A 56,707-nucleotide genomic window follows, 5' to 3' on the forward strand; every position below is an offset into this window, starting at 1 on the left:
CGGATGAGATCTTGGCGGCGAACGCCCGGGACATGGAGGCGGCGAAAGCGGCGGGGACGAACGCCGGCCTGCTCGATCGCCTGCTGCTCACGCCCGAGCGCATCGAGGGCATGGCATCGGGGCTCGAGAAGCTCGCGGAGCTGCCCGACCCGGTGGGACGCGTGCTTGAGCATCGCACCATCGACCAGGGGCTCGACCTGAAAAAGGTCAGCGTGCCGCTGGGGCTTGTCGCCATGGTGTACGAGGCGCGCCCCAACGTCACGGCGGATGCGGCGGGCATCTGCATCCGCACCGGAAACGCCTGCATCCTGCGCGGCGGCTCGCTCGCGCAGCATTCGTGCGCAGCCATCGCGCACGCGCTCGCCGACGCCGTCGAGGCGTGCGGCTTCGCGCGCGAGGCCGTGACGATCATCGAGACGACCGACCGCGAGGCGACCGGTGCGCTTATGAGCCTGCGCGGCATCGTCGACGTGCTCATCCCCCGCGGAGGGGCAGGGCTCATCCAGCGCTGCGTGCGCGAGTCGCTCGTCCCGGTCATCGAGACGGGCACGGGCAACTGCCATATCTACGTGCACGAGAGCGCCGATTTCGCCAAGGCGCGCCCCATCGTCATGAATGCCAAGACGCAGCGCGTGGGCGTGTGCAACGCGTGCGAGTCCCTGCTGGTGGACGAGTCGATCGCGCGCGCGTTTTTGCCCGGCATGCTGGGCGAGCTGGCGAATGCCGGCGTGCTCATCCACGGCGACGAGACGGCGTGCGCGGTCTGCCGCGACCTCGGGCTCGTCGAGGGGGAGGGCTTCGTGCCGGCGACCGAGGACGACTGGGGCCGCGAGTACCTGGCGCTTGAGATCTCGGTCACGTGCGTCAGCGGGCTTTCGGAGGCGATCGCCCATATCAACCGCTACGGCACCATGCACTCCGAGGCCATCGTCGCCGAGGACGAGGCCGCCTGCGAGCGCTTCCTGCGCGAGGTCGACGCGAGCTCGGTCTACGCCAACGCGAGCACGCGCTTCACCGACGGCGGGGAGTTCGGCCTGGGCGCCGAGATCGGCATCTCCACGCAGAAGCTGCACGCGCGCGGACCGTTTGCCGCCGAGGCGCTCACCACCTACAAGTACCTGGTCCGCGGCTGCGGCCAAGTTCGTCCTTAGTTATGCGGCCGAATCTGCCGAAAGGGTCCTTCGGCCAGCATCTGTCCCAGAAGAGGCCGTCTGGTCTAGCATCGGTGCATATCGTTGAGATGCGCGCAGGGCTATGATGAGGCTGCCGATGTTTTGCACAACTATGAGGAGGCATCACCCATGTACGACGTGACCGCGTTGGGCGAGGTTCTGATCGATTTCACCGAGGCGGGGACATCCGAGAACGGCATGTCGCTGTTCGAGCGCAACCCGGGCGGGGCGCCCGCGAACGTCCTCGTGGCGCTCGAGCACCTGGGGCACGACACCGCGTTTATCGGCAAGGTGGGCACCGATATGCACGGCGTCTTCCTGCGCGAGGTGCTCGAAGGCGAGCGCATCGACTGCACGGGTCTCATCAGTGACCCGGACTGCTTCACGACGCTCGCGTTCGTCGGGCTGTCTCCGGCCGGCGAGCGCACGTTCTCCTTTGCGCGCAAGCCGGGTGCCGATACGCAGCTTGCCCCCGAGGAGCTTGCGCGCGAGGTCATCGCATCCAGCAAGGTGTTCCATGTGGGCTCGCTGTCGCTGACCGACGAGCCGGTGCGCTCGGCGACGCACGCCGCGATCAAGCTCGCGCGCGAGGCGGGGTGCACCCTGTCCTACGACCCCAACTACCGCGCGAACCTGTGGCCGTCCGCCGAGGTCGCAACGGAGCATATGCGCAGCATCGTCGCCGACATGGACCTCATGAAGATCTCTGACGAGGAGTGCGCCCTCATGACGGGCATCTCCGACCCGGTTCAGGCCTCCGCCCTGCTGTTGGAGAGCGGGCCCAAGGTCGTGGCGGTCACGCTCGGCGGCTCCGGCGCGCTCGTGCGCACCGCAGACGGCGTGCGGGAGGTGCCCGGGTTCCCGGCGAAGGTCGTGGACACCACCGGCGCCGGCGACTCCTTCTGGGGCGGATTCCTCGCGGCGTTCGTGGAGAACGGTCGCGCGGCGGGCGATGTGACGGTCGAGGAGGCGGCGCGGTTCGCCCGCATGGGCAACGCCGTGGCCTCGCTGTGCGTGCGCAGCCGTGGCGGCATCCCGGCCATGCCGTCGCGCTCCGATGTGGAGGCCCTGCTCACCGCGTAGCCTGCACGGGAGGACCGCTTCGCTTGCGCGGGAGGACCGCCGAAATCGACCCTCAAAGGCGATGCCCGGTTCCCAGAAGGGGCCGGGCATCGCCTTTCCGTTTCCTGCCTGCCGGAGGCGGGCTTTGAGCTTGCCGGCTAGCTGGCGAGGTTTTCGGCCTGCGCCCCAAACGTGTCGCGATCGGGCGCGAACGACTGCATGGCCTCGATAGTGCGCGCGAACAGGTCGTCGAGCTCCCAGCCGAGCATCTCGGCGCCCTTGCGGATGACATCGCGGTTGACGCCGGCGGCGAAGCGCTTGTCCTTGAATTTCTTCTTGAGCGACTTCACGTTGAAGTCCATGATGCTTTTGGACGGACGCATGACGACCGCCGCGCCGATCAGACCGGTCAGCTCCTCGCAGGCGAACAGGATCTTCTCCATCGTGGACTCGGGGCGGGGCAGGTCGGGATTGAAATCGCTGACGTGCGTCTGGATCGCGTGCACGAGCTCGGGCGTGCCGCCGGCCTGCTCGATGAGGGGCGCGGCGTAGAGGGTGTGCTTCTCGGGCTCGTCGTCGTGCTCCTCCCAGTCGAGGTCGTGCAGAAGCCCCACGATGCCCCAGAACTCCTCGTTGTCGGGGTCGAATTCGCGGGCGAAGTAGCGCATGACCCCCTCGACGGTCTCGCCGTGCTCGATATGGAACGGATCGTGATTGTGGGTGCACAACAGGTCATACGCCTGTTCACGGGTCATGCCGGCATGAAGCGCGTCTGCCATGGTTCCTCCCTTTTTTGGTGCTCCGCGCCTGCGTGACGCGCGGTGTTTAGGGTGTGCATAGGTGGTATGCGGCAGAGTATACTGCGCATGCGGCGCGGTGGCGCCGTGCATGCGGGCGCGCCTCGATGAATTAACGGAGCGCCTCGCGCATGCCGTCGTTGCCGAGGACCCGATGAAAGGGTGCTTGCGCGCAGGACGCCGTTCTGCGGGCGCGGACGGAAGATCGACAGTACGCCATAGTCACGTCGCCCTGTTGACGGTACGCCATAGGCACGTTTTCGGACGAAAAACGTGCTCATAGCGTACCGTCAACGGGACAGCGTGACTATGGCGTACCGTCGATGCAGGCGATGCTGCGGGGCGCGGCGGAGGAGGACACGTTCCGGGGTGCGCCGAGCCAATGCCCTCGCGCGCCGCCCGCCATGGGACCGACCGCCGCGAAGGCAACCGACCAGTATTCTCTAGTTCTCCGAGATCTCTCCTGCCGCGACCGCCGCCGCATGCAGACGCGACTCGGCATCCTCCTCGCTCACATCGAGCGCGACGGCGAATTCCTCGATGGAGCGGCGCCTCGCCTCCTTGAGCACGCGCATGTAGTAGCTGCTGGGCTTCTTTGCGTTCTTCTCGGCATCGCGGATGCGGCGGCGCATGGTCTTGGCCACGCGAAGCGTCTCGGGGGCGCCGAGTTTGAGCTGGTGCTTGAAATACGTCTCCTCGAGGGAGCTGTTGCGCTCGGTGAACGGGTCGCACTCGAGGGCGTCGTAGTCGGCGATGAGCGCCTCGGCCTCCTCCCTGGGGATGCACGGGTGCAGGCGGTCGAGTTGGGACATCGGGTACATCAAGCGGGTCTTGGCGTGGCCGGACTTGGCTTCAAGGACGATCATGGGCGACGGCGCGTCTTCATATCCCATCACGGTGCAGACGCCCTGCCCGGGGTGAATAATGTGCTCTCCTATACTGAACATGCTTCCTCCAACTATCAGGCTGTAACGTCATCTCAGAATACCACGTCTACCTGCTGTTTTGTTCCGCGAAGACATAAAAATTCTAAATATTAGCACATAGAGCGTCGAGATGTGTGCAAGTTACGGGAATATCGGCGAGCGATACCGACAAACCGGCCAGAAATGATGCACCCCGTTGACCGCCCCTTCTGAGACGGCTGCGGCCGCATCCGCCGCGCGTCGTGGATTGGCTGGATTTTCCCTGAACAAAAGGGGAGTGTGATAGAGTGGGACCGTTTTATGCTCTGCAGTAAAAGGAGGATTCATGCCCGAGAAGATCGAAGAGCTGGTGCGCGCCGCGCTTGCGCAAGCGGTGGCGGCAGGCGATGTCCCTGCATTCGAGTTGGATGACTGCGGCATCGAGCGACCGGCGGATACGTCTCATGGCGAGTGGACCTCCACTATGGCCCTGCGGTCGGCGAAACTCGCCCACTGCGCGCCGCGCAAGATCGCCGATGCGGTCGCCGCCCATATGCCGGCCGACCCGGTGATCGATAAGGTCGAGGTCGCGGGCCCCGGCTTCATCAATTTCTACCTCTCCTTCGCCGCGAAGAACGCCGTGTTGGGCCAGGCGCGCGCCCAGGGCATGGACTTCGCGCGCTCCAACGTGGGCGGCGGCATGAAGACCCAGGTCGAGTTCGTTTCCGCGAATCCCGTGGGCCCCATGCACGTGGGCCATGGCCGCTGGGCCGCGCTGGGCGACTCGCTGTGCCGCGTCATGGAGCATGCCGGGTACGACATCCAGCGCGAGTTCTACATCAACGACCACGGCAGCCAGATGGACGTGTTCGGCCGCTCGCTGTCCGTGCGCTATCTGCAGCTGGTCGAGATCATGCGCGAGCGCGGGATCTCGCTCGATGAGGCCCATGAGCTGCTCGAGGCCGACCGCGTGGCCTATGTCGACGACGAGGACGGCACCGCCGCGGACACCCATCCGTACATGGACGCCTTCAACGAGTCGCTCGGCGGCAACGCCTACGGCGGCGGCTACATCATCGACGAGGCCGCGCATATCGTCGAGACCGACGGCGACCGCTGGGCCGAGGTGCCCGAGGACGAGCGCGTGCTCACGTTCCGCGAGCAGGGCTACCAGCGCATGCTCGACGACATCCGCACCACCTGCGCCGACGCGCGCTGCACGTTCGACGTGTGGTTCTCCGAGCGCACCCTGTACGAGAAGGGCGAGGACGGCACCTCCGCGGTCGACCGCGCGTTCAAGAAGCTCGACGAGATGGGCTATCTGTACCGCAAGGACGACGCGCTGTGGTTCCGCTCCACCGACCTGGGCGACGACAAGGACCGCGTGCTCGTGAAGGCCAACGGCGAGTACACCTATTTCGCCTCCGACGTGGCGTACCACTGGAACAAGTTCGAGCGCGTCGACCACGTGATCGATATCTGGGGCGCCGACCACCACGGATACATCAACCGCGTGCGCTGCGTGTGCGACGCCCTGGGTTTCCCGGGCCGCTTCGAGGTCCTGCTCGGCCAGCTCGTGAACCTGCTGCGCTCCGGCAAGCCGGTGCGCATGTCCAAGCGCCGCGGCACCATGATCACGTTCCGCGAGCTGCTCGATGAGGTCGGCGCCGACGCCGCCCGCTACACGCTCATCTCCCGCTCCAGCAACCAGATGATCGATTTCGACATCGATGCGGTGAAGGAGAAGAGCCAGGACAACCCGGTCTACTACGTCCAGTACGCCCACGCCCGCGTCTGCTCGATCCTGCGCCGCGCGGCCGAGGTGTCGGTCGAGGAGGCCGAAGAGCTCGGCATGGAGGCCGTGGCCGCCCGCGCCATCGGCGACGACGTCCGCTACGAGCTGCTGACCGATCCGACCGAGCTCGCGCTCTCCCGCAAGATCTCCGAGCTCACGGACCTGATCGCCGGCTGCGCCCGCGATCGCGCCCCGTTCCGCCTGACGCATTTCGCCGAGGAGCTGGCGGGTGATTTCCACAGCTTCTACGGTGCGTGCCAGGTCCTCCCCAGCGAGGGGCACCCGGTCGATCCCGAGCTGTCCCGCGCCCGCCTGGCCGCGTGCGACGCCGTTCGCTCCGTGCTCGCGCTCGTGCTGTCGCTCGTGGGCGTTTCCGCCCCGCAGGCGATGTAACGCGTTTTTTCCTGGAGAGGGCCCCGCTGGTCGGGGCCCTCTTTTCTGTTGGCGGGTGTCCGCGCCCGCCCCGTCTCCGCTGCGACCTGCCGTCTTCGCCTGTATCCGACGCGCATTCGGGCCCGCGCGGCGAAAAAAGCTCGCAATCGGTGCATGCTCGGATGCCCATTTGTCCGGTTGTATCAGCGCACTCGGCGAATTGTGATATAGTGGCCTTGCTTTATATGGCATATCCTGTTTTTAATCCCATTACTGCTGCTTGGGAGCAGAGGTAGGCAGCGCGTTTTGCATGTTGTTCGCAAAATGTTCGTTTATGTTTTCTAGTTCCAACCTAGGGTTCGTGCCGCACATGCGCGGCAGCAAATAAAGGAGGTATTGGAATGAAGTTCTTCATTGACACCGCTGATCTTGACGAGATCGCCGAGGCGAAAAGCTGGGGTTGCCTTGCCGGCGTGACCACCAACCCGTCGCTGTACGCGCGCACCGGTGGCAAGCTGGCGGACTTCGAGCCCCACATGCTCAAGATCGCGGAGCTGTGCGAGGGGCTTCCCGTTTCCGCTGAGTCCACGGCGACCACGGCCGAGGGCATGATCGAGGAGGGCCGTCGCCTTGCGGGCCTCGCCCCCAATATCGTCGTCAAGCTGCCGGTGTGCGAGGCCGGTCTCGCCGCGTGCCGCGCGCTTGCCGACGAGGGCGTGCGCATCAACATGACGCTCGTCTTCTCCGCTCCCCAGGCCCTGCTCGCCGCCAACGCCGGCGCCCGCTACATCTCCCCGTTCGTCGGCCGTTTCGACGATATCGCCGAGGACGGAATCTCCCAGCTCGCCGACGTCGTGGCGTGCATCAAGAACTACGACTGGACCGGCAAGAACGTTGACGATCAGGTTGAGATCATCACCGCGTCGGTGCGCACCCCCAACCACGTGACGCAGGCCGCCCTGCTCGGTGCCGACATCGCGACGGTCCCGTTCGCGGCGCTCAAGAAGTGTGTCAAGCATCCTCTGACCGATCAGGGTCTCGCTTCCTTCGAGGCCGACTGGAAGAAAGTAGTTGAGCAGGCATAGTGGCAGACGAGCAGAACGATACACTGTCGATTGAGTTTTCCGCTTCGTCGGATGCCGGGGCGGCTTCCGCTCCGGCTCCGGCGGAGCCCGCGCGCGACCAGGCGAGTGCGCCGGTCGAGTCCGCGCCGGCTGCGGGGGCGAGCGCTCCCGAGCCGGGGGCTTCCGATCAGGAGGCGCCCAAGCCGAAGCGCCGCGGCCGCAAGCCCAAGGCGGCGGCGGACGATGCGTCGGCCGCCGAGGAGGCTCCCAAGCCCCGTCGCGGCCGCCCGCGCAAGAAGGTCGAGCAGCCGGAGGAGGCTGCGGCCGAGGTGAGCCCGGAGGTCGCCCAGGCGCGAGCGCTCGCCCAGGTGTCGCAGGCGCAGGTGGTCCGCCGTCAGCGCCAGGAGGAGGATGCCGCGGCCGAGATCCTCGCACCGGACGGCGATTCTGCATCCGAGCCCGCGCCCAAGCCGCGCCGGGGCCGTCCGCGCAAGAAGGCGGCAGCCGAGCCGGCATCCGAGGCGGCGGTGCCCGAGGGCCTGACGCCCGAGATGCTCGCGTCCATTCCCACCGTCGATCCCGCCCTGCGCCCGCACCGTCGCGGCCGCAAGCCCAAGGCCTACATCGAGGCCGAGCGCGCCGCGGCAGCCGCCGCCGCAGCGCTTCTGGCCCAGAGCCAGGCGGCTGCGGCAGGGGAGGCCGCATCCGATGCGCCCGTATCCGAGGCGCGTGCAGAAAAGCTCCAGACCGAGGCCTCGCCGTCCGATGCTCCCGAAACGACGGAGCAGCAGGATGCCCGTCCGGGTCGCGGCCGTCGTTCCAAGGCCGCCAAGCAGCAGGCGGACGAAAAGGCCGAGCCGAAGGACAAGGGTTCCGACAAGGCTTCTGAGCAGGCGGGGGACGCCCAGGAAGCCTCCCAGCAAGCGGAAGGTGCCCGCGATCGCCGCCATGCGTCCCGCCACGGCGAGCACGCCGACCGCCAAAACCGCAACGACCGTCGGAGCAATCGCGCGGAGCGCAACAACCGCAACAACAAGCGCAACGGGCGCTTCAACAACGCCCCGGTCGAGCCGAGTCTCTCGCGCGACGACCTGTCCGCCATGAAGGTGGGCGAGCTGCGCGATAAGGCGCGCGAGCTCGATATCGACACCGCGGGCAAGAAGAAGGCCGAGCTGGTCGAAGAGGTCTACCTCGCGGCAGCGCGCGCCGAGGGATTCCGCGACATCGAGGGCATTCTCGACATCACGAACGACGGCTTCGGCTATATCCGCGCGCACGGCTACATGCCCAGCCGCGACGACGCCTTCGTGCCCGCGAACCTCATCCGCGCCGCGCGCCTGCGCGCAGGCGACCTGGTCGCCGGAACGCTGCGCCCCTCTCGCGCGAACGACAAGTTCCCGGGGCTCGCGAAGATCCGCACGATCAACGGCGTCGATCCCGAGGAAATCCGCACGCGTCCCAAGTTCTCCGAGCTCACGCCCATCTATCCGAACGAGCGGCTCAAGATGGAGCACGGGCGCGATTCCATCACGGGGCGTGCAATCGACATCGTGAGTCCGATCGGCAAGGGCCAGCGCGGCCTGATCGTGTCGCCGCCCAAGGCCGGCAAGACCACCGTTCTCAAGCACATCTGCCAGTCCATCGCCATCAACAACCCCGAGGTGCACCTCATCTGCCTGCTGGTGGACGAGCGCCCCGAGGAAGTGACGGACATGCAGCGCTCCATCAAGGGCGACGTGGTCGCCTCGACGTTCGACATGCCCGCCGACAACCACACGCGCGTGTCCGAGCTCGTCATCGAGCGCGCCAAGCGCATCGTGGAGATGGGCGGCGACGTCGTGGTGGTGCTCGACTCCATCACGCGCCTGGCACGCGCCTACAACCTCGCCGCGCCCGCTTCGGGCCGCATCCTGTCGGGCGGCGTCGATTCCGCGGCGCTGTATCCGCCCAAGCGCTTTCTGGGCGCCGCGCGCAACATCGAGAACGGCGGCTCGCTGACCATTCTCGCGTCCGCCCTCATCGACACCGGCTCGAAGATGGACGAGGTCATCTTCGAGGAGTTCAAGGGCACCGGCAACATGGAGCTCAAGCTGGATCGCGATCTGGCCGACCGCCGCATCTTCCCGGCCATCGACCCCGTCGCCTCCGGCACGCGTAACGAGGACCTGCTGATCGACGAGAACATGCGCCCCTTCGTGTGGGGTATCCGTCGCGTGCTCGCCAACATGAACAACACCGAGCGCGCCGCCGCGTCGTTCATCAAGGGTCTCAAGGGCACGAATTCCAACGAGGAGTTCCTGATCCGCACGGCCAAGAAGGCCGCAGACCATCCCGAGGCGCTGTAGCATTCGATCTGACCGCCCCGTCCGGCATGCGAGACGCTAAACGCATGCCGGACGGGGCGCCTTGCGCCTATCGTTTTGGAATCGTGGTCAATTGAGCCATCGAACCGGGATGGCGCGGCGCGATGTGCCGTATTTAAAGCTGCCATAACAGTCAAAACGAACAGAGCGGAAGCGCTTGAAGTCCGCATGGGGCGCCAACGTGTCCGCAGAAGCGCCTGAGAAGACTAAAATCCTCTTCTGGACCGCCCGGATTTCCCGGTTCGATGGGTATTTTGGCCACTGTCGGCGTTGTATACCTTTGGAAGCGCCGATTATCATTCGAGGGACGGGCCGTGTCTACAGCACGCCGATCAGGCGCTCGATCGCCACGGCGGCGGGGTAGGGTGCGACGTGCGAGAGCGCGTAGAGCGCCTTCATGTCCGCAGAGGGGATGCACAGGCTCCGCCCGGCGCGCGCGGCCCGCAGCGCCTTGTGCGCCACGCGGGAGACGTTCTCGAACCCGATGCGGCACATCTTGCGCGCGGCGCGGGTATCTCCCGGGGCATCCAGGAATTCGGTGTTCATGAATTTGGGGCACACGGCGCTCACATGGATGTTGGTGCCGGAAAGCTCCACGTCCAGGGACCGGGACACGTCGAGGATGAACCGCTTGGCCGCCGAGTAGACCGAAAGCCGCGGCTGGGGGATGAAGGCGGCGACGCTCGCGACGTTGATGATGCGCGACCCCTCGCGCATGAACGGCAGGGTGCGGTAGATGAGCTCGATGGGCGCCCGTACGAGCAGCGAGAGCATGCGGTCGGTGTCCTCTCGCGGTATGGAGGCGAGGTCGCCGAACGAGCCGGCGCCGGCGTTGTTGACGAGGAGGGCGACACGCGCGGCAGGCGTTTCCGACAGCGCGGATTCCAGCAGCTCGTAGGAATCGGGATCGGTGAGGTCCAGGCAGAAGGGGCGGACGACCTTGGAGCAGGTGCGCACCAGGGCGTCGAGCCGCTCGGCACGACGCGCGACGGCCCAGATCTCATCGATATGCGGGAACTCGCCGGCATCGATCAGGCGGACGAATTCCCTGCCGAGTCCCGAGGAGGCCCCGGTCACGATGGCGATAGTCGGCATATGAGCTCCTTTGCGGCGAATCGTCGGTACGGGGGAACGCGGATCGGATTGCCGCGCGCTGTGCTGTCCCGAACGGGCGCGACCGCATAACGCGTGGATGAGGCGCCGCCCGGCACGAAAGCAATTGACCGGTGTTTCCCTAGAGACGTTGTTCCCCAAAGCCGGTCGCGCATGCCAGTCGTACCCATCTTTTCCCTAAACGGTGCGGACTGAGCGAGCGGTTGAAAAAAGGTGTGCGTTGAACAGGCATTATTTGCATTTGCAAAGGCGTTATCGCATAATAGCGCATAACGGTCGCGACGGTAAACGCAGATGAATTGAACTACTATCCGCCGCTTTGGGGCTCTCGCCTCCTAGCTGCACAAATCAACGTTTCCGGCGAACGCACGGCGATGCGATGGGCGTGCTCGTCGCATTTCCTGTCGGGTAGGGATGCATCGAAAGGATTTGGCTATGGAGAGACCCCTGCATGCGCATCGCGCGCTGACTGCCGGGCTGTCGGTAGGTGCTGGTTTGGCTGTCTCTGCCGCGATCTATGCGGCGACCATTCCCTTCGAAGAGGTTCATGCGATGGTCGAGGGGGCTGTCGTCCCCTTTGCGGTCGGCTCCGTTGCCGGTGTGGGCATCTATGCCATCGGGGCGAGCATCGCAGACGCCCGCGTCCGCGCCCGCCTTCAGCGCGAGCAGGACGCTGCGGACGCCAAGGCCGACGAGAAGGCCGGCGTCAAGGAGAAGGGGAGCCTGTTCTCCCACAGCCGCAATGCCACGCCGAAGGGCGTGCCCGTGATCGCGCGTGCGCAAAACGCCATGACCGAGGCGGAGGCGTGGGCGGATATCGATTCGCTGCTCGACGGAAGCTCGCCGGTCAGCTGCGACCCCGCTCGTTCCAAGGACATCTACGAGATCGCGCTGGAGGAGATGGCCCGCACGGCATCAGCCTCCACCGCATCGCCGTCGGCATCGGGCGCCCCGGTGCCCCCCGACATGACTGCGACCAGTGCGTTCGTGCTGTCTCAGATGCAGGCGGCCATGGCGACGCAGGCCCAAGCCGTGGTGCCTCCCGTGCCCGTCCGCGCGCCGTCGGATTTCTCTGCGGCCCCGGTCGCGCGCCAGGTTTCCGAGGTGCCTGCAGTTGAGCCTCGGCAGCAGGTCGCGAAGCTCCAGGCCGAACCTGCGGCAGCGCCCGCCCCTGCGGTCCAGCAGACCGAGATCACCAGCGTGCTGCCCGAGCTGTCTCAGGATGACTTCCTGGCTTCGGCGTCCGCTGCGGTAGAGGAGCCCGCGGTCATCGAGGTTCCCGTGGCCGACTACAGCGGCCATGAGGACATGTGGGCAGAAGCGCTCGCCATCCTGGAGGAGAAGCCGGAGCCCCTCGAGCAGAAGCCGCCGCGCGGTGCCCATTTCCGCAAGATCGAGAACACCGACCCGGTCAACCCGCTGCGCATGAGCGCGGTTGCGGAGGGTGCGAACGAGACGGTCCGCCATACGCGCATCAACGAGATCCTGGAAGAGGAGCTCGAGAAGGTTCCGTCGCAGAGCATGCGCAGCACGAGCAGGGAATACCTGCGGGTCATCCAGGGCGGCACCATGTCCATGCCGCGTCTTTCGGCAGAGGCGTAACCGGCTTGCGGCGCGCTCTGGCTTCCATCCGCTCATACGTTTCGGTGCCGTGGCTTGTCGCCATGGTGGCGATGATCGCCCTCATCTGGGGAAACTCGTTGGTACCCGGAGAGGGGAGCTCATCGATCAGCACCGCTGTCATGGAGGCGGTGCGCAGCTTTCTCGACGCCATCTCGCTGCCGAGCGCATGGGTCACGAACTTCCTCGTGCGCAAGACGGCGCATTTCACCGAGTATGCGGTCCTGGGTATCCTGACTTCGCAGGCGCTCGATCCGCGAGGGAGCCGGCTGCGTTGCCGCTGGCTGCTGATCGCGGCGCTGCTCGTGCTCGTGCCCTCGCTCGACGAGACGATCCAGCTGTCGGTGGCGGGGCGGTCCGGGATGGTGACCGACGTGATGCTCGACTGCTGTGGAGCTGCTTTTGGTGTGGCGGTTCGGTGTGCCGTGCTGCGCGCTGCGGGCTCACGACGTGCCGTATCATGACCTCATCCAGCGCGTTTGCCTTCGCGTAAACTTTTTTGGAAAAAGTGCTTGCGCAGATGCCGGTGTGCGTGCATAATAATCAAGCGCTTTGCAAGAGGAGCAGCACATGGTGGGTGTAGCTCAGTTGGCTAGAGCGACGGGTTGTGGTCCCGTAGGTCGAGGGTTCGAGTCCCTTTACCCACCCCATCCGCTCTCTTGTTAAGCAGGCATTCATGGACCGTTAGCTCAGCTGGCTAGAGCAGGGGACTCTTAATCCCAAGGTCCAGGGTTCGAATCCCTGACGGTCCACCATCAATGCCCTAGCATACATAATGGACCGTTAGCTCAGCTGGCTAGAGCAGGGGACTCTTAATCCCAAGGTCCAGGGTTCGAATCCCTGACGGTCCACCCCTTTGATTCACAGGCTCCTACAAGGAGCTTTTTTCATGTCCGGCCACCTCTCGGGGGATTCGAACCGGGAGGTCGCGAGACTGAGCAAACGCGCGAGCGTTTGCCAGCGAGCGTGCGAGGGGCCCGGCAGGGCCCCGAAGCTGCGGACGCCGAAGGCGGCCGCGAATCCCTGACGGTCCACCCCTTTGATTCACAGGCTCCTACAAGGAGCTTTTTTCATGTCCGGCCACCTCTCGGGGGATTCGAACCGGGAGGTCGCGAGACTGAGCAAACGCGCGAGCGTTTGCCAGCGAGCGTGCGAGGGGCCCGGCAGGTCCCCGAAGCTGCGGACGCCGAGTGGAGGCTGCGCGGCGGAAAGTTGCTGAAAAATCGACGTTGTGGATGGATTGATCTGGCGCACGCGGAAAAGCGCACCTGCCGCGAGGTCGTCACCTGCGGAAACACCGGTCCTGCAGGTGCCGTTTCGCGTGGGTCCGGATTTCAGACGTCCACAACGTCGATTTTTCAGCAAAATGTGCGCGTCGAACCTCCACGGGTGCCCTGCGGATGATCTGCAGAGACCGCTTGTCTTGCCGACAAGAGCACACGAGGAGGGGCCGATGGCACAAAGCGGACCCCGCCTCCTGTTTCGGGATGCGCCCCGTTCCGCACAGGCTGGATCACTCGGCGCGTTCCCGCCTGTTGTCGTCGGCGCGGTAGTGGGATCCGAGGCTTTCAGTGCGAGCGCGCATGGCTTCGAGCATCGCTCGTGCGAGGGAGAGCTGCGAACGCAGGCGGATGGTGCGGGCAACCGCCGGCTCATCGTGTTTCGCAGGTGCGGCAGTGAGTCCCATATCCGTGCGGATCGCGTCGATGTCGGCGAGCGCCCGGGCAAGGCCGGCGTCCGTCCGGTTGATCATGGCGTGTGTGCTCATGGTCCGCCGCATGCGGTCGGTGAGATCGCGCGCCGCCTTCTCGGTTATGCCCGCGGCCAGCATGGCGGGAGCCTGCCTGCATGACGGGGCGGGGACGCGTGCCGCCCATGCGGCCGCTGCGCGACCCGCTCGCCTCCCGAATACGAGGCCGTTGGCGCTCGAGAGGCCGCCGATGCGATCCGCCCCGTGCATGCCGCCGGTGACCTCGCCGGCGGCGAAAAGGCCGGGCACCCCGGTGAAGCCGTCCGCATCGATCCTGATGCCACCGTTCGCCGCGTGTGCGTACATGGCGATACGGAGCTCCGCATCGGGTGCGATGCCCTGCTCATGCTCAAGCCAATCGCAAAACACCTGCACGAATTCCGGCACGTCTTCTTCGGGGAAGCGGTAGCGCACGGCGAGGCCGTCCGCCCCGGCCCGGTCGATCGCAAGATCGATGGCGTAAGACGGCAGACGGCAGGTGAAGGGGCCGTAGGCGGCGCGCATCTCAAGCAGGCTCGCGTCGGGCTGCGGCTCCATGAGGGCGAAGCGGAAGCTCTTCTCGTTGAACACGATTCCCCGCTTGGGCGCCACGAGGCCCGGCATCATCTGCATGAACTCGATGTTCGTGAGCGAGCACCCGTGGGCGAGCGCGATTCCGTGCGTGGAGCTCAGCACGTCGCGCGAGGTGAGGCTGCGCTCGAACAGGCCGCCGGTGCCGCCTGCCGCGAGCACCACGGCGTGCGCGGCGATCGCGACGAAGCGCTTCGCGGTGCGGTCGAACAGCATGGCGCCGGCGACGCTCCGACGCCCGCACGCATCCGCCTCGATGAGGTCCATGAGCTCGCAGCGCTCGAGGATCCGGACGCCGAGCCCATCGAGGGCGCGGGCGAATGCGCGCTGCGTGCTCTCGCGGGTGAGGCCGCGCCACAGGCGGTTCTTATGGTCGAAGCAGGGGATGAAGGCGGCCTCGTGCGCGGACGTTTCGCTCGCTGGCCGCTTGAGCGCGACGCCGAGCTCCTCGAGCCAGGCCATCGATGGGCGGATGCCGGCGACAAGCGTCTCCACGAGAGCGCGGTCGGCGACGCCGCCTCCCACGCGGCAGATGGTCTCGACCAGGTCCTCGGCGTCCTCATCGTCTTCCGGTCCGATAAGGCCGAGCCCCCAGGTACCGGGGAAGAAGCTCGAACCCGAGAAGAGCCTGCCGGCGCATGCGATCGCCACGCGCGCTCCGGCGCGCGCGGCCTCGATGGCGGCACAGCATCCCGCGATGCCCGATCCGATGACGAGCACGTCGGTGCCGTCGGCGTGGTTGAGGTCGATGTCGTTGCGCATCGCGGCGGTCCTTCCGATCGGTTGCGATACCGGCGGACTCTATTGTGCCCGAATTGCCGCGGTCGATGCGGGTCAACCCTGCGGCCACGTCGGGAGGTCTGCGACCACGGCGTCCAGAGGGGCGGGAGCAGCGCTCACCGCAGAGGCAATCGGCCGGTGACTTCCCCGGTGCTTGGCGAAATCCAACCGGTCGCGTCAAATTCACTGCCCTTCGACGAATTCGCCGCGTCAGTTTCGCGCTAAAATGGATACGCATGTCAGTGCTCAAAAGGTGTTCCGTTTCGCCGCGGATCTTTTGGGATTGATCACGAAAGAGAGGAGAGGCATGCAGTACACAGCAGAAGTGGAGAACATGTGCCCGGTTGCCAAGGGCGCATACCACGGCCCCGCACCCATTCCCGAGGAGGGTCAGTGGATTCAGGCCAAGGAGATTTCCGACATCTCCGGCCTTACGCACGGTGTTGGTTGGTGCGCTCCCCAGCAGGGCGCTTCCAAGCTGACGCTTAACGTCAAGAACGGCATCATCGAGGAGTGCCTCGTCGAGACCCTCGGTTGCTCCGGCATGACCCACTCCGCGGCTATGGCTTCCGAGATCCTTCCCGGCAAGACCATCCTCGAGGCCCTGAACACCGACCTCGTGTGCGACGCCATCAACGTCGCCATGCGTGAGATCTTCCTGCAGATCGTGTACGGTCGCAGCCAGACCGCGTTCTCCGAGGGCGGCCTGCCCGTCGGCGCTTCCCTTGACGACCTCGGCAAGGGCCTGCGCTCCCAGGTCGGCACCATGTTCGGCACCAAGGCCAAGGGCGCTCGTTATCTCGAGCTCTCCCAGGGCTACGTCACCCGCATGGCTCTGAACGACAAGAACGAGATCATCGCGTTCGAGTTCCTGAACCTCGGCAAGTTCACCGATGCCCTCAAGAAGGGCGCCACCCCCGAGGACGCCATCGCTGGCGCCATGGGTCACTATGGTCAGTGGGAGGCCGCTGCCAAGTACATCGATCCTCGTACCGACGAGGAGACCCACACCGTCGAGTCCGTGTTCCCGGTCCACGAGTAGAAAGGGAGGGAAAGAATAATGGCTGTTAGCTTCGAAGGTTACGAGCGCCGCATCGACAAGATCAATGCCTGCCTCGCCGAGAACGGCATCTCCTCCCTCGAGGAGGCTCTGCAGATCTGCCAGGACAAGGGTATCGATCCTCGCGAGATCGTCGCAGACGTCCAGTCCATCGCGTTCGAGAACGCCAAGTGGGCCTACACCCTCGGCTGCGCTCTCGCCATCAAGAAGGGCGCCAAGAGCGCTTCTGAGGCCGCCGCTATCATCGGCGAGGGCCTGCAGGCCTTCTGCGTGCCCGGCTCCGTCGCCGAGGACCGCAAGGTCGGTCTGGGGCACGGCAACCTGGGCGCCATGCTGCTCGGCGACGACACCGAGTGCTTCGCGTTCCTGGCCGGCCACGAGTCCTTTGCTGCCGCTGAGGGCGCCATCGGCATCGCTATGAACGCCAACAAGGCCCGCAAGAAGCCGCTGCGCGTTATCCTGAACGGCCTCGGCAAGGATGCCGCCCAGATCATCGCCCGCATCAACGGCTTCACCTATGTGAAGACCCAGTTCGACTACTTCACCGGCGAGCTCAAGGTCGTCGAGACCATCCCGTATTCCGATGGTCCTCGCTCCGAGGTCAACTGCTACGGTGCCGACGATGTCCGCGAGGGCGTTGCCATCATGTGGCACGAGAACGTCGACATCTCGATCACCGGTAACTCCACCAACCCCACGCGCTTCCAGCATCCCGTTGCGGGCACCTACAAGAAGGAGCGCCTGGCCGACGGTAAGAAGTATTTCTCCGTGGCCTCCGGTGGCGGCACCGGTCGTACCCTGCATCCGGACAACATGGCTGCCGGCCCTGCCTCTTACGGCATGACCGACACCATGGGTCGTATGCACTCCGACGCCCAGTTCGCCGGCTCCTCCTCGGTGCCTGCGCACGTCGACATGATGGGTCTCATCGGCATGGGCAACAACCCCATGGTCGGTGCCACCGTCGCCTGCGCCGTCGCTGTGAACGCCGCTCTCAACGAGTAGGCTTCTCCGACATATCGAATTGTCGCGCTAGCACCGCCCGGGCATTCGCCCGGGCGGTGTTTTTTATCGTTGCATGGCAGGTCGGAAGATCGCGCTATGGTCAAAAACTGCATTCCCATTGCGATCCGATGCACGTGAAGCCATCTGTGGTCAATCGGTGTGCTCCCATTGCAATCGCATGGAGCTGCTTTTGAAGGGCGCAAAATTAAATATTGTAATATGCGGTTGATTTCTGCCTGCCTTGCCGTGGCGGCGTATTTCGAGAGGTCAACATGCAAGGAAAACAATATTGCATATTAATATGAGCCGGATCTGTTCCAGGAATTGCAATGGGAACGCACCGATTGACCACGAACAGCTTCATGTCTGTAAGCTTGCAATGGGAGTGATGGTTTTGACCATGGCAAAGCTCTCTGGAGGGGTCCCGACAGTCGTGTATTGAGCTGTCGTCGTGCTGGAAGCGCTGTCATCACGTTCCGCCAGCGCAAGGGCTCAGCCCTGCTGTGGCGAGGGCGGCGGGCCTGATGCCGTTTGTCCAACTATGTTCCTCGTACCATTGGCGCGTTCTGCCCGGAGACTAGCATTACAGTATCGTGAACGATACGAATCAGGGAGGTTTACCATGAAGGTGACCAAGGGCGGTACCGTATCCAAGCTTCTCGCCGGGGTCGAGATTCCCGAGATGTTCCATGCGCGTCAGACGTTCCCGCGTCAGTCCATCGCGCCGGAGGACATTCCCGGTATCGTCGAGGAGCAGATTGCCCAGCCGCAGTTCTCCGAGAAGATCAAGCCGGGCATGAACATCGCCATTACCGCTGGTAGCCGTGGTATTCGCAACGTTGACATCATCACCAAGGCCGTCGTGGACGCGGTTAAGCGTCGCGGCGCCAACCCGTTTATTGTGCCCGCTATGGGTAGCCACGGCGGTGCCACTGCCGAGGGCCAGAAGGAGATGCTCGCCGGCTTCGGCATCACCGAGGAGGCCATGGGCTGCCCCATCAAGAGCTCCATGGAGGTCGTCGAGCTCGGGTATTCCAGCCTCGGCAAGCGCGTGGTGCTCGACAAGAACGCCTACGAGTCTGACGGCATCATCGTCTCCTGCCGCCTGAAGCCCCACAACGCGTTCCGCGGCACCCATGAGTCCGGTCCCTGCAAGATGATGACCGTCGGTCTCGGCAAGCAGGTGGGCGCCCAGACTGTCCATTCCGACGGCATGGGCAAGATCGGCCAGAACATCCCAACCATGGCGGCCGTGGTGCTCGAGAAGGCGCCTATCCTGTTCGCCATTCCGTGCATCGAGAACGCCTACGACGAGACGGCCATGATCGAGGCGATTCTGCCCGAGAACATCCTCGAGCGCGAGGCGGAGCTGCTCGAGGTCGCCAAGGCCAACATGCCGTCGCTTATCGTGGGCGAGGGCGACGTGCTCGTGGTCGACGAGATCGGCAAGAACTATTCCGGCACGGGCGTCGACCCCAACATCACTGGCACGTTCTCGACCGACTTCGCGCACGGCGGCATCCAGGTCCAGCGTACGGCGTTTCTGAACCTTTCCGAGATCAGCCACGGCAACGCGCTGGGTGTCGGCCTGGCGAGCGCCATCACCTCCAAGATCTTCGACGTGATGGACATCGAGGCCATGTATCCCAACTGCCTGACTTCGACGGTGCTCAAGAGCGCGTGCATTCCGTGCGTGGTCGCCACCGACAAGGAGGCCATCCAGCTGTGCATCCGCACCTGCAACGGCATCGAGGGCAAGCCGGTCCGCATGGTGCGTATCGCCAACAGCCTGCACATCGGACAGATCATGCTGTCCGCCGCCTACTACGAGGACGTCAAGGCGGGCAAGTATCCCGGCGTGGAGGCGCTCGACGAGCCCGCGCCGCTCGAGTTCGACGCCGACGACAACGTCGTGACGCCGGTGGTCATGTAGCAAAACGTGCTGCAGCTTGCATGCGGGGCCGTCTTCGGACGGCCCTTTTTCATGGGCGGGGACATCCCGGAGGGGACCGCTTATCGCGGAGTGCGCCCGTGGGTAGAATGAAGTTATCCGAGCCAGGGAGGAGCCATGAAGCGCATCCGCATCATCGCCGCCGTCGTGACCGTCGCATCGCTTGGCTACATCGTGCTGTACTGGATGGTGCTCGCTGACTGGGCCGCCATGCATTACCGGACATTTCCGGCGGCGCTGCATTCACTGGTTGCATGGCCTGCGTTTTGCTATTCGTCGGCGCTGCTCGTGGGATCGCTGTTCAACAACGTGGGGGAGAGCAAGCGCGTCGTTCGTCTCGTGAAGGTGGTCAACATCGCGGCACTTGCATTGCATGTTCTCATGTGGGCAACGGTGCTGCTGCTTCCCTCGTCGACGATAAGCGGGCTGTTTCTAGCGCCCATGCTCTATATGGGCGACTTCACGATCCCCTGGGTCGCCACGTTGCTCGGTGCCGTCATGGGGTTCGTGCTCTAGTGCGCGTTCATCGGTTGCCGCCAGGTTGCCACAGATGGAGAGGGGATGCAGAGAGCCCATCTGCCGCGGTTGATACTGACGCGGGGTCTCTGTGCATTCACCTTGCAGAAAAGTGGCTAGAAATTTCTGATTTGCTGTCAGCCGGAAACCGCGAGGCCGTTCGAGTCGGCCGGCCTAGCCTTCCTGGCTGTCTGAAATGCTGGCATTCCCGCCTAAACCACCCCGAATGAGGTCTTTTTTGAGGAATAGTCGCCTTGGCGGCGCATGCAACGCCCATCCGCACGGGGTCCACGACAGCAAAATAGAAATTTCTAGCCACCTTAGTCGGAGCAGATGGAATCCAGAGGGGTTTTGCGCGGCAGAAGGTGTTTCCCGGCTCTGCCCAACCCCGTGTTATTTCCCCGACTGCCCCGGCTTGTCGGTCGGCTGTTTGCGCTTGGGTCGGTAGGTGATGCCGGCGGGCCGCTCGAGCGAACCCCGCTGGCCGCGCGCAACGCGCTCCATGTTCCGGAACCTTCTCGTCCAACGCCGGTAGATGCTCTCGTTCGAAGTGGAGCGCATGCCCATGCAGGGGGCGGCGATGAGCACCGGCAGCAGATACTCGACGCTGCGCCAGATCACAAGGCCAGCGGACAGATGCCAGCCAAACATGTCGCCGAACAGGTAAGAGAACCCGACCTCCGCGCCTCCTGCACCGCCGGGAAGCGGGATGGCGTTCACGAGGAGCTCGACCATCGATCCGGAAGCGAGGCACACGATCGGGTCGGCTTCGAGGCCGAAGGCGCGCAGCACGAAATAGGGAAGAGCGTACATGCAACCGAGCTGTAGCAGGGTGATGACCTCGGCAGCCAAAAGCGCGCGCCTGTGTGCCGCCGCGGCGCGAAAGGCGCTCGAGAAGGTGCTCACCTGCGTGTCGAGCAGATTCTTGAAGCGATCGTGCCGCTCGGTGTTCAGGATGTGCAGCGCACGGCCGATTTTAAGCAGGATGCCGCCCACCTTCTGGATGGGGCCGGGGAGCAGGCAGAGCAAAAGCACGCCGCCCACCTGCACGAACTTATAGGCGAACATGAAGATGCCGATAAAGGTCACATCAAGACCGAGGATCTTGACGTCGGAGAAGGTCTCGAGGAAGTATCCGCTGCACAGCAGGAGCATAAGCGCGGCGAAGATGCCCTCGCCCGCCTCGTAGAGTGTGAAGCGGACAAACTGCAGCGCGGAGGCGTCGGTCAGGGAAAGGCCGGCGCGCGTGAGGCGGTAGATCTGCGAAGGGATGACGCCGGCACCTCCGGGCGTGAGGCGCATGAAGAACACGCCGGACGCCTCGACGCTCATGAGGTCGCGAAAGCCGACAGGGGAGTTGTGGTCGGTCGACGCGAGCACAGCGTAGGCGAGGACGCCGAAAACGTAATAGCACAGGAAGCAGACGATGCCCGTGGCGATCCAGCCGAGGTCGACGCCCGCGAGCGCGCGGAAGAAGTCGTCGATCTGGCCGCTGAAAAACAGGTAGGCAACGTAGATGACGGCGACGATGCCGAGAAAGACGAAGGTTATCCTGACCTGTTTCATGGAGGAGCGGTCGGCATCGCGGTCACGGGCCGACGTAGCGCTGCCGACGTGCAGCTTAGGCGCGCTTCCTCGACGCGCCTCGGCGGGCTCGCCTTTCACGACGGCAGAGCGCTTGGAGTCGGTGTCGCCCGTATGCTTTTGCGCCATGCGCCCTCCCGTTGAATCGATGTCTCCAAAGCAGTGTAGCCGCAAGCCGGCCTTCGCGCCATGCGGTACAGCGAGCCTACAGAATGAATAGCGAGGCGGCTGCGGTCCACGGTGCCGTCAGCGAGGGGTCAATTGGGGACGGGTTCGTTCCAACCCATCGGCGGCAGTGTAAGCCGCCGATGGGTTGGAACGAACCCGTCCCCAATTGACCCATTGGCCCTACGTGGCAATTACTCCGCCTTGTTGTCACCGAGCATGCCGTCCAGGGTGCGCCAGGCGAGCTCGGCGCACTTCACGCGGGCGGGCATGTGGGAGATGTCGCGCAGCTGCGCGGCCTCGTCGAGGTCCTCGTAGTCCTCTTCGGTGAGCTCCTCGCCGCGGATCATGGCCAAAAACAGCCCGGAGAGGCGCTTGGCCTCCTCGACCGTCTCGCCGGTGATGAGGTCGGCCATGATGTCGGCCGATGCCTGGGAGATCGCGCAGCCGTGGCCGGCGAAGCTCGCCTCCTCGATGACGCCGTCCTCGACGCGCAGCTGCAGCGTGAGCTCATCGCCGCAGCTCGGGTTGATGCCGTCGTGCTCGTGGGTAGGGGCGTCCATCTCGTATTTGTAGTCGGGATGCGAGTTGTGCTCCATGAAGGTGGTCGAAGTGTAGAGGTTGCCCATATGGAAGACTCCTTGGCGAACGAATGCGGCGGCGCTGTTCCTGCGCCGCCGCGGTCTGGGATACTGGTGGAAGCGGCCTACTCGCCCGGATGGAAGGTGGACCAGACGGCTTTGAGGCCGGCGATGAGGCGGTCGATGTCCGACTTGTCGTTGTAGAAGGCGAAGCTGGCGCGACAGCACGCAAGGTTCTCGCAGTGCAGCCAGGCGAGCAGCGGCTGCGCGCAGTGGTGCCCGGCGCGGATGCAGACGCCGCTCATGTCGAGAATGCTCGAGACGTCGTGCGGATGGATGCCCTCGACGTTGAAGCTGATGACGCCGTGATGGTCGGCCGGATTGAGCGAGCCGATGATATGGATATACGGCAGGCTCTTGAGCTGGTCCATGGCGTAGGCGATGAGCGCCTCCTCGCGCTCGCGGACCGCGTCGTAGCCCACGGTGTTCACGAGGTAGTCGAATGCGGCGCCCGTGGCGTAGATGCCCGCAGCGTCCTGCGTGCCCGCCTCGAACTTCTCGGGCACCGGCGCCCAGACGGCGCCCTGCTCGGTGACCGATTCGATCATCTCGCCGCCGGTGAGCATGGGCGGCATCTGCTCGAGCAGCTCGTGGCGACCCCACAGCACGCCGATGCCCATGGGGCCGAACGCCTTGTGGGCGGAAAACGCGATGAAGTCCGCGCCCAGCTCGCGCACGTCGATTGGCATGTGCGGGATGGACTGCGCGGCGTCGACGACCAGGTACGCGCCGTTGTCGTGGGCCGCCTTGGCAAGGTTCTCGATCGGGTTCACCACGCCGAGGACGTTCGACACGTGCACGGCCGCGACGATCTTGGTCGCGGGGCCGATCTTCTCGGCGATCTCCTCGTCGGTGAGCACGCCTTCGGGGGTGGGGTAGAGGTAGACGAGCTTGGCGCCGGCGGCGGCGCACGCCTGCTGCCAGGGGATGAGGTTGGAGTGGTGCTCCATGATGGTGATGGCGACCTCGTCGCCGGGCTTGAGCACAAGCGGGGCGAAGGACTTGGCCACCAGGTTCAAAGACTCGCTCGCATTGCGGCTGAACACGATGTCGTTCGCCTGCGCCCGCCCGCGGTCGTCCACCGCTCCGATGAGCGCGGCGATCTGCGAACGGACCTTGGCGATGGCCTCGGTCGCCTCGACGGAGAGCGAGTACAGGCCGCGCAGCGGGTTGGCGTTCATGGTCTCGTAGAACGCGCGCTGCGCATCGAGCACGCAGGCAGGGCGCTGGGCGGTGGCGCCGCTGTCCAGAAACGCGATGTCGGGCTTGCCCGCAAGCAGCGGGAAATCCGCCTTATAGGGATTCACGTCGATATCGATCATGCGATCTCCTCCTCGAAACCATCGATGAGGGCGGAACCGAGGCGCACCACGTTCTCGCGGATGTCGTCGGTCGGCGCGGAAAGGGCGGCGTCCTCGAGCTTCGCCGCCACGAACAGGGACTCTGCCTGCTCTTGGGAAAGGCCGCGGCATCCGAGGTAGAACAGCTGCTCGGGACGCACGTGTCCGATCGTGGCGCCGTGGTTGCCCGCCACGTCGTCCTCGTCGCACAGGATGGTCGGGACGGTCTTGTTGTCCACGCCCTGGTTGGCCAGAAGCACCGTCTCGCGCTCGGAGCCCTCGGAGCCCTTGCATCCGTGGACGAGGTCGATCGTACCGCGCAGCACCTTGCGGGAGGCGCCCGTCAGCACGCCGTTGGCGTCCATGTTCGAGAAGGTCTTGCGGCCGCGATGGCGGATGATGTAGTTGAAGTCGCGCGCATCCTCGCCGGAGGCGAGATAGCGGGTGTCGATCTCCATGCGGGCCGTGTCGCCGCGCAGATCGGAGGCGAGGCCGGTGTAGGTGCGGCCGCCGCCGAGCACGATGTGGCGGACGTTCACGCGCGCGCCCTCGTCGAGCACGTAGCCGGAATCGTCGATCACGGTGAACGACGCGTCCGCGGTCACGTAGACGACGACGTTCACACGGGAGCGCGCTCCGGCGAACACGCGCAGCTCGGAGCCGATGAGGCCGGCCTTGCTGCTGCCGGACGCGTCGCCGTCGAGCGAGATGGTGACGTCGAGCGTGGAGTCGGGGGCGGCCACCACGTCGACGGAGGCGCCCGCCGCGTGGCCGGGCTCGCCGTCGACGCGGACCACGGCGCTTTCGGTCTCTCCCTTCTCGGTGGCGAGCACGACGGTGCTGCCGGCGAGGAAGTTCAGATACGAGCGCACATCGATATGGATGCCCGTCTCGAAGGAGGCGGCGACATCGCCCGCGATCTCCTCGCGCGTGGCGCGCTTCTGGTAGGCGGACAGCGCCGGCGTGTCGAGGTCGTCGAGGCTCTCCGCCTCGCGCTCGACGGCGCGCACGCAGGCGCGCGTGTCGGGGGCGTCGCCGCGCGCGGCGTCGATGCGCTCCTGCAGCTCGGCTACCGCGCCCTCGAAGCTCGCGTGGTTCTCGGTGAGGTCCTCGTCGGCCTCCACGGTGACGGCGCGGGCGCGCGCGAGGTCGGCGGGGATCTCGATCATGGCGTCGTTCATGCGCAGCCAGCCCCAGGTGGGGGCGGGCATGGCGCTGGCATGTTTGATCTTCAGGGCCTCCACTATCCGATCGCCCCTTCCATCTCGAGCTTGATCAGGTTGTTCATCTCGACGGCGTACTCAAGCGGCAGCTCCTTGGAGACCGGGTTCGCAAAGCCGTTCACGATCATGGTCCGGGCCTCCTCCTCGGAGATGCCGCGGCTCATGAGGTAGAAGATCTTGTCGTCGCCGATGCGGCCGATGGTGGCCTCATGCCCGATGTCGACGTTCTTGGCGCGGATGTCCATGGCGGGGATGGTGTCGGAGCGGCTCTCGTCGTCGAGCATGAGCGACTGGCAGGAGACCGTGGCGGCAGAGCCCTCGGCCGCGGGCGTGGCGACGATCGAGCTGCGGAAGGTCTGGATGCCGCCGCCCTTGGAGATGCCCTTGGTCTCGACGGTCGCCGTGGTCTCGGGGGCGCCGAGCACGACCTTGCAGCCGGTGTCGAGGTTCTGGCCGGCGCCGGCGAACGTGATGCCGGTGAAGCTCGACTTGGACTTGCGGCCCGCCAGCACGCTCATGGGGTAGAGGTAGCCCACGTGGCTGCCGAAGGAGCCCGAGATCCACTCGATCTCGCCCTCCTCGTCGCAGCGGGCGCGTTTGGTGTTCAGGTTGTACATGTTCTTGGACCAGTTCTCGATCGTGGAGTAGCGCAGGTGCGCGCGCTTGCCCACGAACAGCTCGACGGCGCCGGCGTGGAGGTTGGCCACGTTGTACTTGGGCGCCGAGCAGCCCTCGATGAAGTGCAGGTCCGCATCGTCCTCGACGATGATGAGCGTGTGCTCGAACTGGCCCGCGCCGGCGGCGTTCAGGCGGAAGTAGCTCTGCAGCGGGAAGTCGAGCTTGACGCCCTTCGGCACGTAGACGAACGAGCCTCCCGACCACACCGCGCCGTGCAGCGCCGCGAACTTGTGGTCGGTGGGCGGGATGAGCGTCATGAACTTGTCCCGGATGATCTCCTCCCAGCGGGGCTCGTGCAGCGCCTCCTCGATGCCGGAGTAGACGATGCCCATCTTGGAGGCCGTGTCCTGCATGTTGTGGTACACGAGCTCCGAGTCGTACTGGGCGCCGACACCGGCGAGATAGCTGCGCTCCGCCTCGGGGATGCCCAGGCGCTCGAACGTGTTCTTGATGTCGTCGGGCACGGACTCCCAGTCGGCCTTCTGGTCGGTGTTGGGCTTCACGTAGGTGACGATATGGTCCATGTCGAGGCCCGCGATGGAGGGCCCCCACGTCGGGTTCGGCATGGAGTTGTAGATCTCAAGGGACTTCAGGCGGAAGTCGAGCATCCAGTCCGGCTCGTCCTTGCGCTGGGAGATCTCGGTCACGATCTCGGGCGTCAGGCCCGCGTCGAGGCGCTCGAAGCCCTCCTCGGAGTCCTTGAAATCGTAGAGGCTGCGGTCGATGTCCGCGACCTCGGTACGCTTCTTTGCCATGAGCCGGCCTCCTTAGCGCGCGTCGGCTGCCGCGTCGGCGGCCTCGCGCTCAAACGACTCGAAGCCGTGCTCGTCGATCCACGGGATGAGGCTCGCATCGTCCTCGCGCACGATGCGTCCGCCAACCATCACGTGCACGCGGTCGACCTCGAGGTGCTCGAGGATGCGCGTGTTGTGGGTGATGATGACGAGCGAGCCGTCGCAGCTCGTGCGATAGGCGTCCATGCCGCGGGAGACGACGGACAGCGCGTCGACGTCGAGGCCCGAGTCGGTCTCGTCGAGAATGGCGAGCTTGGGCTGGAGCAGCAGGAGCTGCAGCATCTCGACCTTCTTCTTCTCGCCGCCGGAGAAGCCCACGCCGAGCTCGCGGTTGAGGTAGGCGGTGTCCATGTCGAGTTGGGCGGCGAGCTCCTTCACGCGGCGGCGGAACTCCTTGCCCTTCATCTCCAGGCCGGGACGGCCGGCGATGGTGGCGCGCAAAAAGCTCGACAGCGGCACGCCGGGGATCTCGACGGGCGCCTGGAACGACAGGAACAACCCGGCGCGGCTGCGCTTGTCGCAGGAGAGCTCGGTGATGTCGGCGCCGTCGAAGGTGATGCTTCCGTCGTTGACGGTGTAGACGGGGTCGCCCATGATGACATGGCCCATGGTGGACTTGCCGGCGCCGTTGGGGCCCATGAGGACATGGGTCTCGCCCGCGTTGACAGACAGGTTGACCGCGTGCAGGATCGTCTTCTCGTCGACCGAGGCGGTCAGGTTGTTCACGCTGAGGAGTGCGCTTTGTGGCATCGGGTGTCCTTCCTCGAATGCAAGGGGACGGTGTGTCCCCGGGATAAACCCTAGGAATTCTCTCGGGATAAGGATAAGATGTACCGGAAAAGAGTCAAGATTAATTCCGAGCAATTCACTAAGATTATGACCGGACGCTGGTCGTCTTCTTGCATATCGAGGGGTACGGAGGCACTCCATGCTCATATCGTCCAAGGGCCGCTACGCGCTGCGCCTCATGATCTACATCGCCGCCTTCGGTGACGAGGAGGGCAAGATCGCCCTGCGCGAGGTCGCCGAGCGCGAGAGCATCTCGCTCAAGTATCTGGAGCAGCTCGTGCGCCCGCTCATGGCCGCCGGCCTGCTCAAGAGCGTGCGCGGCAAGGGAGGCGGCTACATGCTCGCCCGGCCGGCCGAGGAGATCCGCGCCGGCGACATCCTGCGCGCGGCGGAGGGCGCGACGGCACCCGTCGCCTGCGACGGGCTCGAGGGTTCCTGCGTGCGCTCCGACCTGTGCTCCACGGTGAGGTTCTGGCAGGGGCTCGAGGCGGCCATCGACGACTACGTCGACGGCGTGACGCTGTCCGAGCTCGCGCATGTGCCCGAGATGAAGCTCGACGTCGACTTGTCGGACATCGAGGCGTGAGTTCCGGTCGCCCCGCCTGCCGCGTGCGCGTCTCCCTGCAGGTGGTATCGGTCGCTTTCGCACCAAGCCGCAGAAAGGCCTATGCGGTCTTTCTGCGGCTTTTTCTTCTGCGCCCTCCTGCAGCATGTTTTCGATACCACGCCAACTTGTGTGCAATACCAGCTAGGAGATAAGGGCGTCAGGTGCGATAATGCTATGGGGCGGGTATCCGATTCGTGTCTGCGAAGGAGAATGCATGAGCGATTACATGATCACCTGTGAGTCGACGGCCGACATGCCGCTTTCGTTCTACCGTGAGCGCAACGTGGGCTACGTCTGCTTCCACTACGAGATGAACGGTGCGACCTACACGGACGACATCTATCAGTCCACCACGCCGCAGGAGTTCTTCGGCACGCTCAAAGGTGGTGCGCAGGCCAAGACCTCCCAGGTCGGTACGGGCGAGTACGTCGCGTTTTGGGAGCCCTATCTCAAGCAGGGGCTCGATATCCTGCACGTCTCGCTGTCCACGGGCATCTCCGGGACGTACAACTCCGCCTGCCTTGCCGCCGCGACGCTCGCGCCGCAGTACCCCGAGCGCAAGATCCGGGTCATCGATTCGCTGTGCGCCTCTGCGGGGTTCGGCCTGCTCGTCGAGGTCATGGCCGACAAGCGCGACGAGGGCATGGGTTTCGATGAGCTCGCCGAGTGGACCGAGGTCCACAAGATGAACGTCAACCAGTGGTTCTTCGTGTCCGATCTCGACTGCCTGAAGCGCGGCGGCCGCGTGAGCTCCACGAGCGCGCTGATCGCCACGGCGCTCAAGATCTGCCCGGTCATGAACGTGAACTTCGAGGGCAAGCTCATCCCGCGCGAGAAGATCCGCACCAAGAAGAAGGCGATCGTCCGCCTGGTGGACGACATGATGGATCACGTTGAGAACGGTTCCGCCTACACCGGCCGCTGCACGATCTCCCACTCCGATTGCCTGGAGGATGCCGAGGAGGTCGCCCGTCTGGTCGGCGAGAAGATCCCGGCGCTCAAGGGCAAGGTCGAGATCTGCGATATCGGCACGGTCATCGGCGCCCATACCGGCCCCGGCACCGTTGCCCTGTTCTTCATGGGCGACACGCGCGTCGACTAGCATGCGACCCGGTCGAGTTTTCAGCTCGGCCGAGTCTTTTTTGCTGTGCAAATGGGTTGGTTGGGGACGGGTTCGTTCCAACCCATGGGTTGGAACGAACCCGTCCCCAACCAACCCATCCCTGAGAGCATCCCTCCCGGCGAAAGTGGCTAGAAATTTCTGTTTTGCTGTAAGCCGGGCGCTGTGGAAATGTCCAGATAAGCCGTCTTGACCTTGTTGGCCGGTTACGAAGCCGGTTTCAGACCCCTCAAGCCCTCGAATCGGGCGCTGTCCGGGGGAAACCGGTGCCGGCGGCGGGCTTCCGACCCCTCCATCCCGGCCCGGCTTACAGCAAAACAGAAATTTCTAGCCACTTTCGCCGGGAAGAGGGCGCGGCCGGGGCGGCGCGGTGCGAAAAACCGCGGGCACCCGCCATAGGGCCGACCGCCGCGGAAGCAATTGATCAGTGCTTCCCTGGTAAGCGTTTCAGCTTCAAGGGGCTCCGCCCGCGGCGCGGCGTCAGTCCTCCTGGAGGAGCTTCAAGACAAGATCGCGCGTCGCCGTGCGGATGTCCAGGTCGTAGGGGGTGACCCCCGCCTCACGCATGGCGTCGAGCTGCTTTTCGGAATGGAACGCATACGAGTAGATGCCCTGCAGGAAGGGCAGGAAGCTGAACAGGAAGCGCATACGGCGCTCCTCGTCCCACGACGGCTTGGCGCGCGCGACGACGCGCTGCAGCGCCTCGACGGCGTGCGCGTACGAGCGCTTGAACTCCACGAGCTTCTCGAGGCGGCTGTTCTGCTCCATGTCGTAAAGATTCATGGCGAGCAGCTTCAGCATCTGCTTGCGCTCGGCGAGGCTTTGCGCGAGGCCGTCGGCGACGCGCTCGTCGTCCAGGTTCTCGGCGTCGTTCGCAAGCTCATCGAGCCTCGCCGTCCACTTGTCGTGCTCCCGCTGCAGGAGGGCGAGCAGGATCTCGTCTTTGCACTGGAAGTAGTTGTAGATGTTGGCGCGCCCGAATGTGACGCCGCTTGCCACCTGCGACATCGTGATGTCATGGTAGCTTTCTGACTGATAGAGCGCCTCGCAGGCGTCGACGATCTCGGCGCGGCGCGCATCAGATTTCTCTTGAGATAGCCTCGGCATCGTTCATCTCCGGAAACGCGGTCGGTTGCAGCGTGGACGGTCATCATTCAAGCACCAATGATAGCCCAACGGCATGCCTTCGCCGCGATGCCGTTCGAATCCGGCCGCGGCCTCGCGCGGCATCGCGTGCGGACGGGGCGCTACCGGCGCGTGCGGTTGCGTGAGAAGAATCGCGGGAAGGGCGTGCGACGGGTCGGCTCCGCGCTCATGCGGTCCACGACCTCGTCGGGGAAGGGGATGTCCGGACGCGCCTCGAGCGGGTTGACCTCGCCGGCGGACACCGGGTCGATCGAAGGCACGGGGTTTTCGCCCTCTCCCTCGAGCTTGCGGTAGCGCTGCATCATGTCCGCCTGGAGCATCTGTGCCGACGGCGGCGTCCAGATGATGGCGTTCGCGCCGGCCTGGATGGTCTCGAGGATGGTCTCGGGTGTCTTGCCCCCTGGGGCTATGAGCGGCAGGTTGGGGTAGGTCGCGCGCAGCTCGCGCAGCACCTGCGGCGTGTCGCGCCCCGCGGCGATGTTCAGGATCTTCGCCCCCGCCCGCACCTTGGCGTGGGCATCGTCATCCGCGCGCACGACCGTGGCGATGACGGGGATGTCCACGATGGAGGCGATCTGGGCGACGAGCTCGGCGGAGGCGGGCGAGTTCACGATGACGCCGGCGGCCCCCTGCATCTCCGAGACGGCGGCGAGCTGGACGGAGCGCTTGCCCTGGGTGGTCCCGCCGCCCACGCCCACGAACACCGGGCATTCGGCGGCGGTGAGCAGCGCCTGCGTGATCGCGGGCTGCGCCGTGAACGGGTAGACGGCAAAGACCGCGTCGGCGTTGGCGTTGCGTATCACGGCGACGTCGGTGGAGTAGAGCATCGATTTGATGCGGCGGCCGAACAGCGTGAAGCCGCCGGTCTCCTCGATGGCCTCGGGGACGCGCAGGGCCGCCTTGCGCAGATGCCCCTCGATGGGCGCCGGCTCCATGGGGAGCACGCCGGCCGGGGTGACGGCGTGTGCCGGCTCGGCGAGGTCCGGCGCGATGTCGATCTCGGAGAAGTCCACGGACGCCTCGACGTTTTCGGGCACGTCGGCCGAGACGGGCACGGGCGTATGCATATCGTTCGGGTTCATGATGGCAACCTCGTGATTCATGTCAGCGATTGATTTGACCGTATGGCGGCGCCTCTCTTGTACCCGGGCGCCACGCCTCCCAATCAGGTTTACAAGCTGCTTACGTTGGGCCCGTATGGGACGCCCTTGCGGTTCCTGTTGTTTTATCGAGCGCATGGGCGCGGCAGGGACGATTTGGTAAGCTTGTCGGGACCGAAGAAGGCGGGAAGGAAGGCGGTGATCACGTGGAGGCCGGAGCTCTTGTGCCGATAGCGCTTTGCATCGGGGCCATTATCGTCGCCGCGATCGCCTATTCCATCGTGACAAAGCTGCGCGAGCGGGCAGACCAGAGGCGGGAAGAGGAGGCCTGGCGCGCCTATAGGAGCCAGGGCTCGCCGCGCCCCCAGACGCCGGGCGCCCACCGTGCGCCGAGGCGTTCCGACACGGCCTATCGCGGCAAGCACAGCCGCTAACGCGTACTGGTACTCTGCAGGACGGGGTCGTTTCAACCCACGGCTGAGCATTTCGCTGCCATGGGTTGAAACGACCCCGTCCCCAATCAACCCAGTCCCCCTATAACCCATCCCGGTTACCGCTTGCGTTTCTTCGGGTCCTTCTTGGTGATGCGCGCGATGAAGAATCCCTCGTACAGGCGCGAGGGGCAGATGGTGCAGGTACCCTCGATGCGGCCGGGGAGCATGATCGGGGCATCGGCTTCGCCGTCGGCGCCGGCGAGCTCCACGGGTGCGACCTCGCAGTCCCGATGGCGCTTGAGCGCCGCTGCGACCTGCTCCTCGTTTTCAGCGGGGAAGATGGAACAGGTCGAGTAGACGAGGGTGCCGCCGGGCTTGAGCACGTCGAGCGCGCGGTCGAGCAGCGCGCGCTGCGAGCGGGTGACCTTGTTCAGCAGCGCCTCGGTGATGCGCCTGCCGGCGCGCTCGTCGCCTGAGCAGATGGTGCCCGATCCGGTGCAGGGGGCGTCGAGAAGGATCTGGTCGAAGGAGAAGAACTTGTCGAGGCGCCGGGCGTCCACGCGCATGACCTGCACGTTGCGGCAGCCGAGCTTGTCGAGGTTGTACTGGAGCTTCTCGGCGCGCGGGCCGTTCATCTCGCAGGCCGTCATGTGCGCGGCGCCGTCGGACAGCGCGACGACCTGGCTGGTCTTGCCGCCCGGTGCGGCGCACATGTCCAAGATGTCGGCTCCCGGGCGGGGCTCCAGAACGATCGGCGGCATCATGGACGAGAGGCTCTGCAGGTACACCCGGCCCTCCCGGTAGATGTCCAAATCCCAGACGGCCTTCTCGCGCACGTCCTCGAGCACGAACGCGTCGCGGTACCACGGGACGCGGCGGTATGCGATGTGCGCCGCATCGAGGGCGTCGGCGATATCGTCCGGCAGCGCCTTGAGCGTGTTCGCCCGCAGCGTCACCGGGCGGGTGCGCGCCTCGTCGAAGCCGCGCTCCACGAGCGACGCCTCGTCCGCTCCGTAGCTCTCGGCAATCTGCTGGCGCACAAAGGCGGGAATCTCAAGTTCGGGCATGTCGCATCTCCAGATGGTCGTGGCAGCGTGTGCTCTCAATACGAACAGCCCCATTGAAACACAACGGGGCTGTTCGTGCGTGCGGGGTTGTGCGTGCGGGCGCCGACGGGTCGTCTACAGCACGATGCCGAGGACGATGAGGGCGATGCACAGGGCGAAGGCCGCGAAGTCCGCCGCGGAGAACGGGTAGCGCCGGTAGCTGCTCTCGCGCGTGCGCAGATAGAAGCCGCGCTGCTCGGCGGCAAGGGCCGTCGCGTCGGTCTTGCTCACGCTCGAGATGAGCAGCGGGATGCACAGCGGAAGCATGAGCTGCATCTTCTTGAAGGGGTTGTTGGTGTCGTATTCCACGCCGCGCGCCGTCTGGGCCTCCATGATGGCGTTCATCTCCTGCGAGAACACCGGCACGAAGCGCAGCGCCGTCGTGAACGTGAACGCGTACTTGTAGGGGATGTGCAGCTTCTCGACGCACGCGTTGGCGAGGTCGGTGAGCTTGGTGACCATGAGCATCAGCACGAGCGGAAGCGCCACGCCGAGCAGGCGCAGGCAGGCCTTGCCGCCGGTGATGAGGCCCTCGTCGGTCACGAAGGCGAACAGCGCGGTGCCGGAGCGCACGAACACGAGCTGGAGCACGAGCATGATGAGCGCGACGGGCACGAGCAGCTTGAGCAGGCGCGCGAGCCTCCCGAACACGCCCGCATAGGCGGCAAGCGCCAGCGTGAGCACGAGCAGACCCACGAGTGCGGCATAGCCGTCGGACAAGAACGTCGCCGCGATGATGGCCGCGGCGAGCGCGAGCTTGGTCACGGGGTTCAGGCGATGCAGCAGGGTGTCGCCGGGGACGTAATCGATGACGTTAAGCACGGCCCATCAGCTCCTTTACGGTGCGCACGATGTCGCTGACTTCGGTGATGTGGGCGAACGCGGGCGAGACGTCGCGCGTCAGGCGTTCGGAGAGGGCGATGACCTGCGGCGGCGTGACGCTCGCCTGGTCCATGAGGGCGCGGTCGGCGAACAGGGGGGCCGCCGGGCCGCGGCCGAGGATGCGCCCGTTCGCCATGACGACGATGCGCTCGGCGAAGTCGCTGACGACCTCCATGTCGTGGCAGACCATGATGACGGCGCAGCCGTGGTCGGCCATGTCGCTCACGGTCTCCATGACGGTCATGCACTCGCGGTAGTCCAGGCCGCTCGTGGGCTCGTCGAGCAGCACGATCTCGGGCTCCATGACCACGACGCCCGCGAGCGCCACCATCTGGCGCTGACCGCGCGACAGCGAGAAGGGCGCCTCGGTGGCGGGCAGGCCGAAGCGCTTGATGACCGCGCGGGCCCGCTCGCGCGCCTCGGCGCCGTCGACGCCGGTGAGCTCGAGTCCGAAGGCGACCTCGTCGATGACCGTGTTCTTGCAGATCTGCCGGTCGGGGTTCTGGAACAGTGTGGCGACGTGGGCGGCGATGGTCGACACCGGGGTCTCGCGCGTATCGAGGCCGGCGACGCGCACGGTGCCGGCGCTTGGCTTGAGCAGGCCGTTCAGCAGCTTGGTGAGCGTGGTCTTGCCGGCGCCGTTCTGGCCGACGATACCCACGAGCTCCCCGGGATAGACCGTCATGGAGAGGTCTTCCACGCTGGCGCCGCCGCCGGGATAGGTGAACCCGACGTGCTCGAGGGTGAGGATGGGGGCGGTGCCGTCCGCATGCGGTCGCGCGGGCGTGTGGGGCGAGGGCTCGGGAGCGTCGGCCGCGGTGTCCGCGATGCCCTCGACGCCGGCCAGGATGTCGCGGATGAGCCCATAGGCCTCGTCCACGTTGAGGCACGGCTCGCTTCGGTCGGTCAGGCCGTCGCGGACGAGGCTGTTGGAGATGCGGACGGTGCGCGGGCTGTCGACGCCGATGGCGCGCAGGTTGCCGCTGTGTCCGAAGACCTCGTGCGGCGTGCCCGTGAGCGCGATGGAGCCGTGGTCCATGACGAGGATGCGGCTGCAGTAGGTGGAGAGCAGGGCGACCTTCTGCTCGATGACGATGACCGTGACGCCGAGGCGGCGGTTGATGTCGGCGAGCGTCTCGAAGACGATGCGCGAGCTGACCGGGTCGAGCGCCGCCGTGGGCTCGTCGAGCACGAGCACGCGGGGCTCGAGGGCCAGGATCGCGGCGATGGCGACCTTCTGCTTCTGGCCGCCCGACAGCGTGGCGATCTCGCGATGGCGAAGTTCGGAGATACCGACGGTGGCAAGCGTGCGCTCGATGCGGCCCTCGATCTCGTCATGGGGCACGCCGAAGTTCTCGAGGCCGAAGAGCAGCTCGTCCTCGACGACCGAGGCGACCATCTGCGCGTCGATGTCCTGGTTGACCGATCCCACGATGCGCGAGATGTCGGTCAGCGTGATGTCGCAGGTGTCGGCGCCGTCGACGACCGTGGTGCCGAACAGCTCGCCGGTGTAGTGGTGCGGGATGGCTCCCGACAGGCAGGCGGCAAGGGTCGACTTGCCGGCGCCCGAGGGGCCGATGATGCCGATGAAATCCCCCTCGTTGACCGTGAGCGAGACGTTGTCGAGGGCGTGGGCGGCATCCGAACCGTAACTGAACGAGACGCCTTCCATCTCGATGATTGCTGACATGAGTGCCTTTCCGTCGATACGTGCGCCTGCCGGCGCGGGCGCGTGGAAATGCGGGCGCACGGGGCGCCCGCTCCATCATACCCGAGTGTTACTGCCTGCGGGCCGCGCGCAGGGGCAGATACAGCGCCTGGACCACGATGGCGTTGAAGACCGCGGTGCCCGCGACGATCGGCACCTTGACGAGGGCGGCCTCGATGGCGAAGCCCGAAAGCGCGGTGCCCGCCACCGCGAACAGCGCGCCGCTGACGAGGGTGGCCGCGAAGGCGGCGACCAGCGGCGTGACGGAGCGCCCGGCCATGCGGATGTCGCTGCGCACGAGCGCCGCCATGGTGAGGGCGCCGGCGACCTCGGTCGCGAAGTTGAGGCCGGGGATGGACGTGTTGATCTGGATGACGGCGGCGGAGATGAGGCCGAAGACGGCGGCCTGCGCGAACCCGCCGCGCGTGAGCAGGATCGCCAGCGCGTAGGCGGCGATGATGAACTGGGGCTTGATGCCGGTCATGGCGAGCGCGTTGCCGAGGGTCATGTTGAGGATGAGGCCTGCCGCGAGCAGCACGGCGAGCAGGATGAGGGCGGAGATGTCGAGGGCGCCGGAGCGGGCGGTGACGGTGCGCTGGGTCATGATGGGATCCTTTCTCAAGGGAAATGGGTATGCGTCAGGGAGCGAGCCGGAAGACGTGCGAGTCGTTCACGTTCCGCGTTCGCGAGCGTGTGGTGCGATTGATTGATGTTCGAGCTGATGCTTCTTCCGATGCCCGGGTGCCGCAGCACCCGGGGCGATCGGCCGCCGGGTCGGACGCGCGATGCGCGCCGGCCGGTCCTAGTCGTTGAGCTTCAGGGCCTTCTTGATGGGCACGTACAGGGCGCCGACGAGGATGGCGTTGAACACGGCCGTGAGGGCGACGACGGGCAGCATGGCGGCCGCGATGCTCATGTCGAACTGCATGAGGGCCATGCGGATGAGCATGAAGATGAAGCCCGAGACGAAGGTGGTGACGAAGGTGCCCACGGTGGGGATGATCGCCTTGGCGCCGGTCTTCATGCCCGCGTTGACGATGAGCGCCATGAGCATGGCGGCCACGCCCTCGGCCACGAAGTCCGCGCCGGGGAGGCTCGTGGTGAGCTGGATGACGGCGGCGGAGACCAGACCGATGACGAGGGCCTGCAGCACGCCGGGGCGCACGACGAGGATGGTGATGCAGAACGCCGAGATGATGAACTCGGGGTTGATCATGCCGGCGGACATGGCGCCGATCGCCTTGCCGAGCGTCATGTTGAGGATGAAGCCGGCTGCGAGCAGGACGGCGAGAAGAACGAGGGCCTTGATGTCGAGCTTGCCGTGGTCGGTGGTGTTGACGGAGCGGGCCTGGGAGGACTTGGGGGACTGTGCCATGGTGATCATCCTGTTCTGTGCGAGGTGGGGTGGAACGTGGAGGCGCGTGATACAGTGCGGCGGCGCGGGCGCGAACGAAAAAAGGCCCCCGGTCAAACCGGAGGCCTTCTGCGCGCTACATACAAAGGAGGCGTGAGGGACTCACCGTCGACCAGCCGACATCGCATCACGCCACCACCAGTTGTTGAGAGCGAGGTTCATGGTCTTCATTCTGGTGGCTCCTTTCGGTAACTCGGGAAATCACGAGGTAGTTCGTGTTGCGCTGCACTATAGCACAGTGGAGCGCCTCAAGGAAGGCCGGTCAGGGGATTATTTCCGCGATGTTACGGTGCGCCTGCTCGGCGGAGTCTCCCCGGGCGTCACCCGGCGTTTCGCGCGTTGAGTTTCGAGAAGTCGTCGATGATGACGTCCAGGCAGCGGGGAAGCACGCGCGCCCCGAAGACGCCGGAGTTGTTGGGGATGAGCTCGCCGTCGAACTGCATGCCGAGCGACGGCTTGCAGGTGATGCGCGCCTCCTTTGCCTGGAACATCTTGAACTGGGGCCTGCCGAGACCCCTGCCCGCGGGGTCGAGCGCCGCGGCGAGCAGCGTCGGCAGCAGCTCGACGGTCTTCGCCGGCTCGATGACCGTGATGTCGATGAGGCCGTCGTCCATGCGGCAGTCGGGGAACAGGTTGATGTCGTTTTGGATGACGGCGGTGTTGCCCACCATGCAGCCGATGCCGTCGAGCTCGTCGATCTGGCCGTCGTGCTCGATGGTGAAGTGGGCGACCTGCGGTTCGGGCGTGGCGAGCGCAGCGAACGCGTAGGCTATCTCGCCGATGTCGTTTTTGCTCGGCGCGGCCTTCTCCATGATCGCGGCGTCGAAGCCCGAGCCGGCGATGATGATGAAGCCGTGGCGCTGGATGTCTCCCGCCTCGTCTTTCCAGAACAGCTCTCCCATGTCGACGCTCGCCGTGCGCCCGCGCCGGCATGCGGCGGCGAGTGCGGCCGCCTCGGGCGCGTTGCCGATGTTGTTGAAGAACAGGTTCGCCGTGCCTGAGGGGAACACCAGCAGCGGGATATGCGTTCCGCGCAGGCAGTCGAGCACGTTGGATACGGTGCCGTCGCCGCCCGAGACCACGATGCGGTCGAACGACGTGGCGTCGGCGGTCGCATCGCTCGCCTCCATGCCCGCGCCGATGAAGCGCATGCAGATCTCGTCGCCCGCCCTCGAGAGGGCGCGGGAAAACGCGAAGATCTCGTCGGAGCTGGGGCCGGATGCTGGGTTATGGATGATGAGGCAGCGCATGTGTTTCCCGATCTTGTGAAGCCGAGTATAGTAGTCGATGAATGTCGTTATACCCTCCATGCGGAGGTTGAGCCAAACTACGGGTGAGGTATGTATATCTCCACATACGAGGAGTTGGATTCGTTCTGCCGACGTGCGGGGGAGGTTCCCGCCGTCGCCATCGATACCGAGTTTTTGCGCGAGAAGACCTACCATGCGAAGCTGTGCCTCGTGCAGGTCGCGACGCACGACGAGTGCGCGGTCATCGATCCGATGGCGATCGAGGACCTCTCGCCGCTATCCGACCTGCTGGTGCGCCCCGAGACCGTCAAGGTCTTCCACGCGTGCTCGCAAGATATGGAGGTGCTCTACCATACGCTGGGCGTGCTGCCGACGCCGATCTTCGATACACAGATCGCGGCGGCGTTTCTGGGCGAGCGCGTGCAGATCTCCTACAACGGGCTCGTGCACGCGTTCTGCGGGGTCACGCTGCCCAAAAGCGAGTCTTTGACCGACTGGTCGTGCCGTCCTCTGACCGAGCGCCAGATCGAGTACGCCCTCGATGACGTCCGCTACCTCATCGAGGCGTACGCCGTCATCGAGCGGCGGCTTTCCAAGCTCGGCCGCATGGGTTGGGTCGAAGACGAGATGCGACCGCTGAAAAACGCCGCGCACTACGTCGTCGAGCCCCGCCAGGCCTACAAGCGCGTCAAGCGCATCAACGCGTGCACGCGGCGCCAGCTGGCGATCGCGCGCGAGCTCGCCGCCTGGCGCGAGCGGCGCGCGATCCAAAACGACGTGCCGCGCAAGTGGATCATCTCGGACGAGGTGCTCGTGGCACTCGTCAAGCGCGCCCCGCGCGACGCGGGCGATTTCCGTCGCGTGCGGGGGACCGAGCAGCTGAGCGACCGCGATGTCGAGGCGGCGCTCGCCGCGATCGCCAACGGGGCCCGATGCCCGGTCGCCAACATGCCGACGCCCGGCCATGCGCGGCACGCGCCGAGCCCCGAGGCCGAGAGCGTATGCGACCTGCTCTACGCGCTGCTGCGCCTCGTGTCCGACCGTTCGGGCGTCGCCACCGCGTTCATCGCGAGCCGCGACGAGCTGCTCGACTACATCGAACAGCCCTCGCGCAGCCGCCTGCGCGAGGGATGGCGCTTCGAGCTCGTGGGATCGCTGCTCGACGACCTGCTTGCCGGCAACATCGGCCTCACCGTGAAAGACGGCGCCGTCGAGATCCTCTAAGCCAGCTCGTTTTGGGACGGGGCCGTGTTCGCCCATCCCGGCATGAGGCGCCCGGCGCCCTGCCGAACCGTGCATTTTTGCATTGCCGGTCCCGACGGGCGCGTCGTTTGGGTACAACGGGTGCAAGGAAACGCTCTATGAAAGGTGCTCAATATGCCGTATATGGGCTATGGATTCGGGTACGGCTTTGGAATCGACCCGTCCTACCTGGTGCTCGTGGTGGTCTCACTCGTGCTCGGACTTGCCACGCAGAGCTACATCAACAGCACGTACCGGACATGGTCCAAGGTGAGAAGCGACGGCGAGTCCGGTGCCGACGTCGCGCGCCGCATGCTCGATGAGAGCGGCTGCTCGACGGTGGGGATCAGGCGCGTCGCCGGCCATCTCACCGACCATTACGATCCGCGCGACAACAACCTCTACCTCTCGAACGACAACCTGTCGGGCGGTTCGGTGGCGAGCGTCGCTGTCGCCTGCCATGAGGCGGGCCACGCCGTGCAGCGCGAGCGCGGTTTTCTCATGATGCGCGTGCGCACCGCCCTCGTGCCGGTGGTCAACTTCTCGCAGAGCATGTGGATGATCGTGTTCATCGCGGGCGTCGCCATGAACATCGCGGGTCTGACCACGCTCGCCATCATCCTGTTCGCCTTCTCGGTTCTGTTCCAGGTGGTGACGCTGCCCGTCGAGATCGACGCGAGCCGCAGGGCCGTGGCCTATATCCGCGAATCGGGCATGAGCGAAATCAACGTTCGCGGGGCGCGCAAGGTCCTGACCGCGGCGGCCCTCACGTACGTCGCGGCGGCGCTCACCTCCATCCTGCAGCTGCTCTACCTGCTCGGACGCACGAATAACGATTCCGAGTAGCGTGCGCGCGTCGAGCGGGGAGCATGTCCGCGCGACGCGGTATCGTTGAGCGGACCCATCGATCAGATGAAAGGGGGAACCATGCCGGGATGGAATCTAACGGGCACCGCCCCGCGCGCCCAGGGCGCGTCCGAGGGCGACGAGGCGCTGTCCGTCTCGCAGGCGGTGGAGATGGCGGCATCGGCGCTCGACGCGCTTCCGCTGCTCACGGTCATCGGCGAGGTCACGGGGTTCCGCGGCCCGAACGCCCGCAGCGGCCATTGCTATTTCCAGATCAAAGACGATGCCTGCGCGGTCGATTGCATCATCTGGCGCGGATCGTACGCCAAGCGGAGCTTCGAGCTGCGCGACGGTATGCAGGTCCAGTTCACGGGCAACTTCAACCTGTACAAGGCGACCGGCCGCATGAGCTTCGTGGCCAAGTCGTTCACGTTGGCGGGGGAGGGGCTGCTGCGCCAGCAGGTCGCGGCACTTGCCGAGAAGCTGAGGCTCGAGGGCCTGTGCGACGACGCCCGCAAGCGCCGCATCCCCGTGTTCTGCACGCGCGTGGCGGTGGTCACCTCGCTGTCGGGCGCGGTTATCGACGACGTGAAGCGAACGCTTCGTCGCCGCAACCCGCTCGTGGAGCTCATCTGTGTCGGCGCGAAGGTGCAGGGCGACGGGGCGCCCGCCGAGCTCATCGAGGGGCTTCAGCGCGCAGCCGCCATAGATCCCGCGCCCGACTGCATCCTGCTCGTGCGCGGGGGAGGCTCGTTCGAGGACCTCATGACCTTCAACGATGAGGCGCTCGCCCGCGCCGTGGCATCCTGCCCGGTGCCCGTGGTGACCGGTATCGGACACGAGCCCGACACGTCGATCTGCGACATGGTGAGCGATCGGCGCTGCTCCACGCCCACGGCGGCTGCAGAGTCGGTTGCGCCTGCCATGAGCGACCTGGTCGATGTGCTTGATGCGCGTGAACGTCGTATGGTGACTGCGTTGTCGGGCACGGTGCGTGCCGCGTCCTCCGATGTCGCCGCACTGCGCGAGCGGGCCGATCGAGCATTCGGGGGCTACATGAGCCGGCTCGCCATGGCGCTCGATGCGGCGGCCGCACGGCCGTGCCTGCGCGATCCGGCGTGGATGGTCGACCGTCGCCTCGCGGACCTCGAGCAGAGTGCAGACCGTCTGAGCGGCGCTGCGGCGCATGCGCAGGAGCGCTTCGAGGCCGCGCTCGCGCGCCTGGCGCCCCGGCTTTCCGCGACCGCGTCGAACTTTGCGGTGCGCGAGCACGAGCTTGCCCTCGCCTCGTCGCGGCTGGGCAACGAGGGGCGCGCCCTGCTGTCGGGCCTGCGGTCCGAGCTGGGGGCCCGGGCGGCTTCGCTCGACGCACTCTCGCCGCTCAAGGTCCTCGCCCGCGGATACTCAATCGCCTACGGCCCGTCCGGGGTAGTGACGAGCGCCGCCGACGTCAAGCCCGATGACGAGCTGCGCATCAGGCTCGCCGATGGAGATGTGCGCGCTCGCGCCCTCTCGGTGGAAAAGGACAACGGGGACGCGCGCCCGTGCGCGACCCGAGATTGGAGATAGATATGGCAACCAGCAAGAAGAACGTCGACGAGCTGACCTACAAGGAGGCTTCCACGGAGCTCGAGCTCATCATCCGCAACCTCGAGTCCGGCGATATGGAGCTCGAGGAGTCGCTCGAGAGCTATACGCGCGGCGTCGAGCTGCTCCGCAGCCTGCGCGCGCGTCTGGAGGACGCCGAGCAGAAGGTGAGCGTGCTGCTCAAGGATGTCGACGGTACGGATAAGCTCGTGGCGGGCGAGGCGGCGGACACCTCCGATCGCTTGAGTTTCTAGGGAAACCCTAGATGGGTTGGTTGGGGACGGGTTCCTTTCAACCCATCGATGGGTTGAAACGAACCCGTCCCCAACCAACCCATCTGCTCTTATACAATGGAGCCGTCATTCGACAGAAAGGACGAATCATGGACGATTGCATCTTCTGCAAGATTGCGGCGCACGAGATCCCCTCGACCGTCGTGTACGAGGACGACCTGGTCATGGCGTTCGATGACCTGAATCCCCAGGCCCCGGTGCACACGCTCGTCATCCCCAAGCAGCACTACGCCAACATCGTCGACGGCGTTCCCGCCGAGACGCTTGCGGCCATGACGCATGCCATCCAGGAGGTCGCGAAGGCGAAGGGCCTCGACGACGGCTTCCGCGTCATCGCGAACACGGGCGCTGCGGCAGGTCAGACCGTCATGCACTTCCACATGCACGTGCTGGGCGGCAAAGATCTGGGCGAGAACCTGCTGTAGCTCTCGCTGCGCACCGTGTGCTGTGCTCTGTACCATTCGGTAAGGGGGAAGCGCGGTTTCGGTAATCAAATTGTCCCGGGCGTGGTTCTTTTTGGACGCAAAGCCCCAAATGGGCGTATGATAAAAGGTGTTGTGTTATCCGTCGGATGTATGGCGGAACAGAATTGATGAGATGGGAGATCCATGAACGTTCTCGTTGTCAACGCAGGCAGCTCGAGCCTTAAGTACCAGCTGCTCAACACCGATACGCGCGAGGTTTTCGCCAAGGGTAACTGCGAGCGTATCGGCATCGACGGTTCCTTCATCGGTCATGAGGAGAACGGCGTGAAGGACAAGCTCGAGGTCGAGCTGCCCGATCACCGCACCGCTATCAAGCACGTGTTCGACATCCTGAAGACCGTCGACGCTCCCATCGAGGGCATCGGCCACCGCGTCGTTCAGGGTGGTTGGTATTTCCCCGAGTCCGCCGTCGTGACCGACGAGACGCTCGGCTGGGTCCGCGAGGTCGCGCCCCTCGCGCCGCTGCACAACTATGCCGAGGCCGACGTCATCGAGATCTGCCGCGAGATGTTCCCCGAGCTGGGCAACGTCATCGTCCCGGATACCGCGTTCCACTACAACATGCCCGAGAAGGCCTGGCGCTACGCCATTCCGCGTGACGTCGTCGACAAGTACCACGTGCGCAAGTACGGCGCTCACGGCACGAGCCACCGCTTCATCTGGCGCACCGTGCACGAGATGATGGGCGACAAGACCCACAAGCTCGTCTCCTGCCACCTGGGTTCCGGCGCCTCCCTGTGCGCCATCGAGGACGGCAAGTGCATGGACACCACCATGGGCCTCACCCCGCTCGACGGCCTGATTATGGGCACCCGCTGCGGCACCGTCGACCCGGCCACCGTCTTCTATCTCAACCGCGTTGCCGGCATGAGCATCGACGACATCGACACCATGATGAACAAGCAGTCCGGTCTGCTGGCCGTCTCCGCCAAGTCCTCCGACTCCCGTGATATCGAGGAGGGCGCCAACAGCGGTGACGCCAACTGCCAGATGGCCATGGACATGTTCTACTATCGCACCTCCCAGCTGTTCGCCGAGATGGCCGCGTCCATGGAGGGCGTCGACACCATGGCCTTCACCGCGGGCATCGGCGAGAACTCCGTCACCATGCGTGCCGGCGTCGCCGAGCGCCTCAAGTGGATGGGCGTCGAGATCGACCCCGAGCTCAACAAGATCCGCTCCGACGAGCCGCGTGTCATCTCCACGCCGGACTCCGCGATCACCGTCCTCGTGGTTCCCACCAACGAGGAGCTCATGATCGCCCTCGACGTCGAGGAGCTGCTGGGCAAGTAGGGTACAGCCCGCATCTGAAGCTCACCGTACGAGCCTCTGCGATGACGCAGGGGCTCGTTTTTTTATGCGCCGAGGAGGCGCGGCCGCAATCGCGCGCGGCTTCGGCGCATGGAAGTGGCGGTTTTGAGTGTGAATGACAGTACGTAATACATTGGTTTTCTCCTCACCCCTCATTCGTTTTCGAGCAAAGCGTGCCTGCTACCGCTGCTGCATCATATCTTGTGAGCTGGTTTTCCTGCCATACCTGCAGCGCGTTCGAGTGCTGCGATAGACGGGCAACCGGCTTTACATATCTTGCGGACCGTGGAATCGCTGCCTTTGAGCACGTTGCACATCGTCCAAGAGAGGATGAATATCCGTTTGTCGCAAGGGCCCTAGGGCGTGGCCGTAGGCGTGCCCATGCGACATGAGAAGCAAGGGGTGCCTCATGGGGATGTACGTCATTCAGACCATCAACGGTCAAGAACGCCACGTGAAGCATCTCGTCGAGCGCATGGTGGGAGCTCCGTCGGTCGAGGAGTGCTTCTATCCGACCTATGTCGTCAAAAAGAGCTATAAGCGCGAGTGGCGCATGGTCGAAAAGAAGCTGACGCCCGGCTACCTGTTCGTCGTCTCCCAGGACATCGAGCATGTTGCGCACGCGCTGCACGAGGTTCCGGCGTTCACGCGCCTGCTCGGCACAAACGGATCGTTCGTTCCTCTCAATATGGACGAAGTTGCTTGGATCGATGCTCTGACGAAGGTCGGTCACCGGGTCATCGATATCTCGCAGGGGATTATCGAGCACGACAAGGTGATCGTGCAAAGCGGCCCGCTGGCGGGCCTCGAGGGCATGATTCGCAAGATAGATCGCCATAAGCGTTTGGCGACGCTCGAGATTCACATCTTGGGCAGAACTAAATCGATCAGAGTCGGATTGGAAATTGTCAAAAAAACGCTCTAACGTCGCGGAAGCGGCGCCGTTCGATTCCGGATTGCCAGCCATCATGTTTGCTGGAGAGGCTGCATTCGTTAAGGGTTGTTCGCCTTCCGAACGATTGCACGTGGAATATCGAGAGGCTCATGCTGCGCATGCAGGAGGCACGCGCTCTCAATTCGCGATCGGAAGCGATGGTTTCGCTCGGGTAAGTAGATCGCGAGACAGAAGGACGCGTGGCTACCGTGTGGTGAAACGCGGATTCGATATCGCGTTCAGCATGGTGTTCGTCGCGTTGTGCGTGATTCTGCTTCCCATAACCGTCTTAGTTTTAGCCATCACGGCGATATCTTCAAAAGCGTTTCCGGTGTACTCCCAAGAACGTATCGGACAATACGGGCGGCCGTTTTCCATCTACAAGCTACGGACGATGGTGAGCGATGCTGACAACGTTGAAAAATACCTGGATGCCGAGCAGATGGCTCAGTGGAAAAGCGAACGCAAGGTCGACGGCGACCCACGGATAACACGCTGGGGTGCTGTCATGAGGCGCATGAGTCTCGATGAGCTCCCGCAATTCATCAATGTCCTCAAAGGAGATATGAGCGTTATCGGTCCGCGTCCCATCACGCGCGAAGAGCTCTCCTGGTTCGGCGACGACGCGAGCCTGCTGCTTTCCTGTCCTTGTGGAATCACGGGCGAATGGCAGGTCGGCGTTCGGACTGATGCGTCATTTGAAAGTGGAGAGCGGCAGAAGCTTGAGCTTTCGTATTGCGCCTGCCCCTCAATCGGTCGAGATGTCCGGATCTTCTTCAAGACGTTTTCCGTCATGTTCTATAAACCGAGCGGTCGATGAGCGTGCTTACCGTGACTCGTATCAGTGCAAGCATCGTAACGTTCAACCCTGACATCGATCGTCTCAAAGAGAATCTCGATGCCATATCGCCGCAGGTGCATGCTGTGTACCTCGTTGACAACGGATCGAAAAACGCCGATGAGATCGCATCGCTCGTAAAAGGGTATGGCAAACTCGTATTCACTCCTTCGCGGGGGTCCGGTCGGGGCCGCTTTCTGCTTGAGGGCGGTCGGCGGGCGCGGACAGGAGGTCGACTGACACTCCGGGCTCAAGTCGTCGCTTATTCATGAACGAACGGGCGGCGATGCCCATATCGAGCTGTCGGCAGCGAAGCCGGCGTCCCCAAAAGAAAAAGCGCCCCGAGAGCTTGCTCTCGGGGCGCTGGGCGGTGCGAGTCGTGCGGTGCGCTACTCGGCCATCTGGGCCTGGACGGCGGTGATGGCGACGACGCCCACGATGTCGTCGGCGGAGCAGCCGCGGGACAGGTCGTTCACCGGCTTGGCGATGCCCTGCAGGATGGGGCCGTACGCCTCGGCCTGACCGAAGCGCTGGACCAACTTGTAGCCGATGTTGCCGGTCTCAAGGTTCGGGAACACGAGCACGTTGGCGTGGCCGGCGACGGTGGACTCGGGAGCCTTGAGCGCGGCGACGCTCGGCACGATGGCGGCGTCAAGCTGCAGGTCGCCATCGACGGCGAGCTCGGGCGCCTTCTCCTTGGCGAACGCGGTGGCCTCCTGGACCTTCTTGGCGGTGTCGCCGCCGGCGGAGCCCATGGTGGAGTAGGAGAGCATGGCGACCTTGGGCTCGACATCGCCCATGAAGGTCTTGAAGGAGTTCGCGGAGGCGATGGCGATCTCGGAGAGCTCGTCGGAGGTCGGGTCGATGTTCAGGCCGCAGTCGGCGAACACGAGCGTGCCGTCGGCGCCGAACTCGGGGGTCTTGGTGCACATGACCATGAAGGCGGAGACGAGCTTGGTGCCCGGGGCGGTCTTCAGGATCTGCAGCGCCGGGCGCAGGGTGTTGGCGGTGGAGTGGCAGGCGCCCGAGACGAGGCCGTCGGCGTCGCCCATCTTGACCATCATGGTGCCGTAGTAGGTGGCGTCCATGACCTGGGCGCGAGCCTGCTCGATGGTGACACCCTTCTTGGCGCGGAGCTCGGCGAACTTCTGCGCATAGGCCTCATGGTTGGGGGCGTCGGCGCTCGTCGGATCGATGACGGTCACGCCCTCGATGTCGATCTCCTCGGGGTTGCCGAGGATGACGAGCTTCGCCAGGCCCTCCTCGACGATCTTCTTGGCGGCCTCGATGGTGCGGGGGTCCTCACCCTCGGGGAGCACGATGGTCTTGAGGTCGGATTTGGCGGCGGCCTTCATACGGTTCAGGAAATCGCTCATGATTCTCCTCATGTACAGCGCCCAGCACGTTTGTTAGCGTGTTGAGCTTTCCTTGTGTGGCAAGGTTCATTATAGGATTTGAGCGCTATAATCCTTGAAACATTTTGCCGCGAGATGCGTTGCAAGTGTTTTTTGGTATAGGGACTTATTTGCAAGGAGCTTCGATGCAGATCACGTCTGGTCTACCTGAGACGTTCAATCCCGATTCGTACGACATGATCGTCGTGGGTGCCGGATACGCAGGCGCGGTGTGCGCTCGCCGCCTGGCCGAGACCTCTGGTTTCCGTGTCGCCGTGCTCGAGAGGCGCAACCATATCGCCGGCAACGCATACGATTGCCTGGACGATGCGGGCATCCTCATCCATGAGTACGGTCCGCACATCTACCACACGTTCAACGAGCGCGTCCACAACTTCCTGTCGCGCTTCACCGAGTGGACCGACTATCAGCACAAGGTCCTTGCGAACATCCATGGCACCCTCATGCCCGTGCCGTTCAACCACAAGAGCCTGAAGCTCGCGTTCGGCGAGGAGCGCGGCGAGCAGCTGTACCGCAAGCTCGTCGAGACCTTCGGTGAGGACAAGAAGGTCCCCATCATGGAGCTGCGCGCCAAGAACGACCCCGAGCTCGTCGAGGTCGCCGACTACGTGTACGAGAACGTCTTTCTGCACTACACCATGAAGCAGTGGGGCCAGACGCCCGACCAGATCGACCCGTCGGTGACCGGCCGCGTGCCCATCTTCATCGGCGACGACGACCGCTATTTCCCGCAGGCCCCGTTCCAGGGCATGCCTGCCAAGGGCTACACCCATATGTTCGAGAACATGCTCGACCATGACCTGATCGACGTGTTCTGCGACGTCGACGCCCGCGACATCTTCGAGATCGGCGAGACGACCGTGTCGGTTTGCGGCAAGGTCTACGGCGGCGAGATCGTCTACACCGGTCCGCTCGACGAGCTGTTCGGCCTCGACCTCGGCGCGCTGCCGTACCGCACGCTCGACATGAAGTTCGAGACCCTCGACATGGACCAGTACCAGCCCGTGGGCACCGTGAACTACACCACGAGCGAGGACTTCACGCGTATCACCGAGTTCAAGAACATGACCGGCCAGGTCGTGCCCGGCAAGACCACCATCATGAAGGAGTACAGCCACTCCTACGAGTCCGGAAGCGGCCAGACACCGTACTACGCGATCCTCGACCCCGAGAATCGCGCCCTGTACGAGCGCTATCTCGACCGCGTGGTGAACCTCACGAACTTCCACCCGGTGGGCCGTCTGGCCGAGTACCGCTACTACGACATGGACGCCGTGACGGATTCCGCCCTCACGCTGTCGGATGAGATCATTGCCTGCCATGCCTAAGAGCGCTTCGCACAAGGTCATCACGTTCGGCATCCCGTCGTTCAACGCGGCGGGAGATATGGATCGCTGCATCTCCTCCATCCTGGAGGGGTCCAGCTATGCGTCCGACGTCGAGATCATCATCGTCGATGACGGCAGCGTCGACGAGACGCCCGCCAAGGCCGACGAGTGGGAGGCCCGCTACCCGGGCATCATCCGCGCGGTGCATCAGGAGAACGGCGGTCACGGCATCGCCGTCCTCTCCGGCCTGCGCGAGGCGACGGGCACCTATTACAAGGTGGTCGACTCCGACGACTGGCTCGATGCGTCCGCGCTGTCGACCATGCTCACGATCCTGCGCGGCTTCGAGGAGCGCGGCACCCGCGTCGACCTGTTCATCTCGAACTACGTGTACGAGAAGCTGCACGAGGGCACGCATACGGCGATCAGCTACCGTTCGGCGCTGCCGCGCAAGCGCGTGTTCTCGTGGGGCGAGGTGGGGCGCTTCCGCCCCGACCAGAACCTGCTCATGCACAGCCTGTGCTATCGCACCGACGTGCTGCGCGAGGCCGATCTCCCGCTTCCCGCGCACACGTTCTACGTGGATAACATCTATGCGTACGTGCCCCTGCCGCGCTGCAAGACGCTCTACTACGCCGATATCGACCTGTACCGGTACTTCATCGGCCGCGAGGGCCAAAGCGTCAACGAGGCCACGATGGTCAGGCGTCTGGACCAGCAGTTCCGCATCACGCGCATCATGATGGAGGCCTACCATCTCTACGACGACGTGGAGCCCGCGCGCCTGCGCTCGTACATGATGCACTACTTCACCATGATGATGACCATCTGCTCGGTGTTCTCCAAGCTTTCGGACAACCCCGAGGCCAAGACTTGGATCCGCGAGCTGTGGCATGACCTCAAGGCCTATGACGAGCGGATGTATCGCCACGCGCGATACGGCGTCTTGGGCGTAGGGACGAACCTTCCCACGCGCGCCGGCGACAAGCTGACCATCGGTGCATACCATCTTGCGAGCAAGATTTTCAAGTTCAACTAGGAAACCAGCCCCCGTGTCCCATGCAAGACACGGGGGCTGATACGTTTTGGGACGCGTTGGACGGGGCCGTGTTTGCCCATGTTCCCAGTAGGGCCGCGGGGCGGAAGGCACGGGTCGAATCAGGCGGCGCCTTCATCGCCATGCAGGTATGTGCCGATGAACAGCGGCGTGTTGGTCCGCGTGTCGACGATCAGGTAGATGAACGGGCGGTCGAGGCGCACCGTCTTCGGCTCGACCGGCTCTCCCGGGGCGGACGCCCCCGCTTCCATCTGCACCGAGGTGACGGCGGCGGCGCGCGTCCCCTCGCGATCGACGTCGATATGGGTCTTGTGCAGCACCTTCGAGATGTGGAGCGGCATGCTCTCCGTCATGCCGGAGAAGTCCGCGACGTACTGGTCGAACGCGTCGGTCATGCCGAGGGCTTTGAGCGATTCGGCCAAATCGGTGCTGTAATCGTAACTGAACGCGGGCAGGTAGGCATCGACCGGTGTCGACCAGGGCTGTTCGAGCATGGAGGCAAGCATTTCGCCGCTCAGGCGCGAGATCGTGTCGGCGACCGTGGTCCCTTCGGGCGGCAGCAGCGCCGCGAACGCATAGGTCCCGCCCTGATAGCGCTTCATGAAGCCCGTGATGCGCGATGCGTCCGGAATCGCGGCGGAGGCCTGTCCGTCTGTGGCGACCGTCCCGTTTGCAAGGTCCGCCTCGAGATAGGTGTCCTCGTAGCTATACATGAGGTCGACGCGCTGCTGGGATCCGTCCTCGCAGGTAAAAGGTGCCGTCTCAACGAATGCGTCGCTGTAGGGGTCCTGCCATGCGCCCTCGAAGGCCAGCGCGTTGATGAGGTAGAGCATGGCGTCTTCGGGAAGCGGCTTATCCTCGTCGAGAAGCCGGTCGATCATGCCGTCGGTCCCGTAGCCGACCCATTCGTTGATGTCGTGTGCAGTCGAGGAGTCAAAGGGGGCGCTGAAGACCGATGCTGCGTACCACGCCGAGGCGGCATCCAAAAACGACTGCTCGACGTCGAGCTCGGGCGTATCGCGCAGCCAGATCGAGTTTGAGAGGCGAAGCGCGGGATCGCCTTCTTGTTCCGGTTCGCTGGGGGAGTCGAGCCGCAGGGCCGCAAGGTATTCGTTGAGCGCGTCCGTCTCGATGCCGAGCACGGACTCCATCTGCTCCTTCGTGGCGCCTTCCGCCCCGTTCGCCGTCATGCCGAGAGCGCTTGCGATCGAGATGGGGGAGACGAGGGCGTTGTCCGCCGCCTGAACGGCGTCCTCTTGCTGCAGGAGGCGGATCCCGAGCCCTGCGAGGGCGCGGGCGCCCTGATCGTCATGGGAGCCGTCCACGGCTGGAGCGACTCCGCTGTTCGCGCGGGTCAGTTCGGTCGCCTTCAATGCGGGGCGAGGCGAGCTGCCCGGCAAGAGGAATCCCCGGGTAAGCCCGATGCCGACGACGGCCAGCGCGACGGCTGCGACGATGATGGCGATAACGGCGGTCTTTCGGCGATGCTGCGGTGGACGGGGTTCCATGGCGCCTCCCCTCGCACGATCCTTATGGTGCTGATACCCAGATGACGTGCATTCTGCTCTAGAAACATCGCCAGGGCACCGGTGACGAAACAAAAAAGGGGCAAAACCGGGATGAATGCCGGGATTTCCGGCATTCATCCCGATCGCGCGTGCGGTCGGTTTCCCCGCGTGCCATCCAGCAGGCCATCTACCTGCGGTTATACATATTGTCGGGGTCGTGGCACCGGGTGCGCCGGGCGTTCCCGGCATCCGCACCCCCACGTCCGACGGCCGACAGCCCGCCGCAGGGGGCGGCATGGGTATAATCGCGCTGTCAGACAACGCAAGGCAAAAGAGCGGAGGATCCAATGGAGAAGACGCGCGTCGCCATCATGGGGATCATCGTGGAGAACATGGACGCGGTGGAGGAGCTCAACGAGCTCCTCCACGAGTACCGCCGCTATGTGATCGGGCGCATGGGCGTGCCGTACCGTCAGCGCCAGGTGAGCGTCATGTCGGTGGCACTCGACGCCCCGCAGGACAAGACGTCGGCGCTGGCGGGCAAGATCGGCGCCCTGCCGGGTGTCAGCGTCAAGACCCTGTATTCCAACGTGGTGTCCGAGGGGGACGGCGCCGATGCGGAATAGCGCTCCCGCGCGGACCCGTGAGCTCATCGGCCGGCTTGCGGTCGAGCACCGCTTGGATCTCAAGGAATACGAGGAGCTAGTCGAGGGGTTCACGCCGGAGATCGCCGCCTATGCCGCCGGGCGCGCCGTGGAGCTGCGCACCCGGGTCTACGGCACAGACGTCTACATCCGCGGGCTGATCGAGATCTCGAGCTATTGCAAAAACGATTGCCTGTACTGCGGGCTGCGCCGTTCGAATCGCATGGCGGAGCGGTACCGTCTGGATGCCGGGGAGATCCTTGCCTGCTGCGACGCCGGATACGAGCTCGGGTTCCGCACGTTCGTGCTGCAGGGTGGGGAAGACACGGCGTTTACCGACGAGGTCGCGTGCGGCATCGTCTCGTCGATCAAGGAGGCGCACCCCGACTGCGCCCTCACGCTTTCGCTCGGCGAGCGGAATCGCGGCAGCTACCAGGCGCTCTTCGATGCCGGGGCCGATCGCTACCTGCTGCGTCATGAGACGGCGGACCCCGCGCACTATGCGCGCCTGCATCCGGCGGACCTCTCATGGGACCGCCGCATGGCGTGCCTGCGCGACCTCAAGGACATCGGGTATCAGGTGGGATGCGGCTTCATGGTCGGGTCTCCCTTCCAGACGCCGGCCACGCTCGCGGCGGATCTCAAGTTCATCGAGGAGTTCCGGCCGGCGATGGTCGGCATCGGGCCGTTCGTGCCGCATCATGCGACGCCGTTCGCGCACGAACCCGCGGGGACGGCGGATATGACCTGCTATCTGCTGAGCCTTCTGCGCCTGATCGGTCCGGAGCTGCTCCTGCCCGCCACGACGGCCCTCGGCACCATCGATCCGTGCGGTCGCGAGCGCGGGATGCAGGCGGGCGCGAACGTCGTGATGCCCAACCTTTCGCCGACCGACGTTCGAAAAAAGTACGAGCTGTATGATAATAAGGCGTGCGCCGGAAGCGAGGCTGCCGAGGGGCTGACCGACCTGTCGCGGCGCATGGAGGCGATCGGCTATCGCGTGGTGGTCGATCGCGGGGACGCAAAGCGTCGCATGGAAGCGGGGCGCGAGGGAAGCGCCGACTAACCGCTTTCGCGGCAATCGCCTGCCGCGCACGAATCTGAGAGGGAAGGCTTTTTGCCTGACCGCGAAGGGGAGGAACATATGGCGAAGTTCGATCTGGGCTCCCGGTATGCCGAGGAGTTCATCAACGATGGTGAGATCCGCGAGACGCTCGACTACGCGGAGGCCAACAAGCACAACAGGGAGCTCATCGAGAGCCTGCTCGAGAAGGCGAAGCCGCGCCGATCCGGCAACGGGTACCGGTGCGCGGGGCTGAACCACCGCGAGGCCAGCGTGCTGCTCGCCTGCGACATTCCCGAGCTGAACGAGCGCATCTTCGAGCTCGCGCGTCAGATCAAACTGGCCTACTACGGCAACCGCATCGTGATGTTCGCGCCGCTCTACCTGTCGAACTATTGCGTGAACGGCTGCACGTACTGCCCGTATCACGCCAAGAACAAGCACATCGCGCGCAAGAAGCTCACGCAGGACGAGGTCCGTCGCGAGGTCATCGCTCTGCAGGACATGGGCCACAAGCGCCTTGCCATCGAGGCGGGCGAGGATCCCAAGATGAACCCCATCGAGTACATCCTGGAGTGCATCGACACCATCTACTCCATCAAGCACAAAAACGGGGCCATCCGCCGCGTGAACGTGAACATCGCGGCCACGACGGTGGAGGAGTACCGCATGCTCAAGGACGCGGGCATCGGCACCTACATCCTGTTCCAGGAGACCTACGACAAGAAGAGCTACCTGGAGCTGCATCCGACGGGACCCAAGCACGACTACGACTACCATACCGAGGCGATGGATCGCGCCATGGACGGCGGCATCGACGATGTGGGGCTGGGCGTGCTGTTCGGCCTGGAGAAATACCGCTACGAGTTCGCCGGCCTGCTCTGCCACGCCGAGCACCTCGAGGCGGTGCACGGGGTCGGGCCGCACACCATCAGCGTGCCGCGCCTGAAGCGCGCCGACGATATCGATCCCGACGAGTTCGACAACGGCATCGACGACGACATCTTCGCTAAGATCATCGCGTGCATCCGCATCGCGGTGCCCTACACGGGCATGATCATCTCCACGCGCGAGAACGAGGCCGTGCGCGCCCGCGCGCTGGAGCTGGGCATCTCGCAGATCTCGGGCGGCTCGCGCACGAGCGTGGGCGGATACGAGGAGGAGGTCCGTCCGCACGATTCGGAGCAGTTCGACGTGTCCGACCAGCGCTCGCTTGACGAGGTGGTGCGCTGGCTCATGCAGCTCGACCATATCCCGAGCTTCTGCACGGCGTGCTATCGCGAGGGCCGCACCGGCGACCGCTTCATGAGCCTGTGCAAGAGCGGGCAGATTCTGAACTGCTGCCACCCCAACGCGCTCATGACGCTCGCCGAATACCTGGTCGACTATGCGTCTCCCGAGACCGCCGCGGTCGGCTGGCCGCTGATCGAGCGAGAGCTGGGGCGCATCCCCAAGGACAAGACGCGCGCGATCGCAACCGAGCACATCGCGGACATCCGCAACTCCAACCGCCGCGATTTCAGGTTTTAGGGAAGCGCCGGCCGGTCCGTCCCCCGGCGACGCCGCCGGGAGGAGGGCGCGGATTTCCCGTCCGTATACAACGTGGCGAAAGACGAGAGAGGTGGGCGACATGGGACTGAACGACACCGCTTCGGCGGAGCGCGTGCATATCGGGTTTTTCGGCGTGCGCAACGCCGGCAAGTCGAGCGTGGTGAACGCGGTGACCGGACAGGAGCTCTGCGTGGTGTCCGACGTGCGCGGCACCACGACCGATCCGGTCAAGAAGGCGATGGAGCTGTTGCCGCTGGGGCCGGTGGTGATCATCGACACGCCCGGTATCGATGACGAGGGCGAATTGGGGCAAAAGCGCGTCGAGCGGGCGCGCCGCATGCTCGCGAGCTGCGATATCGCGGTGCTCGTGGTCGATGGAGGGCGCGGGCTCACAAAGGCGGACCGCGAGCTGATCGGCCAGTTTCGGGCCCGGCAGGTCCCCTTTGCCATCGCGTGGAACAAGTGCGATGTGCCCCAGGCGCGCGAGGGCCTGGCATCGCTTGCCGCGAGCGATGCCGACCTCGCGGAGCATGCGGTCGCCGTCAGCGCCCAGACGGGCGCGGGAGTGGACGAGCTCAAGGAGCGCCTGGCGCACATGGCGACGCCGTCGGCGCGCGAACGCTGCGTGGTCGCGGATCTCGTGGACCCGGGCACCGCGGTGGTGCTCGTCTGCCCCATCGATGCCTCGGCACCCAAGGGGCGCCTGATCATGCCGCAGCAGCTGACGATTCGCGATCTGCTCGACCACGGGTGCCTGCCGGTCGTGTGCCGCGAGACGGAGCTCGAATGCGCGCTCGGATCGCTCGTCTGCCCGCCCGCGCTCGTGGTGACCGACTCGCAGGTGTTCGGCCAGGTCGCCCGTACCGTGCCCGAGCAGGTGCCGCTCACGTCGTTTTCCATCCTGATGCTGCGCTACAAGGCGGATTTGGTGGAGGCGGTCCGCGGCGCCGCCGCGCTCGATCGGCTGCATGAGGGCAGCCGGGTGCTCATCAGCGAGGGGTGCACCCACCATCGCCAATGCGAGGACATCGGGACCGTCAAGATGCCGCGCTGGCTGCAGGAGCATGCGGGCGCAAGGCTCGACTTCGCGTTCACGAGCGGCATCGAGTTCCCGCAGGCGCAGGACCTGTCCGCCTTCGACGCGGTGGTGCACTGCGGCGGGTGCATGCTGAACGCGCGCGAGATGCGCAGCCGCCAGGCCGCGGCCGCCGAGGCGGGGGTGCCCATGACGAACTACGGCGTGGCCATCGCGCACATGCACGGCATCCTGCGCCGAAGCCTGGCCCCGTTCCCGGAGGCGCTCGCCGCCCTCGGGTAGGGTCCGATGCCGAGCCCGCGGTTCCTGCGCCGCCCCGTTTGCACCCTCTTCCGGCGAAAGTGGCTAGAAATATCTGTTTTGCTGTAGCGGCGCCGTGTGATCGGGCCCGAAGGCCCGCCGCGCCGCCGCCGCTCACCCTGTTGAGGCCGTATTCGAGGCGTTTGGGGTCTTGGCGCCCGCGTCATGGGCGGTCGATGCGGACATGCCGGCCGAAACGGTCACCCTTGTCCGAGCCTGCTGACAGCAGAATGGAAATTACTAGCCACGTTCTCCGAGAGGACGGTGCCGTTGACCATCGTTCCCTAGCAGATTACCCACCAACGGTACCCCGAACTGCGAGAGAGGATCCCAAATCGGGCCCTCTCTCGCAGTTCGGGGTACCGTTGGCGGGTGTTCGACACCACAGGACATGACGGGCGGATGGGCGCGGCAAAAAGAAGCCCCCGTGGCCGGGGGCTAGTCATGCACGATATGAGCCGAACGGCGCCTCCCTACAGGTCGCGCGCCGCGGGCAGGCCGCAGATCCCTTCCGCCTCGCGGCACCCGGCGACCAGTGCCGCCTCGAGCGCGCGGGTCGCGACGAGCCCCAGCAGGTCGAGAGGGCAGGCGGGCGCATCGTCGCCGCCGGAAGCGAGCACGTAGATCGTGTCGCCGTCGTTGGTCGTGTGCGTCGGCCGGATCACGTGCGCGTAGGCGTCGGCCGCCATCTGGGCCACCTTGGTGGCCTGCGCCTTGGTGAGGCGGGCGTTGGTGACGATGCAGGAGATCGTCGTGTTCGTCCGGTCGAGCGGCATGGTGAGGCCGGCCCCGGCGTCGAGCATGCCCTCCTCGAGGTCGACGATCTGCGTCCCGTCCGCGCTCACGCGTGCGCCCGCGACGGGTTCGAGCGTGATGGGGTCGACGACGTTGCCGCACGCGTTGACGGCGCTGATGGCGCCGACCTTGAGCGCGCCGAGCGAGAAGGCGCGTGCGCCCAGTCCGCCCTTCATGGCGCGATCCATCCCGAGCAGCTTGCCGATGGTCGCGCCGGTTCCCGCGCCGACGGTACCCTCGGCGAGCCCGGTCGCGTTGCCGTCCAGCGCGAGGCGGGTCGCGGCTGCGCCCGCCTCGACGTCCGGCCGCACGAACGCGTCGCCGAACGCGAGATCGAACAGACAGCTCGAGCAGACGATGGGCACGCGGGTGGGGCCCACGTCGAGGCCGATGCCGCGGCTCTCCAGCTCGCGCGCCACGCCGGATGCCGCCTCGAGGCCGAACGCCGAGCCGCCCGACAGGCAGACGGCGTGAACCTGCTCGACGGTGTTCTCGGGGCGCAGCAGATCGGTCTCGCGCGACGCCGGGGCGCCGCCGCGCACGTCGACGCCGGCCGCGGCGCCGTGCGGCGCGACGATGACCGTGCAACCGGTCGCTG

At 65.2% G+C, this 56,707-nt stretch carries 48 protein-coding genes, 3 tRNA genes and 1 pseudogene (2 of these 52 running past the window's edge); 31 read left to right on the forward strand and 21 right to left on the reverse strand.

Annotated features, from left to right (window positions below):
- Nucleotides 1-1,151, forward strand: a pseudogene (locus tag QVN30_RS01790) (glutamate-5-semialdehyde dehydrogenase); its annotated part reaches 151 nt to the left of the window's first position; the annotation flags it as partial.
- A gap of 150 nt (nucleotides 1,152-1,301) precedes the next feature.
- Nucleotides 1,302-2,255, forward strand: a complete 954-nt coding sequence (locus QVN30_RS01795; protein WP_289835210.1) for a carbohydrate kinase family protein — start codon at nucleotides 1,302-1,304, stop codon at nucleotides 2,253-2,255.
- Between the two features lie 137 nt (nucleotides 2,256-2,392).
- Here QVN30_RS01795 and QVN30_RS01800 read toward each other — a convergent pair whose 3' ends face one another.
- Both QVN30_RS01800 and QVN30_RS01805 read right to left on the reverse strand, forming a co-directional pair.
- The gene (locus tag QVN30_RS01800) at nucleotides 2,393-3,013 is read right to left on the reverse strand and encodes an HD family phosphohydrolase (RefSeq protein WP_289835211.1); all 621 of its coding nucleotides are present in this window, start codon (nucleotides 3,011-3,013) and stop codon (nucleotides 2,393-2,395) included.
- Between the two features lie 461 nt (nucleotides 3,014-3,474).
- Nucleotides 3,475-3,978 (reverse strand): CarD family transcriptional regulator, encoded by a 504-nt coding sequence (locus QVN30_RS01805; RefSeq protein ID WP_204537546.1) that lies wholly within the window; start codon nucleotides 3,976-3,978, stop codon nucleotides 3,475-3,477.
- A gap of 304 nt (nucleotides 3,979-4,282) precedes the next feature.
- Here QVN30_RS01805 and QVN30_RS01810 point away from each other — a divergent pair, with 304 nt between their 5' ends.
- The 3 genes from QVN30_RS01810 (at nucleotide 4,283) to rho (ending at nucleotide 9,512) form a co-directional block, all read left to right on the forward strand.
- Nucleotides 4,283-6,124, forward strand: coding sequence for an arginine--tRNA ligase (locus tag QVN30_RS01810; protein WP_289835212.1), 1,842 nt, complete (start codon nucleotides 4,283-4,285; stop codon nucleotides 6,122-6,124).
- A gap of 380 nt (nucleotides 6,125-6,504) precedes the next feature.
- Nucleotides 6,505-7,188, forward strand: coding sequence for a transaldolase family protein (locus QVN30_RS01815; RefSeq protein WP_066834430.1), 684 nt, complete (start codon nucleotides 6,505-6,507; stop codon nucleotides 7,186-7,188).
- On the forward strand, nucleotides 7,188-9,512 hold the full coding sequence (gene rho / locus QVN30_RS01820) for a transcription termination factor Rho (protein ID WP_289835213.1): 2,325 nt from the start codon (nucleotides 7,188-7,190) through the stop codon (nucleotides 9,510-9,512). The genes QVN30_RS01815 and rho overlap by 1 nt, the downstream gene beginning before the upstream one ends.
- Nucleotides 9,513-9,848: 336 nt before the next feature.
- Here the strand turns inward: rho and QVN30_RS01825 are convergent, their stop codons facing one another.
- Nucleotides 9,849-10,625 (reverse strand): SDR family NAD(P)-dependent oxidoreductase, encoded by a 777-nt coding sequence (locus QVN30_RS01825; protein WP_289835214.1) that lies wholly within the window; start codon nucleotides 10,623-10,625, stop codon nucleotides 9,849-9,851.
- Nucleotides 10,626-11,078: 453 nt separating this feature from the next.
- On the opposite strand from QVN30_RS01825, the gene QVN30_RS01830 reads away from it, so the two are divergent.
- From QVN30_RS01830 to QVN30_RS01850, 5 genes are all read left to right on the forward strand, one after another.
- Nucleotides 11,079-12,245 carry a hypothetical protein gene (locus tag QVN30_RS01830; protein WP_289835216.1) on the forward strand — a complete coding sequence of 389 codons (1,167 nt, stop codon included), beginning with the start codon at nucleotides 11,079-11,081 and terminating at the stop codon, nucleotides 12,243-12,245.
- Nucleotides 12,246-12,250: 5 nt separating this feature from the next.
- Complete coding sequence (locus QVN30_RS01835; protein ID WP_239467017.1) at nucleotides 12,251-12,727, forward strand: VanZ family protein; 477 nt, start codon at nucleotides 12,251-12,253, stop codon at nucleotides 12,725-12,727.
- A gap of 109 nt (nucleotides 12,728-12,836) precedes the next feature.
- Nucleotides 12,837-12,913, forward strand: a tRNA-His gene (locus QVN30_RS01840).
- A 28-nt stretch (nucleotides 12,914-12,941) separates the two neighbouring features.
- Nucleotides 12,942-13,018: transfer RNA gene (locus tag QVN30_RS01845), tRNA-Lys, on the forward strand.
- Nucleotides 13,019-13,040: 22 nt separating this feature from the next.
- A tRNA-Lys gene (locus tag QVN30_RS01850) sits at nucleotides 13,041-13,114 on the forward strand.
- Nucleotides 13,115-13,776: 662 nt separating this feature from the next.
- Here QVN30_RS01850 and QVN30_RS01855 read toward each other — a convergent pair.
- The gene (locus QVN30_RS01855) at nucleotides 13,777-15,345 is read right to left on the reverse strand and encodes an FAD-dependent oxidoreductase (protein WP_289835217.1); all 1,569 of its coding nucleotides are present in this window, start codon (nucleotides 15,343-15,345) and stop codon (nucleotides 13,777-13,779) included.
- Between the two features lie 325 nt (nucleotides 15,346-15,670).
- Between QVN30_RS01855 and QVN30_RS01860 the strand changes: the two genes are divergently transcribed.
- The 4 genes from QVN30_RS01860 (at nucleotide 15,671) to QVN30_RS01875 (ending at nucleotide 19,895) form a co-directional block, all read left to right on the forward strand.
- Nucleotides 15,671-16,405, forward strand: coding sequence for an iron-sulfur cluster assembly scaffold protein (locus QVN30_RS01860; RefSeq protein ID WP_066831924.1), 735 nt, complete (start codon nucleotides 15,671-15,673; stop codon nucleotides 16,403-16,405).
- 18 nt (nucleotides 16,406-16,423) lie between these two features.
- Nucleotides 16,424-17,428 (forward strand): GGGtGRT protein, encoded by a 1,005-nt coding sequence (locus tag QVN30_RS01865; RefSeq protein ID WP_066831922.1) that lies wholly within the window; start codon nucleotides 16,424-16,426, stop codon nucleotides 17,426-17,428.
- 622 nt (nucleotides 17,429-18,050) lie between these two features.
- On the forward strand, nucleotides 18,051-19,361 hold the full coding sequence (locus tag QVN30_RS01870) for a nickel pincer cofactor-dependent isomerase, group 22 (RefSeq protein ID WP_204564661.1): 1,311 nt from the start codon (nucleotides 18,051-18,053) through the stop codon (nucleotides 19,359-19,361).
- A 135-nt stretch (nucleotides 19,362-19,496) separates the two neighbouring features.
- Nucleotides 19,497-19,895, forward strand: coding sequence for a hypothetical protein (locus QVN30_RS01875; protein WP_289835218.1), 399 nt, complete (start codon nucleotides 19,497-19,499; stop codon nucleotides 19,893-19,895).
- 393 nt (nucleotides 19,896-20,288) lie between these two features.
- Here QVN30_RS01875 and QVN30_RS01880 read toward each other — a convergent pair whose 3' ends face one another.
- The 6 genes from QVN30_RS01880 to sufC all read right to left on the reverse strand — a co-directional run bounded on the left by QVN30_RS01880 (nucleotide 20,289) and on the right by sufC (nucleotide 27,070).
- Nucleotides 20,289-21,608, reverse strand: coding sequence for a lysylphosphatidylglycerol synthase transmembrane domain-containing protein (locus QVN30_RS01880; protein WP_289835219.1), 1,320 nt, complete (start codon nucleotides 21,606-21,608; stop codon nucleotides 20,289-20,291).
- Between the two features lie 230 nt (nucleotides 21,609-21,838).
- Nucleotides 21,839-22,273, reverse strand: a complete 435-nt coding sequence (gene sufU / locus QVN30_RS01885) for a Fe-S cluster assembly sulfur transfer protein SufU (RefSeq protein WP_289835220.1) — start codon at nucleotides 22,271-22,273, stop codon at nucleotides 21,839-21,841.
- 77 nt (nucleotides 22,274-22,350) lie between these two features.
- Nucleotides 22,351-23,607 (reverse strand): aminotransferase class V-fold PLP-dependent enzyme, encoded by a 1,257-nt coding sequence (locus QVN30_RS01890; protein WP_289835221.1) that lies wholly within the window; start codon nucleotides 23,605-23,607, stop codon nucleotides 22,351-22,353.
- A complete protein-coding gene (locus QVN30_RS01895) occupies nucleotides 23,604-24,869 on the reverse strand; it encodes a SufB/SufD family protein (RefSeq protein WP_289835222.1) in 1,266 nt (421 codons plus the stop codon). Before QVN30_RS01895 ends, QVN30_RS01890 begins: the two co-directional genes overlap by 4 nt.
- Nucleotides 24,869-26,281, reverse strand: a complete 1,413-nt coding sequence (gene sufB, locus QVN30_RS01900; protein ID WP_289835223.1) for a Fe-S cluster assembly protein SufB — start codon at nucleotides 26,279-26,281, stop codon at nucleotides 24,869-24,871. Before sufB ends, QVN30_RS01895 begins: the two co-directional genes overlap by 1 nt.
- A 12-nt stretch (nucleotides 26,282-26,293) precedes the next feature.
- Nucleotides 26,294-27,070: a Fe-S cluster assembly ATPase SufC gene (gene sufC, locus QVN30_RS01905; RefSeq protein ID WP_204571240.1), complete on the reverse strand. Its 777-nt coding sequence runs from the start codon at nucleotides 27,068-27,070 to the stop codon at nucleotides 26,294-26,296.
- A 178-nt stretch (nucleotides 27,071-27,248) separates the two neighbouring features.
- On the opposite strand from sufC, the gene QVN30_RS01910 reads away from it, so the two are divergent.
- Nucleotides 27,249-27,695, forward strand: coding sequence for an RrF2 family transcriptional regulator (locus tag QVN30_RS01910; protein ID WP_289835224.1), 447 nt, complete (start codon nucleotides 27,249-27,251; stop codon nucleotides 27,693-27,695).
- Between the two features lie 235 nt (nucleotides 27,696-27,930).
- A complete protein-coding gene (locus QVN30_RS01915) occupies nucleotides 27,931-28,818 on the forward strand; it encodes a DegV family protein (protein ID WP_289835225.1) in 888 nt (295 codons plus the stop codon).
- A gap of 498 nt (nucleotides 28,819-29,316) precedes the next feature.
- On the opposite strand, the gene QVN30_RS01920 is transcribed toward QVN30_RS01915, so the two are convergent.
- Nucleotides 29,317-29,943, reverse strand: coding sequence for a TetR/AcrR family transcriptional regulator (locus QVN30_RS01920; RefSeq protein WP_204571242.1), 627 nt, complete (start codon nucleotides 29,941-29,943; stop codon nucleotides 29,317-29,319).
- Between the two features lie 140 nt (nucleotides 29,944-30,083).
- Complete coding sequence (locus QVN30_RS01925; protein ID WP_087199645.1) at nucleotides 30,084-31,085, reverse strand: hypothetical protein; 1,002 nt, start codon at nucleotides 31,083-31,085, stop codon at nucleotides 30,084-30,086.
- Between the two features lie 203 nt (nucleotides 31,086-31,288).
- On the opposite strand from QVN30_RS01925, the gene QVN30_RS01930 reads away from it, so the two are divergent.
- A complete protein-coding gene (locus QVN30_RS01930; protein ID WP_204564651.1) occupies nucleotides 31,289-31,516 on the forward strand; it encodes a hypothetical protein in 228 nt (75 codons plus the stop codon).
- A gap of 116 nt (nucleotides 31,517-31,632) precedes the next feature.
- Here the strand turns inward: QVN30_RS01930 and QVN30_RS01935 are convergent, their stop codons facing one another.
- The 6 genes from QVN30_RS01935 to QVN30_RS01960 form a co-directional block, all read right to left on the reverse strand.
- The gene (locus tag QVN30_RS01935; protein ID WP_289835226.1) at nucleotides 31,633-32,583 is read right to left on the reverse strand and encodes an RsmB/NOP family class I SAM-dependent RNA methyltransferase; all 951 of its coding nucleotides are present in this window, start codon (nucleotides 32,581-32,583) and stop codon (nucleotides 31,633-31,635) included.
- 114 nt (nucleotides 32,584-32,697) lie between these two features.
- Nucleotides 32,698-33,444 (reverse strand): energy-coupling factor transporter transmembrane component T family protein, encoded by a 747-nt coding sequence (locus QVN30_RS01940; RefSeq protein ID WP_087199639.1) that lies wholly within the window; start codon nucleotides 33,442-33,444, stop codon nucleotides 32,698-32,700.
- Entirely contained in the window at nucleotides 33,437-35,194 is a 1,758-nt protein-coding gene (locus QVN30_RS01945) for an ABC transporter ATP-binding protein (RefSeq protein WP_289835227.1), read from the reverse strand. Before QVN30_RS01945 ends, QVN30_RS01940 begins: the two co-directional genes overlap by 8 nt.
- Before the next feature lie 88 nt (nucleotides 35,195-35,282).
- Nucleotides 35,283-35,816, reverse strand: a complete 534-nt coding sequence (locus QVN30_RS01950) for a hypothetical protein (RefSeq protein ID WP_289835228.1) — start codon at nucleotides 35,814-35,816, stop codon at nucleotides 35,283-35,285.
- Nucleotides 35,817-36,014: 198 nt separating this feature from the next.
- Nucleotides 36,015-36,587, reverse strand: a complete 573-nt coding sequence (locus tag QVN30_RS01955; RefSeq protein ID WP_066831984.1) for a hypothetical protein — start codon at nucleotides 36,585-36,587, stop codon at nucleotides 36,015-36,017.
- A 359-nt stretch (nucleotides 36,588-36,946) separates the two neighbouring features.
- A complete protein-coding gene (locus QVN30_RS01960) occupies nucleotides 36,947-37,876 on the reverse strand; it encodes a diacylglycerol/lipid kinase family protein (protein WP_289835229.1) in 930 nt (309 codons plus the stop codon).
- Nucleotides 37,877-37,966: 90 nt separating this feature from the next.
- On the opposite strand from QVN30_RS01960, the gene rnd reads away from it, so the two are divergent.
- The 8 genes from rnd (at nucleotide 37,967) to QVN30_RS02000 (ending at nucleotide 45,394) form a co-directional block, all read left to right on the forward strand.
- Entirely contained in the window at nucleotides 37,967-39,100 is a 1,134-nt protein-coding gene (gene rnd, locus QVN30_RS01965) for a ribonuclease D (protein ID WP_289835230.1), read from the forward strand.
- 153 nt (nucleotides 39,101-39,253) lie between these two features.
- Complete coding sequence (locus QVN30_RS01970; protein ID WP_066831891.1) at nucleotides 39,254-39,964, forward strand: zinc metallopeptidase; 711 nt, start codon at nucleotides 39,254-39,256, stop codon at nucleotides 39,962-39,964.
- Nucleotides 39,965-40,045: 81 nt separating this feature from the next.
- The gene (gene xseA / locus QVN30_RS01975) at nucleotides 40,046-41,533 is read left to right on the forward strand and encodes an exodeoxyribonuclease VII large subunit (RefSeq protein ID WP_289835231.1); all 1,488 of its coding nucleotides are present in this window, start codon (nucleotides 40,046-40,048) and stop codon (nucleotides 41,531-41,533) included.
- Between the two features lie 2 nt (nucleotides 41,534-41,535).
- A complete protein-coding gene (xseB, locus tag QVN30_RS01980; protein ID WP_066831887.1) occupies nucleotides 41,536-41,805 on the forward strand; it encodes an exodeoxyribonuclease VII small subunit in 270 nt (89 codons plus the stop codon).
- 128 nt (nucleotides 41,806-41,933) lie between these two features.
- A complete protein-coding gene (locus QVN30_RS01985) occupies nucleotides 41,934-42,269 on the forward strand; it encodes a histidine triad nucleotide-binding protein (protein ID WP_087199627.1) in 336 nt (111 codons plus the stop codon).
- A 183-nt stretch (nucleotides 42,270-42,452) separates the two neighbouring features.
- Nucleotides 42,453-43,622 (forward strand): acetate/propionate family kinase, encoded by a 1,170-nt coding sequence (locus tag QVN30_RS01990; RefSeq protein ID WP_066831883.1) that lies wholly within the window; start codon nucleotides 42,453-42,455, stop codon nucleotides 43,620-43,622.
- Nucleotides 43,623-44,049: 427 nt separating this feature from the next.
- Nucleotides 44,050-44,565, forward strand: coding sequence for an antiterminator LoaP (gene loaP, locus QVN30_RS01995; protein WP_202615094.1), 516 nt, complete (start codon nucleotides 44,050-44,052; stop codon nucleotides 44,563-44,565).
- Between the two features lie 223 nt (nucleotides 44,566-44,788).
- Entirely contained in the window at nucleotides 44,789-45,394 is a 606-nt protein-coding gene (locus QVN30_RS02000; protein WP_289835232.1) for a sugar transferase, read from the forward strand.
- 407 nt (nucleotides 45,395-45,801) lie between these two features.
- On the opposite strand, the gene pta is transcribed toward QVN30_RS02000, so the two are convergent.
- On the reverse strand, nucleotides 45,802-46,788 hold the full coding sequence (pta, locus tag QVN30_RS02005; RefSeq protein ID WP_204571252.1) for a phosphate acetyltransferase: 987 nt from the start codon (nucleotides 46,786-46,788) through the stop codon (nucleotides 45,802-45,804).
- 164 nt (nucleotides 46,789-46,952) lie between these two features.
- Here pta and glf point away from each other — a divergent pair, with 164 nt between their 5' ends.
- Entirely contained in the window at nucleotides 46,953-48,155 is a 1,203-nt protein-coding gene (glf, locus tag QVN30_RS02010; RefSeq protein WP_289835233.1) for a UDP-galactopyranose mutase, read from the forward strand.
- Nucleotides 48,148-49,194 carry a glycosyltransferase family 2 protein gene (locus QVN30_RS02015; RefSeq protein WP_289835234.1) on the forward strand — a complete coding sequence of 349 codons (1,047 nt, stop codon included), beginning with the start codon at nucleotides 48,148-48,150 and terminating at the stop codon, nucleotides 49,192-49,194. Before glf ends, QVN30_RS02015 begins: the two co-directional genes overlap by 8 nt.
- A gap of 119 nt (nucleotides 49,195-49,313) precedes the next feature.
- Here QVN30_RS02015 and QVN30_RS02020 read toward each other — a convergent pair whose 3' ends face one another.
- Nucleotides 49,314-50,720 carry a serpin family protein gene (locus tag QVN30_RS02020; RefSeq protein WP_289835237.1) on the reverse strand — a complete coding sequence of 469 codons (1,407 nt, stop codon included), beginning with the start codon at nucleotides 50,718-50,720 and terminating at the stop codon, nucleotides 49,314-49,316.
- Between the two features lie 347 nt (nucleotides 50,721-51,067).
- Between QVN30_RS02020 and QVN30_RS02025 the strand changes: the two genes are divergently transcribed.
- From QVN30_RS02025 to hydF, 4 genes are all read left to right on the forward strand, one after another.
- Nucleotides 51,068-51,346, forward strand: coding sequence for a TM1266 family iron-only hydrogenase system putative regulator (locus QVN30_RS02025; RefSeq protein WP_066831830.1), 279 nt, complete (start codon nucleotides 51,068-51,070; stop codon nucleotides 51,344-51,346).
- Nucleotides 51,336-52,430, forward strand: a complete 1,095-nt coding sequence (hydE, locus tag QVN30_RS02030; protein WP_289835238.1) for a [FeFe] hydrogenase H-cluster radical SAM maturase HydE — start codon at nucleotides 51,336-51,338, stop codon at nucleotides 52,428-52,430. The genes QVN30_RS02025 and hydE overlap by 11 nt, the downstream gene beginning before the upstream one ends.
- 78 nt (nucleotides 52,431-52,508) lie before the next feature.
- On the forward strand, nucleotides 52,509-53,957 hold the full coding sequence (gene hydG / locus QVN30_RS02035; RefSeq protein WP_066831826.1) for a [FeFe] hydrogenase H-cluster radical SAM maturase HydG: 1,449 nt from the start codon (nucleotides 52,509-52,511) through the stop codon (nucleotides 53,955-53,957).
- A gap of 100 nt (nucleotides 53,958-54,057) precedes the next feature.
- Nucleotides 54,058-55,296 (forward strand): [FeFe] hydrogenase H-cluster maturation GTPase HydF, encoded by a 1,239-nt coding sequence (gene hydF, locus QVN30_RS02040; protein ID WP_289835239.1) that lies wholly within the window; start codon nucleotides 54,058-54,060, stop codon nucleotides 55,294-55,296.
- Nucleotides 55,297-55,787: 491 nt separating this feature from the next.
- Here hydF and QVN30_RS02045 read toward each other — a convergent pair whose 3' ends face one another.
- Nucleotides 55,788-56,707: the 3' portion of a P1 family peptidase gene (locus QVN30_RS02045; protein ID WP_289835240.1), read on the reverse strand. It continues 76 nt past the right edge of the window; the window shows 920 of its 996 coding nt (coding positions 77-996); its start codon lies beyond the right edge, outside the window; its stop codon occupies nucleotides 55,788-55,790.

Origin of the sequence: Collinsella ihumii (genome assembly GCF_030385545.1) — a bacterium.
Classification (GTDB): domain Bacteria; phylum Actinomycetota; class Coriobacteriia; order Coriobacteriales; family Coriobacteriaceae; genus Collinsella; species Collinsella ihumii.

What these genes read in the sequence shown, in the direction of transcription:
- QVN30_RS01795 (WP_289835210.1), top strand. Translation starts at nt 1,302, where the DNA reads ATGTACGACGTGACCGCGTTGGGCGAGGTTCTGATCGATTTCACCGAG.
- QVN30_RS01800 (WP_289835211.1), bottom strand. Translation starts at nt 3,013, where the DNA reads ATGGCAGACGCGCTTCATGCCGGCATGACCCGTGAACAGGCGTATGAC.
- QVN30_RS01805 (WP_204537546.1), bottom strand. Translation starts at nt 3,978, where the DNA reads ATGTTCAGTATAGGAGAGCACATTATTCACCCCGGGCAGGGCGTCTGC.
- QVN30_RS01810 (WP_289835212.1), top strand. Translation starts at nt 4,283, where the DNA reads ATGCCCGAGAAGATCGAAGAGCTGGTGCGCGCCGCGCTTGCGCAAGCG.
- QVN30_RS01815 (WP_066834430.1), top strand. Translation starts at nt 6,505, where the DNA reads ATGAAGTTCTTCATTGACACCGCTGATCTTGACGAGATCGCCGAGGCG.
- QVN30_RS01825 (WP_289835214.1), bottom strand. Translation starts at nt 10,625, where the DNA reads ATGCCGACTATCGCCATCGTGACCGGGGCCTCCTCGGGACTCGGCAGG.
- QVN30_RS01830 (WP_289835216.1), top strand. Translation starts at nt 11,079, where the DNA reads ATGGAGAGACCCCTGCATGCGCATCGCGCGCTGACTGCCGGGCTGTCG.
- QVN30_RS01855 (WP_289835217.1), bottom strand. Translation starts at nt 15,345, where the DNA reads ATGCGCAACGACATCGACCTCAACCACGCCGACGGCACCGACGTGCTC.
- QVN30_RS01860 (WP_066831924.1), top strand. Translation starts at nt 15,671, where the DNA reads ATGCAGTACACAGCAGAAGTGGAGAACATGTGCCCGGTTGCCAAGGGC.
- QVN30_RS01865 (WP_066831922.1), top strand. Translation starts at nt 16,424, where the DNA reads ATGGCTGTTAGCTTCGAAGGTTACGAGCGCCGCATCGACAAGATCAAT.
- QVN30_RS01870 (WP_204564661.1), top strand. Translation starts at nt 18,051, where the DNA reads ATGAAGGTGACCAAGGGCGGTACCGTATCCAAGCTTCTCGCCGGGGTC.
- QVN30_RS01875 (WP_289835218.1), top strand. Translation starts at nt 19,497, where the DNA reads ATGAAGCGCATCCGCATCATCGCCGCCGTCGTGACCGTCGCATCGCTT.
- QVN30_RS01880 (WP_289835219.1), bottom strand. Translation starts at nt 21,608, where the DNA reads ATGGCGCAAAAGCATACGGGCGACACCGACTCCAAGCGCTCTGCCGTC.
- sufU (WP_289835220.1), bottom strand. Translation starts at nt 22,273, where the DNA reads ATGGGCAACCTCTACACTTCGACCACCTTCATGGAGCACAACTCGCAT.
- QVN30_RS01890 (WP_289835221.1), bottom strand. Translation starts at nt 23,607, where the DNA reads ATGATCGATATCGACGTGAATCCCTATAAGGCGGATTTCCCGCTGCTT.
- sufB (WP_289835223.1), bottom strand. Translation starts at nt 26,281, where the DNA reads ATGGCAAAGAAGCGTACCGAGGTCGCGGACATCGACCGCAGCCTCTAC.
- sufC (WP_204571240.1), bottom strand. Translation starts at nt 27,070, where the DNA reads ATGCCACAAAGCGCACTCCTCAGCGTGAACAACCTGACCGCCTCGGTC.
- QVN30_RS01910 (WP_289835224.1), top strand. Translation starts at nt 27,249, where the DNA reads ATGCTCATATCGTCCAAGGGCCGCTACGCGCTGCGCCTCATGATCTAC.
- QVN30_RS01915 (WP_289835225.1), top strand. Translation starts at nt 27,931, where the DNA reads ATGAGCGATTACATGATCACCTGTGAGTCGACGGCCGACATGCCGCTT.
- QVN30_RS01920 (WP_204571242.1), bottom strand. Translation starts at nt 29,943, where the DNA reads ATGCCGAGGCTATCTCAAGAGAAATCTGATGCGCGCCGCGCCGAGATC.
- QVN30_RS01925 (WP_087199645.1), bottom strand. Translation starts at nt 31,085, where the DNA reads ATGAATCACGAGGTTGCCATCATGAACCCGAACGATATGCATACGCCC.
- QVN30_RS01935 (WP_289835226.1), bottom strand. Translation starts at nt 32,583, where the DNA reads ATGCCCGAACTTGAGATTCCCGCCTTTGTGCGCCAGCAGATTGCCGAG.
- QVN30_RS01945 (WP_289835227.1), bottom strand. Translation starts at nt 35,194, where the DNA reads ATGTCAGCAATCATCGAGATGGAAGGCGTCTCGTTCAGTTACGGTTCG.
- QVN30_RS01950 (WP_289835228.1), bottom strand. Translation starts at nt 35,816, where the DNA reads ATGACCCAGCGCACCGTCACCGCCCGCTCCGGCGCCCTCGACATCTCC.
- QVN30_RS01955 (WP_066831984.1), bottom strand. Translation starts at nt 36,587, where the DNA reads ATGGCACAGTCCCCCAAGTCCTCCCAGGCCCGCTCCGTCAACACCACC.
- QVN30_RS01960 (WP_289835229.1), bottom strand. Translation starts at nt 37,876, where the DNA reads ATGCGCTGCCTCATCATCCATAACCCAGCATCCGGCCCCAGCTCCGAC.
- rnd (WP_289835230.1), top strand. Translation starts at nt 37,967, where the DNA reads ATGTATATCTCCACATACGAGGAGTTGGATTCGTTCTGCCGACGTGCG.
- QVN30_RS01970 (WP_066831891.1), top strand. Translation starts at nt 39,254, where the DNA reads ATGCCGTATATGGGCTATGGATTCGGGTACGGCTTTGGAATCGACCCG.
- xseA (WP_289835231.1), top strand. Translation starts at nt 40,046, where the DNA reads ATGCCGGGATGGAATCTAACGGGCACCGCCCCGCGCGCCCAGGGCGCG.
- xseB (WP_066831887.1), top strand. Translation starts at nt 41,536, where the DNA reads ATGGCAACCAGCAAGAAGAACGTCGACGAGCTGACCTACAAGGAGGCT.
- QVN30_RS01985 (WP_087199627.1), top strand. Translation starts at nt 41,934, where the DNA reads ATGGACGATTGCATCTTCTGCAAGATTGCGGCGCACGAGATCCCCTCG.
- QVN30_RS01990 (WP_066831883.1), top strand. Translation starts at nt 42,453, where the DNA reads ATGAACGTTCTCGTTGTCAACGCAGGCAGCTCGAGCCTTAAGTACCAG.
- loaP (WP_202615094.1), top strand. Translation starts at nt 44,050, where the DNA reads ATGGGGATGTACGTCATTCAGACCATCAACGGTCAAGAACGCCACGTG.
- pta (WP_204571252.1), bottom strand. Translation starts at nt 46,788, where the DNA reads ATGAGCGATTTCCTGAACCGTATGAAGGCCGCCGCCAAATCCGACCTC.
- glf (WP_289835233.1), top strand. Translation starts at nt 46,953, where the DNA reads ATGCAGATCACGTCTGGTCTACCTGAGACGTTCAATCCCGATTCGTAC.
- QVN30_RS02015 (WP_289835234.1), top strand. Translation starts at nt 48,148, where the DNA reads ATGCCTAAGAGCGCTTCGCACAAGGTCATCACGTTCGGCATCCCGTCG.
- QVN30_RS02020 (WP_289835237.1), bottom strand. Translation starts at nt 50,720, where the DNA reads ATGGAACCCCGTCCACCGCAGCATCGCCGAAAGACCGCCGTTATCGCC.
- QVN30_RS02025 (WP_066831830.1), top strand. Translation starts at nt 51,068, where the DNA reads ATGGAGAAGACGCGCGTCGCCATCATGGGGATCATCGTGGAGAACATG.
- hydE (WP_289835238.1), top strand. Translation starts at nt 51,336, where the DNA reads ATGCGGAATAGCGCTCCCGCGCGGACCCGTGAGCTCATCGGCCGGCTT.
- hydG (WP_066831826.1), top strand. Translation starts at nt 52,509, where the DNA reads ATGGCGAAGTTCGATCTGGGCTCCCGGTATGCCGAGGAGTTCATCAAC.
- hydF (WP_289835239.1), top strand. Translation starts at nt 54,058, where the DNA reads ATGGGACTGAACGACACCGCTTCGGCGGAGCGCGTGCATATCGGGTTT.